This window comes from Microbacterium testaceum StLB037, assembly GCF_008763945.1.
Lineage (GTDB): Bacteria > Actinomycetota > Actinomycetes > Actinomycetales > Microbacteriaceae > Microbacterium > Microbacterium testaceum_G.
In genome coordinates this window covers 558,297-614,487 of record NZ_VTQH01000003.1, presented here as the reverse complement: position 1 = coordinate 614,487, position 56,191 = coordinate 558,297, and the positions used below count along the sequence as shown (strand labels likewise).

General features: G+C 71.0%; 54 protein-coding genes (2 of these 54 only partly in view). 26 read left to right on the top strand and 28 right to left on the bottom strand.

Going from position 1 to position 56,191, the window contains the following annotated elements; all coding sequences use genetic code 11:
* Positions 1-1,068, top strand: the 3' end of a protein-coding gene (locus F9B98_RS15290; protein WP_150958945.1) for a DUF3418 domain-containing protein. The gene continues 3,129 nt to the left of window position 1, outside the view; the window shows 1,068 of its 4,197 coding nt (coding positions 3,130-4,197); its start codon lies off the left edge, out of view; the stop codon is at positions 1,066-1,068.
* A gap of 65 nt (positions 1,069-1,133) precedes the next feature.
* Here the strand turns inward: F9B98_RS15290 and F9B98_RS15285 are convergent, their stop codons facing one another.
* Positions 1,134-1,625, bottom strand: a complete 492-nt coding sequence (locus F9B98_RS15285) for a MarR family winged helix-turn-helix transcriptional regulator (protein ID WP_150958943.1) — start codon at positions 1,623-1,625, stop codon at positions 1,134-1,136.
* 39 nt (positions 1,626-1,664) lie between these two features.
* On the opposite strand from F9B98_RS15285, the gene F9B98_RS15280 reads away from it, so the two are divergent.
* Entirely contained in the window at positions 1,665-2,534 is an 870-nt protein-coding gene (locus tag F9B98_RS15280; protein ID WP_150958941.1) for a DMT family transporter, read from the top strand.
* 72 nt (positions 2,535-2,606) lie between these two features.
* Here the strand turns inward: F9B98_RS15280 and F9B98_RS15275 are convergent, their stop codons facing one another.
* The 8 genes from F9B98_RS15275 to F9B98_RS15240 form a co-directional block, all read right to left on the bottom strand.
* Entirely contained in the window at positions 2,607-3,467 is an 861-nt protein-coding gene (locus F9B98_RS15275) for a DUF4097 domain-containing protein (RefSeq protein WP_150958939.1), read from the bottom strand.
* Positions 3,464-4,129 carry a LuxR C-terminal-related transcriptional regulator gene (locus F9B98_RS15270; protein ID WP_150958937.1) on the bottom strand — a complete coding sequence of 222 codons (666 nt, stop codon included), beginning with the start codon at positions 4,127-4,129 and terminating at the stop codon, positions 3,464-3,466. The genes F9B98_RS15275 and F9B98_RS15270 overlap by 4 nt, the downstream gene beginning before the upstream one ends.
* Positions 4,117-5,442 (bottom strand): sensor histidine kinase, encoded by a 1,326-nt coding sequence (locus tag F9B98_RS15265; protein ID WP_150958934.1) that lies wholly within the window; start codon positions 5,440-5,442, stop codon positions 4,117-4,119. Before F9B98_RS15265 ends, F9B98_RS15270 begins: the two co-directional genes overlap by 13 nt.
* A 258-nt stretch (positions 5,443-5,700) precedes the next feature.
* Positions 5,701-6,966 (bottom strand): multiple monosaccharide ABC transporter permease, encoded by a 1,266-nt coding sequence (gene mmsB, locus F9B98_RS15260; protein WP_225310375.1) that lies wholly within the window; start codon positions 6,964-6,966, stop codon positions 5,701-5,703.
* Positions 6,953-8,479, bottom strand: a complete 1,527-nt coding sequence (mmsA, locus tag F9B98_RS15255; protein WP_150959129.1) for a multiple monosaccharide ABC transporter ATP-binding protein — start codon at positions 8,477-8,479, stop codon at positions 6,953-6,955. The genes mmsB and mmsA overlap by 14 nt, the downstream gene beginning before the upstream one ends.
* Before the next feature lie 160 nt (positions 8,480-8,639).
* Positions 8,640-9,743, bottom strand: coding sequence for a multiple monosaccharide ABC transporter substrate-binding protein (gene chvE / locus F9B98_RS15250; RefSeq protein ID WP_150959128.1), 1,104 nt, complete (start codon positions 9,741-9,743; stop codon positions 8,640-8,642).
* A gap of 331 nt (positions 9,744-10,074) precedes the next feature.
* Positions 10,075-11,100 carry a LacI family DNA-binding transcriptional regulator gene (locus F9B98_RS15245; protein WP_150958932.1) on the bottom strand — a complete coding sequence of 342 codons (1,026 nt, stop codon included), beginning with the start codon at positions 11,098-11,100 and terminating at the stop codon, positions 10,075-10,077.
* Positions 11,101-11,185: 85 nt separating this feature from the next.
* Positions 11,186-12,508: a M20/M25/M40 family metallo-hydrolase gene (locus F9B98_RS15240; RefSeq protein ID WP_150958929.1), complete on the bottom strand. Its 1,323-nt coding sequence runs from the start codon at positions 12,506-12,508 to the stop codon at positions 11,186-11,188.
* Between the two features lie 116 nt (positions 12,509-12,624).
* On the opposite strand from F9B98_RS15240, the gene F9B98_RS15235 reads away from it, so the two are divergent.
* Both F9B98_RS15235 and F9B98_RS15230 read left to right on the top strand, forming a co-directional pair.
* Complete coding sequence (locus F9B98_RS15235) at positions 12,625-13,608, top strand: Gfo/Idh/MocA family protein (protein WP_150958927.1); 984 nt, start codon at positions 12,625-12,627, stop codon at positions 13,606-13,608.
* A gap of 47 nt (positions 13,609-13,655) precedes the next feature.
* Positions 13,656-14,516, top strand: coding sequence for an NYN domain-containing protein (locus F9B98_RS15230; protein ID WP_150958925.1), 861 nt, complete (start codon positions 13,656-13,658; stop codon positions 14,514-14,516).
* Positions 14,517-14,548: 32 nt separating this feature from the next.
* On the opposite strand, the gene F9B98_RS15225 is transcribed toward F9B98_RS15230, so the two are convergent.
* Both F9B98_RS15225 and F9B98_RS15220 read right to left on the bottom strand, forming a co-directional pair.
* A complete protein-coding gene (locus F9B98_RS15225) occupies positions 14,549-15,175 on the bottom strand; it encodes a hypothetical protein (RefSeq protein WP_150958923.1) in 627 nt (208 codons plus the stop codon).
* A 4-nt stretch (positions 15,176-15,179) separates the two neighbouring features.
* Positions 15,180-16,724, bottom strand: coding sequence for an ATP-dependent DNA ligase (locus F9B98_RS15220; protein ID WP_150959127.1), 1,545 nt, complete (start codon positions 16,722-16,724; stop codon positions 15,180-15,182).
* Between the two features lie 168 nt (positions 16,725-16,892).
* On the opposite strand from F9B98_RS15220, the gene F9B98_RS15215 reads away from it, so the two are divergent.
* Positions 16,893-18,542, top strand: coding sequence for a RecQ family ATP-dependent DNA helicase (locus tag F9B98_RS15215; protein ID WP_150958921.1), 1,650 nt, complete (start codon positions 16,893-16,895; stop codon positions 18,540-18,542).
* A gap of 130 nt (positions 18,543-18,672) precedes the next feature.
* On the opposite strand, the gene F9B98_RS15210 is transcribed toward F9B98_RS15215, so the two are convergent.
* The 5 genes from F9B98_RS15210 to F9B98_RS15190 all read right to left on the bottom strand — a co-directional run bounded on the left by F9B98_RS15210 (position 18,673) and on the right by F9B98_RS15190 (position 24,673).
* Complete coding sequence (locus F9B98_RS15210) at positions 18,673-19,080, bottom strand: hypothetical protein (protein WP_150958919.1); 408 nt, start codon at positions 19,078-19,080, stop codon at positions 18,673-18,675.
* 190 nt (positions 19,081-19,270) lie between these two features.
* A complete protein-coding gene (locus F9B98_RS15205) occupies positions 19,271-20,047 on the bottom strand; it encodes an LLM class flavin-dependent oxidoreductase (protein ID WP_150958917.1) in 777 nt (258 codons plus the stop codon).
* Positions 20,044-20,925: an LLM class flavin-dependent oxidoreductase gene (locus F9B98_RS15200; protein ID WP_150958915.1), complete on the bottom strand. Its 882-nt coding sequence runs from the start codon at positions 20,923-20,925 to the stop codon at positions 20,044-20,046. The genes F9B98_RS15205 and F9B98_RS15200 overlap by 4 nt, the downstream gene beginning before the upstream one ends.
* Positions 20,926-21,236: 311 nt before the next feature.
* Complete coding sequence (locus F9B98_RS15195; RefSeq protein ID WP_150958913.1) at positions 21,237-23,756, bottom strand: ATP-dependent Clp protease ATP-binding subunit; 2,520 nt, start codon at positions 23,754-23,756, stop codon at positions 21,237-21,239.
* An 86-nt stretch (positions 23,757-23,842) separates the two neighbouring features.
* A complete protein-coding gene (locus F9B98_RS15190) occupies positions 23,843-24,673 on the bottom strand; it encodes a hypothetical protein (protein ID WP_150958911.1) in 831 nt (276 codons plus the stop codon).
* Between the two features lie 98 nt (positions 24,674-24,771).
* Here F9B98_RS15190 and F9B98_RS15185 point away from each other — a divergent pair, with 98 nt between their 5' ends.
* The 4 genes from F9B98_RS15185 (at position 24,772) to F9B98_RS15175 (ending at position 27,567) form a co-directional block, all read left to right on the top strand.
* Positions 24,772-25,578 (top strand): EI24 domain-containing protein, encoded by an 807-nt coding sequence (locus F9B98_RS15185; protein ID WP_150958909.1) that lies wholly within the window; start codon positions 24,772-24,774, stop codon positions 25,576-25,578.
* 24 nt (positions 25,579-25,602) lie between these two features.
* Positions 25,603-25,752, top strand: coding sequence for a hypothetical protein (locus F9B98_RS16030; protein ID WP_013585971.1), 150 nt, complete (start codon positions 25,603-25,605; stop codon positions 25,750-25,752).
* 53 nt (positions 25,753-25,805) lie between these two features.
* Complete coding sequence (locus F9B98_RS15180; RefSeq protein WP_150958907.1) at positions 25,806-26,909, top strand: class I SAM-dependent methyltransferase; 1,104 nt, start codon at positions 25,806-25,808, stop codon at positions 26,907-26,909.
* 76 nt (positions 26,910-26,985) lie between these two features.
* Positions 26,986-27,567: a hypothetical protein gene (locus F9B98_RS15175; protein ID WP_150958905.1), complete on the top strand. Its 582-nt coding sequence runs from the start codon at positions 26,986-26,988 to the stop codon at positions 27,565-27,567.
* A gap of 42 nt (positions 27,568-27,609) precedes the next feature.
* Here the strand turns inward: F9B98_RS15175 and F9B98_RS15170 are convergent, their stop codons facing one another.
* Positions 27,610-28,074, bottom strand: coding sequence for a DUF3817 domain-containing protein (locus tag F9B98_RS15170; RefSeq protein ID WP_150958903.1), 465 nt, complete (start codon positions 28,072-28,074; stop codon positions 27,610-27,612).
* 365 nt (positions 28,075-28,439) lie between these two features.
* On the opposite strand from F9B98_RS15170, the gene F9B98_RS15165 reads away from it, so the two are divergent.
* The 4 genes from F9B98_RS15165 to F9B98_RS15155 are packed head-to-tail and all read left to right on the top strand — an operon-like array spanning position 28,440 to position 31,726.
* Positions 28,440-29,465: an FUSC family protein gene (locus tag F9B98_RS15165; RefSeq protein WP_150958901.1), complete on the top strand. Its 1,026-nt coding sequence runs from the start codon at positions 28,440-28,442 to the stop codon at positions 29,463-29,465.
* A gap of 7 nt (positions 29,466-29,472) precedes the next feature.
* Entirely contained in the window at positions 29,473-29,958 is a 486-nt protein-coding gene (locus tag F9B98_RS16025; protein WP_191966904.1) for a hypothetical protein, read from the top strand.
* 32 nt (positions 29,959-29,990) lie between these two features.
* A complete protein-coding gene (locus F9B98_RS15160) occupies positions 29,991-30,806 on the top strand; it encodes a PfkB family carbohydrate kinase (protein WP_263641784.1) in 816 nt (271 codons plus the stop codon).
* Positions 30,803-31,726, top strand: a complete 924-nt coding sequence (locus F9B98_RS15155) for a nucleoside hydrolase (RefSeq protein WP_191966881.1) — start codon at positions 30,803-30,805, stop codon at positions 31,724-31,726. The genes F9B98_RS15160 and F9B98_RS15155 overlap by 4 nt, the downstream gene beginning before the upstream one ends.
* A gap of 9 nt (positions 31,727-31,735) precedes the next feature.
* Here the strand turns inward: F9B98_RS15155 and F9B98_RS16020 are convergent, their stop codons facing one another.
* From F9B98_RS16020 to nrdH, 5 genes are all read right to left on the bottom strand, one after another.
* Positions 31,736-31,906 carry a hypothetical protein gene (locus F9B98_RS16020; protein WP_191966878.1) on the bottom strand — a complete coding sequence of 57 codons (171 nt, stop codon included), beginning with the start codon at positions 31,904-31,906 and terminating at the stop codon, positions 31,736-31,738.
* Between the two features lie 108 nt (positions 31,907-32,014).
* Positions 32,015-32,989: a class 1b ribonucleoside-diphosphate reductase subunit beta gene (gene nrdF, locus F9B98_RS15150; RefSeq protein WP_074696716.1), complete on the bottom strand. Its 975-nt coding sequence runs from the start codon at positions 32,987-32,989 to the stop codon at positions 32,015-32,017.
* A 38-nt stretch (positions 32,990-33,027) separates the two neighbouring features.
* Positions 33,028-35,184, bottom strand: coding sequence for a class 1b ribonucleoside-diphosphate reductase subunit alpha (nrdE, locus tag F9B98_RS15145; RefSeq protein WP_150958897.1), 2,157 nt, complete (start codon positions 35,182-35,184; stop codon positions 33,028-33,030).
* Positions 35,166-35,606: a class Ib ribonucleoside-diphosphate reductase assembly flavoprotein NrdI gene (gene nrdI, locus F9B98_RS15140; RefSeq protein WP_150958895.1), complete on the bottom strand. Its 441-nt coding sequence runs from the start codon at positions 35,604-35,606 to the stop codon at positions 35,166-35,168. The genes nrdE and nrdI overlap by 19 nt, the downstream gene beginning before the upstream one ends.
* Before the next feature lie 28 nt (positions 35,607-35,634).
* Entirely contained in the window at positions 35,635-35,868 is a 234-nt protein-coding gene (gene nrdH, locus F9B98_RS15135; RefSeq protein ID WP_055838040.1) for a glutaredoxin-like protein NrdH, read from the bottom strand.
* 386 nt (positions 35,869-36,254) lie between these two features.
* Between nrdH and F9B98_RS15130 the strand changes: the two genes are divergently transcribed.
* Entirely contained in the window at positions 36,255-37,460 is a 1,206-nt protein-coding gene (locus F9B98_RS15130) for an MFS transporter (protein ID WP_150958893.1), read from the top strand.
* A 51-nt stretch (positions 37,461-37,511) separates the two neighbouring features.
* On the opposite strand, the gene F9B98_RS15125 is transcribed toward F9B98_RS15130, so the two are convergent.
* Entirely contained in the window at positions 37,512-37,916 is a 405-nt protein-coding gene (locus F9B98_RS15125) for a pilus assembly protein CpaE (RefSeq protein ID WP_150958891.1), read from the bottom strand.
* A 72-nt stretch (positions 37,917-37,988) separates the two neighbouring features.
* Between F9B98_RS15125 and F9B98_RS15120 the strand changes: the two genes are divergently transcribed.
* The 6 genes from F9B98_RS15120 (at position 37,989) to F9B98_RS15095 (ending at position 43,077) form a co-directional block, all read left to right on the top strand.
* Positions 37,989-38,741 carry an alpha/beta fold hydrolase gene (locus tag F9B98_RS15120; protein WP_150958889.1) on the top strand — a complete coding sequence of 251 codons (753 nt, stop codon included), beginning with the start codon at positions 37,989-37,991 and terminating at the stop codon, positions 38,739-38,741.
* 74 nt (positions 38,742-38,815) lie between these two features.
* Complete coding sequence (locus F9B98_RS15115; RefSeq protein ID WP_150958887.1) at positions 38,816-39,976, top strand: acyl-CoA dehydrogenase family protein; 1,161 nt, start codon at positions 38,816-38,818, stop codon at positions 39,974-39,976.
* On the top strand, positions 39,976-41,250 hold the full coding sequence (locus tag F9B98_RS15110) for a DUF445 domain-containing protein (RefSeq protein WP_150958885.1): 1,275 nt from the start codon (positions 39,976-39,978) through the stop codon (positions 41,248-41,250). The genes F9B98_RS15115 and F9B98_RS15110 overlap by 1 nt, the downstream gene beginning before the upstream one ends.
* A 77-nt stretch (positions 41,251-41,327) precedes the next feature.
* Positions 41,328-41,678 carry a gamma-glutamylcyclotransferase family protein gene (locus F9B98_RS15105; RefSeq protein ID WP_225310374.1) on the top strand — a complete coding sequence of 117 codons (351 nt, stop codon included), beginning with the start codon at positions 41,328-41,330 and terminating at the stop codon, positions 41,676-41,678.
* On the top strand, positions 41,675-42,616 hold the full coding sequence (locus tag F9B98_RS15100) for an arginase family protein (protein ID WP_150958881.1): 942 nt from the start codon (positions 41,675-41,677) through the stop codon (positions 42,614-42,616). The genes F9B98_RS15105 and F9B98_RS15100 overlap by 4 nt, the downstream gene beginning before the upstream one ends.
* Positions 42,613-43,077, top strand: a complete 465-nt coding sequence (locus tag F9B98_RS15095; RefSeq protein ID WP_150958879.1) for a SixA phosphatase family protein — start codon at positions 42,613-42,615, stop codon at positions 43,075-43,077. The genes F9B98_RS15100 and F9B98_RS15095 overlap by 4 nt, the downstream gene beginning before the upstream one ends.
* A gap of 147 nt (positions 43,078-43,224) precedes the next feature.
* Here F9B98_RS15095 and hutI read toward each other — a convergent pair whose 3' ends face one another.
* The 3 genes from hutI to hutH are packed head-to-tail and all read right to left on the bottom strand — an operon-like array spanning position 43,225 to position 47,785.
* Positions 43,225-44,439: an imidazolonepropionase gene (gene hutI / locus F9B98_RS15090; RefSeq protein ID WP_225310373.1), complete on the bottom strand. Its 1,215-nt coding sequence runs from the start codon at positions 44,437-44,439 to the stop codon at positions 43,225-43,227.
* The gene (locus F9B98_RS15085; RefSeq protein WP_150958877.1) at positions 44,433-46,187 is read right to left on the bottom strand and encodes a urocanate hydratase; all 1,755 of its coding nucleotides are present in this window, start codon (positions 46,185-46,187) and stop codon (positions 44,433-44,435) included. Before F9B98_RS15085 ends, hutI begins: the two co-directional genes overlap by 7 nt.
* 29 nt (positions 46,188-46,216) lie before the next feature.
* Positions 46,217-47,785 (bottom strand): histidine ammonia-lyase, encoded by a 1,569-nt coding sequence (gene hutH, locus F9B98_RS15080; protein WP_150958875.1) that lies wholly within the window; start codon positions 47,783-47,785, stop codon positions 46,217-46,219.
* A gap of 61 nt (positions 47,786-47,846) precedes the next feature.
* Here hutH and F9B98_RS15075 point away from each other — a divergent pair, with 61 nt between their 5' ends.
* Positions 47,847-48,620 carry an IclR family transcriptional regulator gene (locus F9B98_RS15075; protein WP_150958873.1) on the top strand — a complete coding sequence of 258 codons (774 nt, stop codon included), beginning with the start codon at positions 47,847-47,849 and terminating at the stop codon, positions 48,618-48,620.
* 141 nt (positions 48,621-48,761) lie between these two features.
* Here F9B98_RS15075 and F9B98_RS15070 read toward each other — a convergent pair whose 3' ends face one another.
* Entirely contained in the window at positions 48,762-49,760 is a 999-nt protein-coding gene (locus F9B98_RS15070) for a LacI family DNA-binding transcriptional regulator (RefSeq protein ID WP_150958871.1), read from the bottom strand.
* 238 nt (positions 49,761-49,998) lie between these two features.
* Between F9B98_RS15070 and F9B98_RS15065 the strand changes: the two genes are divergently transcribed.
* From F9B98_RS15065 to F9B98_RS15050, 4 genes are all read left to right on the top strand, one after another.
* Entirely contained in the window at positions 49,999-51,237 is a 1,239-nt protein-coding gene (locus F9B98_RS15065; protein ID WP_150958869.1) for an extracellular solute-binding protein, read from the top strand.
* A 2-nt stretch (positions 51,238-51,239) separates the two neighbouring features.
* The gene (locus F9B98_RS15060; protein WP_150958867.1) at positions 51,240-52,349 is read left to right on the top strand and encodes a carbohydrate ABC transporter permease; all 1,110 of its coding nucleotides are present in this window, start codon (positions 51,240-51,242) and stop codon (positions 52,347-52,349) included.
* A gap of 77 nt (positions 52,350-52,426) precedes the next feature.
* On the top strand, positions 52,427-53,260 hold the full coding sequence (locus F9B98_RS15055; RefSeq protein ID WP_412177053.1) for a carbohydrate ABC transporter permease: 834 nt from the start codon (positions 52,427-52,429) through the stop codon (positions 53,258-53,260).
* Complete coding sequence (locus F9B98_RS15050; protein WP_150958863.1) at positions 53,257-55,209, top strand: glycogen debranching N-terminal domain-containing protein; 1,953 nt, start codon at positions 53,257-53,259, stop codon at positions 55,207-55,209. Before F9B98_RS15055 ends, F9B98_RS15050 begins: the two co-directional genes overlap by 4 nt.
* A 159-nt stretch (positions 55,210-55,368) precedes the next feature.
* Here F9B98_RS15050 and F9B98_RS15045 read toward each other — a convergent pair whose 3' ends face one another.
* A complete protein-coding gene (locus F9B98_RS15045) occupies positions 55,369-55,845 on the bottom strand; it encodes a YbaK/EbsC family protein (RefSeq protein WP_150958861.1) in 477 nt (158 codons plus the stop codon).
* A gap of 241 nt (positions 55,846-56,086) precedes the next feature.
* Between F9B98_RS15045 and F9B98_RS15040 the strand changes: the two genes are divergently transcribed.
* Positions 56,087-56,191 carry the start of a Glu/Leu/Phe/Val dehydrogenase family protein gene (locus tag F9B98_RS15040; protein WP_150958859.1) on the top strand. It continues 969 nt past the right edge of the window, so only the first 105 of its 1,074 coding nucleotides appear in the window; it begins with the start codon at positions 56,087-56,089; the stop codon falls past the right edge of the window.

The window sequence follows — 56,191 nt, the reverse complement described above, 5'->3', positions numbered from 1 at the left end:
TTCGAGCTCGAGCGCGTGCCCGGTCACCTCATGCCGTCGTTTCGCGCGGTAGACGCCCGAGGGCGCGCCATCGGGAGCGACCGCGACCTCGCCACTCTGCAGCGCCGTCTCGCCGACAAGGCCCGGTCCAGCGTCGAGTCGACGATCGCGCGTCCGGCGCAGAGAGCCGCCAAGGTCGCCGAGGCCTCGCCCGCGTTCGCCTCACGCTCGAAGCTCACCACCTGGGACCTCGACGAGCTCACCGAGGTCGTCGACACCCCGGTCGCCGGGGGCGTGGTCCGCGGCTACCCCGCACTCGTCGACGAAGGCGACAGCGTCGCCCTTCGCGTCGAGGCGACGCCAGAAGACGCCGCACGGCACACGCGCGCCGGCATCCGGCGCCTTCTGCTGCTGGCTGTCCCCTCCCCCGCGACCTACGTTCTCGACCACCTCACCGCGAACGAGAAGCTCGCGCTCGCGGCATCCCCCTATGAAAACGCCAAGGCGCTGATCGAGGATGCGCGTGTGGCTCTGGCCGACGACATCCTGCTGCGCGAGGCGCCGAGCGGCGTCGTGCGCACGAAGGCGGACTTCGAGCGGGTGCGCGACGCGTACTCTTCCGTCTCCGTCGATCGCACGTTCCAGACCGTGTCGCTCGCGGCGAAGATCCTGCTCGCGCAACGCGAGGTCGACCGGGCGATGAAGGACGCGTCGTCGATCACCCTCCTCGGCGCGCTGAACGACGTGCGCGGGCAGGTGAAGGGCCTGATCTTCCCGGGCTTCCTCTCGCGCACCGGCCTCGCCCGCCTGCAGCACCTGCCGCGCTACCTCGCGGGGGCGCTCGAGCGGGTGAAGACCCTCTCCGACAACCCCGGCCGCGACCGCCAGCGCATGACCGAGTACGAGCGCGCCGCCGCGGGCTTCGTCGAGGCCGGCGGCACGGTCCCGCTGCCCGCCGACGCCCCCGCGAACCTCGTGCAGACGCGATGGCTGCTCGAAGAGCTGCGCGTGAGCCTGTTCGCCCAGCGTCTCGGCACCGCCGAGCCGGTGTCGCCGCAACGCATCGCGAAGGCGCTGAAGTCCGCCTGACTCGCCAAGAACTGTCGCTCCGGGGGCCCGTGAAGCGACAGTTCTTGGCGACTCGCGCGCCTGAGTCAGACGCCGAGCGCCGTCCCCCACGAACGCAGCAGTGCCTCCAGCGTTCGACGCTGGTCGGCGTCGAGACCGGAGAGCAGCCGCTCCTCGTTCGCGAGATGGTCGGCCAGCGCCTCGTCGATGACCCGACGCCCCTCGGGAGTGAGCGAGATGACCCGCCCCCGCCCGTCGTCGCCGCTGGCGCTGCGGGAGACGAGACCGGATGCCACGAGCCGGTCGACCCGCTTCGTCACCGCGCCCGTCGTCACCATCGTGTGGCGGGCCAGCTCGCCCGGGGTGCGCGCGTAGGGCTCGCCGCCGCAGCGCAGGGTCGCCAGGATGTCGAACTCCCCCTCCCCCAGGTCGTACCGCCGGAAGACTCCGAGCAGCTCGGTGTCGAGGTGAGCCGCGATACGGCTGAGTCGTCCGATTACCTGCATCGGAGAAGCGTCGACGTCAGGGCGTTCGGCGGCCCATTCCTCGACGATGTCGTCGACGTGATCGGCATCCATGGGTCCACTCTACCTTCCACAGAAGATATAGTGCCTTCCATGGAAGATAAATGGCGTCTCGTCGCCGTCACCGCCGTCGCCCCGATCGCGTGGGGGGCGACCTACGTCGTGACGCGGCATTTCCTGCCGGCCGATGCGCCACTGTGGGGCGCGGCTCTGCGAGCCCTTCCGGCGGGTCTGCTGCTGTGGGCACTCGCGCGCCGCCGACCGCGCGGTACCTGGTGGGGAAAGGCCCTGGTTCTCGGGCTGCTCAACTTCGGCGCGTTCTTCGTGCTCGTCTACCTCGCCGCGCAGTTGCTCCCGTCGTCGATCGCCTCGTCGGTCATGGCGCTGTCGCCCCTCACCCTCGCGGGACTCGCCTGGCCGCTGCTCGGCCAACGCCCCACCCTGCGGTGGGCCGCGGGCACGCTGCTCGGGGTCGTCGGTGTCGTGTTGGTGGTGGGCTGGAGCACGGGAGTCGTCCCCCCGCTCGGCATCGCCATCTCGGCGACGGCCCTGCTGGTGTTCTCACTCGGCGGCATCCTCGCCACGCGCTGGCGCGACGAGGTCCCCCTGCTCGCGACGACCGCCTGGCAGCTCATCGCGGGCGGGCTGGCCCTGACGGTCGCGGCCGTCGTCGTCGAGGGCGCAACCCCGAGAGTGGATGCCGCGGGCGCCGTCGCCTACGCGGGGATCGCGGTCATCGCGACGGCGCTGGCCTTCGTCTGCTACTTCACCGGCCTGCGGCACCTCCCCGCGGGGACGGTCGGGCTCATCGGGCTCCTCAACCCGGTGACCGGCGTGCTGCTCGGGGTGCTGGTGGCCGGCGAGTCGCTCGGTGCCGCACAGATCGTGGGGATCGTCCTGGTGCTGGCGGCCATCGCCGCCTCGCGTCCGGGGCGAGCGGCGCAGGCACCGAAAAGCGCGTGAGTCGCCAGGATCTGTCGCCCGGGCATGCCCGGAAGCGACGGATTCTGGCGACTCGCGCGTCGTGTGTCGACCTCAGGAGCGCAAGCGCACCGAGCCCATCGTCGCGGTGACGTCGACCTCGGCGGAAGCCGTCGAGCTCGTGCGCAGGCCGTTGTCGACCGAGCCCATGCCGTCGTCGAGGTGGACGTCGTACTCGTCGTCGGGCAGCATGACGTCGGCCGAGCCCGCGGTCACCTCGACGTCGGTGCGGGTCGGGGCGACGCCGCTCAGCCGTGCGGTCAGCTCGCCGCCGGCGACCTCGAACGACGTGGTCTCGACGTCGGCGACCCGCGCCGACGCCGAACCGCCGGTCACCGCGAGGTCGACATCGCGCGCGGATCCATCGAGCGAGGCGGTGCCACCGGCGACCTCCACCCGCACGTCGCCGAAGCCACCCGTCGCCTCGAGCGATCCTCCGGTGACGCGGATGTCCGCGCGCACGCCGGCACCGTCGAGATCGCGGGGCAGCACGAGCGTCGCCCGCGACCCGGTCCCCCACCCGACGAACGAGCCCGAGGGCGACGCGACGCGGAGCGAGTCCCCGGAGCGCTCGAAGGTCCAGCCCCTGCGCCCGCGATCATCGGCGTCGAGACGTGCGGAGGGCACGTCGCCGAACTCGATCGTCAGCGAGCCGCCGGCCAGCTCGACGTCGAGGTCGGCGAGCTGAGACATGACGTCGCCGGTGGCGTCATCGGAGGTGGAGCTGTCGTACGAGGTCGCCTGGCCGCGCCAATCCACCAGGCTCGCGACGGCAGGGACACCGGTACCGACGAGGGTTCCGAGGGCGACCACCGATCCGACGACGATCGTGACGACCGACACCGTGAACGCCGGGCCGCGACGCTGTGGCGGCTCGGGGGACGGAGGGGCGGAGAGGGGCGAGGGCGTGGTCATGGGGTGGCTCCGGTGTGATCGTGGCCCAGGTGCACGAGGGCGGCGATGACGCGGCGGTTGCCGGTCTCGTCCTGCTCGAGGCCGAGCTTGGTGAAGATTGCGGTGATGTACTTCTCGACGCTGGCCTCCGAGACGAAGAGCGCCTGGGCGATGGCCTGGTTCGAACGACCCTCGGCGATCAGGGCGAGCACAGAACGCTCCCGTTCGGTGAGGCTCTGCAGCCGTTCGTCGCGGCGCCGCCGCGTGAGCAACTGCGCTACGACCTCGGGGTCGAGCACCGTGGCGCCCCCGGCGATCGAGGCCACCGCGGCGAGGAAGTCCGCAACGTCGGCCACCCGGTCCTTCAGCAGATAGCCGAGCGCACCCTGCCCGTCGGCGATCAGATCGCTCGCGTAGCGCTCCTCGACATATTGCGACAGGACGAGGACGGCGAGCCCCGGATGCCGGGACCTCAGCGCGATCGCCGCGCGGATGCCCTCGTCGGTCCAGGTCGGCGGCAGCCGCACGTCGAGGATGCACAGCTGCGGGGCGGTGTCGTCCACGGCGGCCTCGAGGCCGGCGGCATCCGGCAGCGCCGCGACGACCTCGTGACCGTCGTCGGCGAGCAGACGCACGAGCCCCTCGCGCAGCAGCACGGAGTCCTCGCAGATCAGGATGCGCACGGGACGTTCACCTCCACCGTCGTGGGTCCGCCCTGCGGGCTGTCTATGCGGGCGGTTCCGCCCGCGGCGGTGACGCGGTTGACGATGCCGTCGAGACCGCCCCCGGGAACCACCCGGGCACCGCCCAGACCGTCGTCCTCGACGCGCGCCCAGAGCGAGCCGTCGTCGCGCACGCGCACATCGACGCGGCACGCGGCGGCGCGGGAGTGCTTCGCCGCGTTGGTCAGCGTCTCGGCGATGGCGAAGTAGACGGCCTCTTCCGCCGCTCGACCGCAGCGACGCGGTAGCCGGACGTCGAGGGTCACCGGAATGTGCGATCGGGATGCCAACGCCGAGAGGGCGGCATCCAATCCCCTGTCTTCGAGCACCGAGGCGTGGATGCCGCGGGCGAGCTGCCGGAGCTCGGTGATGGCCGACTTCGTCGACGCGTGCGCCTCGGCGACGAGCGCCTTCGCGGCCTCGGGGTCGTCGTCGATCTTGGTCTGGGCGAGGCCCAGCGTCATACCGATCGACACCAGTCGCGGCTGGACGCCGTCGTGCAGATCGCGCTCGATGCGCGTGCGCTCGACCTCGGCGGCGCGGACGGCGCCGGCGCGGCGCGTGTCGGACGTGCGGGCCTGCTCGAGCAGCTGCGCCTCGCGGGAGGGGACGAACATCGCCCGCACGATCACGCCGTGCAGGACGGCGAGGCCGACGATGGCACCTAGCGCGACGACGATCGCGGCCACCCCGGTCAGGGGCGCGGCGATTCCCGGCAGCGGCAGGATGCCGAACAGACGCGTGTCGGACCAGCCGAAGATCGGGCTGATCGCGACGCCGATGCCCCACGATACGATGCTGATCGCCGTGATCGTGAGCAGCCCCAGGACGGTCGAGATGGCGAACGAGGCCACGGCGCGCCACTGCAGCGGGTCGATGGCCTGCAGCCAGATGGTGTGCAGCACCCCGACGAAGCCGGTCTTGGGGCTGCGGCGCGGACGCAGGCCGGTGAGCCCCAGGCCGTAGAGTCCGTCGACGCGAGCCCGCTCGAACCAGGCCACCGCGAAGAGCGCGTAGACGAATCCGACGAGGACCACCACGCCGATCAGCAGCGCGGGCAGCAGGCCGAAGCCCGAGCCGAACAGGCTGAACAGCGCCGTGAAGACGGCGGGGCCGACGACGCCCAGGGCCGCGAGGTGCGCGGCTGCTCCCGCGATCCGGCGGAAGGAGGTGACGCGCACCTTCGGCGGCACGGCGACCGTGGTGGCGGGCGCCTCGACGCGCGGGGCGGAGGCGCCGGGGGGCGGGGGCGGGAGGACGGATGCCGTGGTCATGGGTTCCACGCTAAGGGGGTGCCCGCGCGGGCACCGCCCGGTCAGCCCCCGTCGCCGTTCGGGTTATCCCGAAACGTCGCGTGAGGGGTCGTTTCGTGTCGCCGAGCTCGATGCGGGGCGACAGAAAACGACCCCTCACGCGGGTGCGGGGCGGGGGGCTGGGACGCGGGGCGGGGTGGGGCGGGTGCGGGCGCGGGGCGCCCACGCACGAACGCCCCGCCGCACGGGGCGACGGGGCGTTCGATCAGCGAGCGGGGATCAACCGCGGGTGCGGTTCTTGTTCCACACGTCGAAGGCCACGGCCAGCAGCAGCACGAGACCCTTGATGAACTGCTGGACGTCGGTCGAGATACCCATGAGCGACATGCCGTTGTTGAGCACACCCATGACCAGACCACCGGCGATCGCGCCGACCACGCGGCCGACACCACCCTGCACGGCCGCTCCACCGATGAAGGATGCGGCGATGGCATCCAGCTCGAAGAGGTTTCCGGCGCCGGGACCGGCGGAGTTCAGGCGACCCGTGAAGACGATGCCGGCGAGGGCCGCGAGCACGCCCATGTTGACGAACAGCAGGAAGTCCACACGGCGGGTGTTGATGCCCGAGAGCTTCGCGGCGGTGCGGTTGCCACCGAGCGCGTAGATGTGGCGGCCGAAGACGCTGCGGCTCATGACCGTGGAGTAGCCGATGATCAGCAGAGCGAGGACGACGAGCACGATGGGCGTGCCGCGCGAGCCGGGAGCCACACCCAGCAGGTAGGTGAGGTACGCGATGAGCGCGCCGCCACCGATGACCTTGACCAGGAAGGCGACCTGCGGCTCGTTCTGCAGCTCGAGGGCGGCGCGCTTGGCGCGCTGGCGCACCTGCGAGACGACGAACAGCACCAGGGTCAGCACGCCGAGGGCGACCGTGATCCATTCGGCCGGCGACGTGGCCGCCGGGAACAGGTCGGGGAACAGGTAGCCGCCGCCGAGGGCGCGGTACTCGGTCGGGAACGGCGTGATCTGGGTGTTGCCCAGGGTCATCTGCGTCAGACCGCGGAAGAGCAGCATGCCCGCGAGGGTCACGATGAACGCCGGGATGCCGATGTAGGCCACCCAGAATCCCTGCCACATGCCGACCACGGCACCCAGGAGCAGCGAGAGGGCGATGCCCAGCCACCAGGGCAGACCCCACTGGACGATGAGCACACCCGAGACGGCGCCGACGAAGGCGGCGACCGAACCGACCGACAGGTCGATGTGGCCGGCGATGATGATCATCACCATGCCGATCGCGAGGATCAGGATGTAGCTGTTCTGGACGATGATGTTCGACACGTTGCCCGCGGTGAGCAGACGACCGCCGGTCAGCGCCTGGAAGAGCAGCACGATCACGATCAGCGCGATGAAGATGCCGATCTCGCGCAGGCGCGAGGTGAAGAACTGCACGATGCCGCCGGCACCGCTGCCGGCACCGCCGCCGACGGGACCCTTCGGCGTGGCGGGACCCTTCGGGGTCACGGTGTTGTCAAGCGCTGACATGGTCGGCTTCCTTTTCCTTCGTCATGAGCACCATGAGTGCCTCGGGAGTGGCCTCTTCGATGGGCAGCTGGCCGGTGATGTGGCCTTCGCTGAGGGTGTAGATGCGGTCGCAGATGCCGAGGAGCTCGGGCAGCTCCGAGGAGATGACCAGCACCCCCTTCCCCTGTGCCGCGAGGGAGTTGATGATCGTGTAGATCTCGTACTTCGCGCCCACGTCGATGCCGCGGGTCGGCTCGTCGAGGATCAGCACCTCGGGGTCGGAGTACAGCCATTGCGACAGCACGACTTTCTGCTGGTTGCCGCCGGAGAGCTTGCCGACGACCACATCGACGCTGGGCGCCTTGATGTTCATCGACTTGCGGTAGCGGTTGGCGACCATGTACTCCTCGTCGCCGTCGACCCATCCGCCCTTGACGAGCTTGCGCATGCCGGCGAGCGAGATGTTGCGCTTGATCGTGTCGATCAGGTTGAGACCGGCGCCCTTGCGGTCCTCGGTGACGTACGCGAGGCCGCTGCGGATGGCCGCGGGAACCGTCGAGGTGTCGGCCTTCTGCCCGCGGATGTACACGTTGCCCGAGATCTTGGAGCCGAAGCTCTTGCCGAACACGCTCATGGCGAGCTCGGTGCGACCGGCACCCATCAGACCCGCGATGCCGACGACCTCGCCGGCGCGCACGGTCAGATTCGCCTGGTGGATCACGGTGCGGTTGCCATCGGTGGGGTGACTGACGTTCCAGTCCTCGATGCGCAGGACCTCGTCGCCGATCTCGACGTCGCGGTCGGGGTAGCGGTTCTCGAGCTCGCGGCCGACCATCCCGCGGATGATCCGGTCTTCGCTCGTGCCGCCGGTGGCCACATCCAGCGTCTCGATCGTGCGACCGTCGCGGATGATCGTGACCTCGTCGGCGATCGCGCGGATCTCGTTGAGCTTGTGGCTGATGATGATCGAGGTGATCCCCTGCCCCTTGAGGTGGCGGATCAGATCGAGCAGGTGCTCGGAGTCGTCGTCGTTGAGCGCCGCGGTCGGCTCGTCGAGGATGAGGAGCTTGACGTCCTTCGACAGGGCCTTGGCGATCTCGACGAGCTGCTGCTTGCCGACGCCGATCTCGTTGACGGGCACGTCGGGGCTGTCGCCCAGGCCCACGCGGGCCAGGAGCTTGGCGGCTTCGCGGTTCGTGGCATCCCAGTCGATGAGGCCGCGGTGGGTGATCTCGTTGCCGAGGAAGATGTTCTCGGCGATCGAGAGGTAGGGGCTCAGCGCGAGCTCCTGGTGGATGATGACGATGCCGGCCGCTTCGCTGTCGCGGATGTCTTTGAACTCGACGGTGTTGCCGTCGAAGACGATCTCGCCGCGGTAGTCGCCCGCGGGGTACACACCGCTGAGCACCTTCATGAGGGTGGACTTGCCGGCGCCGTTCTCGCCGCAGATGGCGTGAACCGTTCCGCGCTCGACGGTCAGGGACACGTCGGCGAGCGCGATGACGCCGGGGAACTCCTTGGTGATCGAGCGCATCTCGAGGATGGTGCTCACGAGGTCCTCCTTGCAGAACCGGCGGATGGCCGGTGGGAATGTGGGGCGGGTGCGGGATGCCGCGGACCCGCGGGAGCCTCCGCCGCGACCCGAGGGGCCGCGGCGGAGGCGGGGCGGAGGGGCTCAGCGCCCCTCCGGGGGATTACTTGAGGTCGTCCTCGGTGTAGTAACCGCTGTCGATGAGGACTTCCTTGTAGTTGTCCTTGGTGACGATCGTCGACTGCAGGAGGTACGAGGGGACGACCTTCTTGCCGTTGTCGTACGTCTTGGTGTCGTTCGTCTCGGGGGTCTCGCCCTTACGGATGTCGTCGACCATGGTCACGGCCTGCTTGGCGAGCTCGCGCGTGTCCTTGAAGATCGTCGAGTACTGCTCACCGGCGATGATCGACTTGATCGAGCCGGCCTCGGCGTCCTGACCCGTGATGACGGGGAGGGCGTTGGCGGCGTAGCCACCCGAGGTGAGGGCCGAGATGATGCCGATCGACAGACCGTCGTAGGGCGAGAGCACACCGTTGAGCTTGGTGCCGCCGATGACGGTGAGGATGTTCTCCATGCGCTTCTGCGCCGTCTCGGGCAGCCAGCGGAGGATGGCCGCCTGGCCGAAGTCGGTCTGGCCGGAGGGCACAACGAGCACGCCCTTGTCCATGTAGGGCTTGAGCGTGTCGATCGCACCGTTCCAGAAGAACGTGGCGTTGTTGTCGTCGGGGCTACCGGCGAACAGCTCGATGTTGAAGGGGCCGGTGGCGCCGGTCTCCTTGCCCGAAGCGTCGAGGACGCCGAGGCCGGTCAGCAGCGAGGTGGCCTGCTGCACGCCGACCTTGTAGTTGTCGAAGGTCGTGTAGTAGTCGACGTTCTCGGTGCCGTTGATGAGGCGGTCGTACGCGATGACGGGGATGTTCGCGTCCTTGGCCTGCTGCAGCACGTCGGTGAGCGTGGTGCCGTCGATCGAGGCGACGATCAGGGCCTTGGCGCCCGTGGTGATCATGTTCTCGATCTGCGAGACCTGGGTGGGGATGTCGTCGTTCGCGTACTGCAGGTCGACCTGGTAGCCGAGCTCCTCGAGCTGCGACTTGACGTTGTTGCCGTCGGCGATCCACCGCTCCGACTGCTGCGTGGGCATGGCGACGCCGATGGTGCCGCCGGCTTCCTGCTCGCCGCCGGCGCTGTTGCCGGTGCGGTCTCCCGCGCAACCGGCGAGGCCGATGCCGAGCGCGAGGACGCCCGCTCCCGCGATCGCCTTGAGCATGCTGTGCTTCTTCACTCTGGTTCCCTCCATTGGGTGGTTGTCGCGGCGCCTCCCCCTGGAGCCCACCGCGGGCAGTGCTGACGGGCACGGCAGGGCGCACGGTCTCGGGGGCGAAACGAAGGCCCTCGGCGAGGCGGTGTGATCCCGCGTCGTTCGAAACTTCTTCGTCTCGACGGATCCGCTCCGCAGCGAGTCCCGTCGGCCGTGTGACCCGGTCATGTGACCGTTCACATTGTGTCAGTGATGCTACCTCCCCGCCGGGAGGAACTGTCAAGTCCCGACGCGCCCGATACCCAGCCGTTGCCGAAACGTGACGTGGGACCGGCTGCGGTCAGCCCCGGGGCGGCGCCGTCGACGAACGCACGATGAGGCGCAGGTGGTCGGGTTCGACCACCTGTCCGCCGTCGTTCGACTCACCGAGGGATGCCAGCAGGTCGGTGACCGCGCGTGTTCCGATGCCCCCGAAGTCCTGGCGCACGGTCGTGAGCGGGGGCCACAGGTGGGCCGATTCGGGCACGTCGTCGAACCCGACGACCGAGACGTCCTCGGGCACCGATCGACCTATGGCTCTGACGGCATGCATGAACCCGAGCGCCATATGGTCGTTGCCCGCGAAGATCGCCGTGGCATCTTCGGTCCGCAACAGCTCCAGACCCGCTTCGAATCCGAACTGCGCCGTCCAATCGCCCAGGACGGGCGGCCGCGGCGAGAGGTCGTTGGCATCCATCTCCGCCAGATACCCGCGCATGCGATGATCGGCCTCGATCCAGTCGCGGGGACCGGCGATGTGAAGGATGCGCGAGTGACCGAGCTCGATGAGGTGGCGGACGGCGGCGCGCGCACCCGCGGTCTGGTCGTTGTGGGTCGTGGAGGTTCCCGTCGAGGCGACGATCTGCACCGGGACCGGCAGCTTCAGCTCATCGAGGATGGGCACGACCCGCGTCTGCGGGGCGACGGCGATGAGTCCCTCGATCGACTGCTGCATGAGGTGATCGATCGACGCGCGCACGTCGTCGGGGGCGCTGGTGGCGAGGTTCGTGACCGTGAGGCGGTAGCCGGCGGCCCGGGCGGCCGATTCGATGGCTTGAACCATCGACGCGGTGCCGTGCGTCGTGGCGCGCGGACCGAGCACCCCGATGAGACGCGAGCGACTCGTGGCGAGGGCCCGGGCGGCCTGATTGGGCACGAACTTCAGTTCCGCGATCGCCGAGCGCACCTTGGCCGCGGTCTCGGGGCGCAGCTGCGTGCTGTTGTTGATCACGCGAGAGACGGTCTGGTACGACACCCCGGCGAGCCGCGCGACATCGCGGATGCTCGGGGCACGCCCCGTCGCCTCGGGGGTGTCGGTGTCGCTCATGGTCCGCCTCATTGCGGGTCGCGCGCTGTTGCGTGACCGGTCACACGAGGATAACCGACGCGGCGGTCAGGTTCCGATCCGGGGGTCAGGACTCGAGCAGGGCCCGATAGAACCGGATGCCGCGGAGCCAGACGTCCACGCGGATGCGCTCGTCGGGGGCGTGCAGCGCGTCGCGCTCGGCGCGGGTGAGGTGGAAGGGTGCGAAGCGGTACACCGCATCGGTCAGATCGGTGTAGAACCGGCTGTCGCTGGCCCCGAGCTGCAGATACGGCAGGGGAACGGTGTCGGCGCCGAGCGTCTCGGTGACGGCGCGGGACAGCCGCCGCCACGGCTCCCCCCGCCACGGCGAGACCGGGGAGGGGTCGCTGCCGTGGCGCAACTCGATGTCGACGAGCGGGTCGGCGACCGCCCGCCGCAGGTGGACCGCCGCGTCGGAGAGGGTGTCGCCGGTGAGCAGCCGGACGTTGACGCTCGCGCGCGCCGAGGTGGCGAGGACGTTCTCACCCGCCGACCCCTCGAGGCGGGTCACGACGGCGGTCGTGCGCACGAGGGCGTTGGTCTCGGGACCGAGCCGCGACAACGCGGCCGTGAGCGCGGGGCCCGAGACGGCGGTGCGGCGGAACAGCGTCGCCAGAGGCTCCCGCGCGTGCGGCGCGGCCGTGGCCAGCATCGCGCGCACCGGCGGGACGAGGCGCCGCGGAAAAGGGCGGCGACGCAGGCGGTCGATCGCGCGGGCGAGCCGGGCGGTCGCGGGCAGGCGCGGAGGGGTCGAGGCGTGTCCCCCTGCCTCGCGGGTCACGAGGTCGAAGGTCGCGACGCCGCGCTCGGCGACACCGATCATCGCGGTGGGTGCAGCGACCCCGGGCACCGCCCCCTCGACCACGGCGCCGCCCTCGTCGAGCACGAGAGAGGGCCGGATGCCGCGCTCCGCGAGAAGGGCCGCGATGGCTTGGGCCCCGGTTCCGCGCGTCTCCTCGTCGTGACCGAACGCGAGCCACACGTCGGTGCGCGCGGTGACGCCCTCGGCGAGCGCTCCCTCGACCGCTTCGAGGATGGCGACGAGGGCGCCCTTGTCGTCGATCGCCCCGCGGGCGTGGATCGTCGCGTCGGACCCCTCCCCCACGACGTCGGCGGCGAAGGGCGGGTGCTGCCACTCCTGCCCGTCGACCGGGACGACGTCCTGGTGGGCGAGGAGGACGAGGGGGCTGCCGGGGCTGGTTCCCACCCAGCGGTACAGCAGGGAGCGCCCCGCGACGACCTCCCGTTCGAGACGTTCGTGAACCCGCGGATACAGCCGCTCGAGCGCCGCGTGGAAGCGTTCGAACGCCGCGTCGTCGGTTTCGGCCGGGTCCGAGCGCGACACCGTCGGGATGGACAACAGTTCGCGGAAGCGCTCGACGGGCGTCATGCGTCGAGCCTACGGCGTGGGTTTCCGCGCCGCCCGGGGGTCCCGGCATCCGGGATCTCGTATCACGCTCGAGGACAGCGCGTCCGATGTCGGCGGTCGCCGCTACGGTGGAGCGCATGACCGGACTGCACTGGGGCATCCTCGCAACGGGCGGCATCGCGCACGCCTTCACCTCCGACCTGCGCACCGCGGGCCTCGACGTCACCGCCGTCGGCTCGCGTCGCATCGACAGCGCTCGGGCTTTCGCCGAGCAGTACGGCATCGCGCACGCCCACGGCTCGTACGAAGAGCTGGTCGCCGACCCCGACGTCGACATCGTCTACATCGCGACCCCGCACCCCGGCCACATCGACAACGCCCTGCTCGCGCTCGAGCACGGCAAGCACGTGCTGGTCGAGAAGCCGTTCACGCTCAACGCCGCCGAAGCCGCGGCCATCCGCGACAAGGCCGCCGAGAAGGGGCTGCTCGCGATGGAGGCCATGTGGACGCGGTACTTGCCGCACATGGTGCGCATCCGCGAGATCCTCGCCGCGGGCACCCTCGGTGAGATCCGCGTCGTCTCGGCCGACCACACCCAGAAGATCTCGACCGACCCGGCGCATCGCCTGAACGACCTCGAGCTCGGCGGCGGGGCTCTGCTCGACCTGGGCATCTATCCGATCTCGTTCGCGATCGACGTCCTGGGCCTGCCCGAGCGGATCACCGCTCTCGCGCGCCTGTCCGACGCGGGTAGCGACGCCGAGGTCGCGACCGCGTTCGTGCACGCCGGCGGGGCCGTGTCGACCACCGTGTCATCGTCGCGCGGTGCCGGGATGAACGTCGCGCAGATCGTCGGCACCGAGGCCCGGATCGAGATCGACCGCGTCTGGTACACGCCGACCTCCTTCCGCGTGGTCTCCCCCGGCGGCGAGGTGATCGAGGAGTTCACGACCGAGGTCGAGGGCCGGGGCATGCAGTTCCAGGCCCAGGCCGCCGAGCGCTTCGTCGCCGCCGGTGCTGCATCGAACGACATCCTGTCGATCGACGAGACCGTCGCGATCATGGGCGTGCTCGACGAGGTGCGCCGCCAGATCGGCGTCGTCTACCCCGGCGAGCGGTGAGCCGCGAGGGCTACCCGCTCTCGCACGCGACGGGTCAGACTGGACGCATGCCCGACACCCAGACCGCCCGCGTCGCCGTCTACCTCGACTTCGACAACATCGTGATGTCCTGGTACGACCGAGTCCACGGGCGCAACGCGTACTCGCGGGATCGGCAGAAGATCGCTGAGAACCCCGTCGAGCCCGAGATCGCCGAGCGACTGACGAAGGCGACGATCGACGTCGGCGCGGTCATCGACTACGCGGCGTCGTTCGGCACGCTCGTGCTCACCCGCGCCTACGCCGACTGGTCGTCGCCGGTGAACGCCGAATACCGTTCCCAGCTCGTCGCGCGCGCGGTCGACCTCGTTCAGCTCTTCCCCGCCGCGGCGTACGCGAAGAACGGCGCCGACATCCGCCTCGCGGTGGATGCCGTGGAGGACATGTTCCGCCTTCCCGACCTGTCGCACGTCGTCATCGTCGCCGGTGACAGCGACTACGTCCCGCTCGCCCAGCGCTGCAAGAGGCTGGGTCGCTACGTCGTCGGGGTCGGGGTCGCCGGGTCCACGGCGAAGTCGCTCGCCGCCGCCTGCGACCGCTTCGACGCGTACGACTCGCTCCCCGGCATCCCGAAGCTCGCCGAGACGAAGAAGGATGCCGCTCCCTCGCGGCCCCGCGCCCGCAAGCGCTCGAAGGATCCCGCGGTCGACCTGCTCGATCGGGCGATGCAGCTCGAGGCCGAGCGCGCCGACGGCGAGTGGCTGCACGCCTCGGCGGTGAAGGACCTGATGAAGCGCCTCGACCCCTCATTCAGTGAGAAGGCGCTGGGATTCCGAAGCTTCTCGGACTTCCTCAAGGCGCAGACCGACCACGTCGAGGTCGACGAGGAGTCGAACGTCGTGCAGGTGAAGGCGGTCGGCCGGGGCTGACGGCGGGACGGGCGCTTCGCGCCTCGAACGGTTCAGCGGCGCTCGGTCCCGGGGGCGACGTGGGCCAGCACACGCGCCCAGACCGAGGTCAACGTCACCTCTCCATTGACCGAGCCGATCTCATCGGGGTGGACGATTTCGGCCGTGCCCGAGCGCAGGCGGTCGACGTACCAGGCCGCGTCGCCGTGTCCCGCGGGTCCCTCGCCACCCACCACCACCAGGACGTCGGCCGCGAGGTCGTCGAGCAGAGGTGTCCGCAGATCGCGACTCAGCGCATCGGTCGGGCTCTGCACGCCGACGATCGCGACCCGGTCGACCACCTCGCCCATCGCCGCGGCGAGGTACAGCGCGATCGGCCCGGCCGACCGCTCGCCGACCACCCCGACCGTGGCCCCCGGTGCCTCGCGCTCGAGCAGCGCCTTCAGCGCCTCGACCGTCAGCCCGGCCGGGGTCTGCCCGCCGAAGACCGGCGGATCCTCCAGCTCGGGAGCGTCGAGACCGACAGCGACGATCCGCACGTCGAACCCCGAGGTGACGCGGGCGTCGGGGTCGGTGGTGGCGATATCGCCTGTGCGCAGGACGAAGACGGCGCGCGGGGCGCCGGGCGTTCCGAAGCTGCGGTAACCGAGCTCGCCGTCGAGCCAGGGAGCCAGACTCATCGCGTCATCCTTCCGTCGCTGCTCCGCCGCCGGGAAGCAGCGCACGCAGGGTGTCGATCGTGTCGGCCTCGGCCGCGGTCTTGTCGGAACGGTAGGTCTTCACCCGGGCGAAGCGCAGCGCCACGCCGCCGGGATACCGCACCGAGCGCTGCACCCCGTCGATCGCGATCTCGACGACGGTGTCGGGGGCGACGCGGATGCCGCCCGGGAGATCCCCCGTCTGCCGCTCGGCGAAGTGCGCCGTCTGCCACTGCAGGAGTTGGTCGGTGAGGCCTTTGAAGGTCTTGCCGACCATGACGAAGCCGCCGACCTCACCGAAGCGTCCCTCGGGATCACGGGCTCCGAGATGCAGGTTGGACAGCCAGCCCGACCGCCGCCCCGACCCGTATTCGACACCGAGCACGACGAGGTCGAAGGTGTGGACCGGCTTGACCTTGAGCCAGCTCTTGCCGCGGCGCCCCGCGGTGTACGCGTCGTCGAGCCCTTTCACCATCACGCCCTCGTGACCGGCGGCGAGCGCGTCGCGGGCGAACGCGTCGGCGACCTCGACGTCGTCGGTGAGGACGGCGGGGATGCGGTGCTCGCCCGCGACCCTCTGCAGTTCGTCGAGGCGGGTGGCGAGGGGTTCGTCGACGAGGTCGCGACCGTCGACGTGCAGGATGTCGAAGAACCAGGGCCGGAGCGCGATCTCTCGCGCCGTCTCCGCGCCGAAGCGGGCCATGGTGTCTTGGAACGGTCGCGGGCCGCCGTCCTCGTCGAGCGAGAGCGTCTCGCCGTCGAGAATCACGTCGTCGACGGGCAGCGATAGGGCGACCTCGACGATTTCAGGCACGCGGTGGGTGATGTCGGCGAGCGTGCGGGTGAAGACGCGGACCTCGTCGCCGCGCCGGTGCACCTGCACGCGCGCCCCGTCGAGCTTGTACTCCACCGACGCGCGGCCCGTCACGGTCATCGCCTCGGCCACGCTGGCCGCGGTCGACGCCAGCATCGGCTGCACGCCGCGGCCGACCACGAGTCCGACGGCGGCCAAGTCGTCGGCCGTTCCGGTCAGCGCGATGCGCGTCGTCTCACCCAGGTCGCCCGAGAGCATGGCGGCACGGCGCACCAGGGCCCCGTCGCGGTCGGAGGCTCGAGCCACGGCATCCAGCAGCACTCCCTCGAGGGCGCCGGTGCGCAGCTCCCCCGTCATGATGCGGATGAGGAGGTGCCACTCGTGCGCCGTCGCGCGCTCGGCGAGCTCGTCGAGCAGGCGCGTGCGCACCGCTGCGGAACCGCTCCCGCTCACCTCGGTCAGCCGCGTGAAGGCGTCGTCGACGTCGCCGATCGTCAGGCTCGGGGCTTCGGCGTGAGCGCCGTCGCGTGCCGAGAGCGTGCGCCAGCCCACACCCAGACGCCCCTGGCGCGGCGAGGCCGTGAGCAGTCCGACGGCGGGCTCGATCTCATGCGGATCCAGTCCGCGCAGCAGCGTCGCGAGGGCGTCGACCTTCGCCAGGCGCGAGCGCGTGTTCGTCACCGCTGCGAGCGCGGTCTCGATGTCGCCGAAGAGCATGTCGGCATCCTGGCATCCCCCTCCGACATCGACGCGGCGCTTGTGCGCATCCCGCCGCAGTGACATGGCGGGGCCGTCGCGAGAACAGATCCCGCTCCACCCCGCAACCCCCGGGGCGATGTCGGAGGTCTGGGGTGTGCTGGGGTCCTCCCCCAGGAATGAGGCTCCGTGAACGCTCCCGCCACACTCGAACAGTCCGCCCGTACCGCCCGCGAGGTGTTCGGGTGGGACGACCTGCTGCCGGGTCAGGCCGAGGCGATCGACGCGGTGGTCAGCGGTCGCGACACGCTCGTCGTCTTCCCCACCGGTGCCGGAAAGTCGGCGGTGTACCAGATCGCCGGGTGCGAGCTCGGCGGGACGACGGTCGTCATCTCGCCCCTGCTCGCCCTGCAGCGCGACCAGATCGACTCGATCGATGCGGCCCCCGACGCCCCCGCGGCCGTGGCCCTGAACTCCCGCACGAGCGCCGCCGCCAAGAAGACGGCCTGGGCCGCGATCGAGGGGCCCGACGCGGTCTACGCCTTCCTCGCGCCCGAACAGCTCGCCAACGCCGAAGTCTTCGACCGGCTGGCGAAAGTCGACGTGCGCCTGGTCGTGATCGACGAAGCGCACTGCGTCTCGGCATGGGGGCACGATTTCCGCCCCGACTACGCGCGCATCGGCGACGCCATCGAAGCGCTCGGCCACCCCCCGGTGCTGGCGTTGACGGCCACGGCATCCGCTCCCGTCCGCGACGACATCGTCTCGAGCCTCGGCATGCGCGACCCCCACCTCGAGGTGCGCGGCATGGACCGCCCCGAGATCCACATGGCCGTCCGCCGGCACGAGCACGACGCCGACAAGCGCCGCGCGGTCATCTCGGATGTCCAGGATGCCGGCGGCCCGGCGCTGCTGTACGTGGCGACGCGCAAGGGCACCGACTCCTACGCCGAGGAGCTGCGGGAGCTCGGCCTGCGCGCCGCGGCGTACCACGGCGCCATGGCGCAGAAGAAGCGCGACGAGGTGCACTCCGCCTGGAGCGCGGGAGAACTCGACGTCGTCGTGGCGACCTCGGCCTTCGGCATGGGCGTCGACAAGAGCGACGTGCGTCTGGTGGTCCACGCCGACGTGACCGAGTCGCTCGACTCGTACGCGCAGGAGATCGGCCGCGCGGCACGCGACGGGCAGCCCGCGCGGGCGATTCTGCACTACCGCGCCGAAGACTTCTCGCTGCGCTCGTTCTTCGCCGGCGGCCACACCAAACGCGCCGATATCGCCGGGGTCTGGGACGTGCTGCAGCAGACGAAGAAGCCGGTTCGAGCGAAGGAGATCGCCGACGAGAGCGGCCGCTCGGTGCGTGCGATCGGGCGGGTGCTGAACCAGCTCGTCGCGTGCGAGTTGGCCGTGTCGGGGCCCGACGGGGTCTCAGCGCGGGCGAAGGTCTCGGCGGGCGACGCGGTCAGCGCCGTGCGAGAGCGCGACGAGGCCGAGGAGCGCATCCGGGCCTCGCGCATCGAGATCATGCGCGCCTACGCCGAGACCACGCACTGCCGCCGCCGGGCCCTCCTCGAGTACTTCGGGGTCGAGGCCCCCGCCCAGTGCGGGTCGTGCGACCGCTGCGACGCGGGTGCCGTGGCACCGGTGGACGAACCGGCCGCCGACGCGTCGTCGGACGGCATCCGAATCGACTCCGTTGTCGAGCACGGCGAGTTCGGCACGGGCACGGTCATGGCGATCGAGGACGACCGGCTCACGGTGTTCTTCGCCGACCACGGCTACAAGGTGCTCGCTCGCTCCGCGTTCGAGAACGGGATTCTGGAGCTCGGCGAGGCCGCGTAAGGCGTTTCGGCGCGGGCCGGCGAGGGCAGGTGTTGAGCGACCGATGCTGGTTTTGGGGCGGATTCTGCCGTTGGGGGCGTGAATTTTGCGCCCCAAACCGCTTATCCCGCCCCACACCGGGGCGAGCGCGTCAGCGTGCGCGCGTCGACCACCATGCCCACGCGACGAGCGGCACCTGCAGGAAGAGGCGGAGGAAGCGGGAGCGGTCGGTGTTGAGCCCCGGCGCCGAACGCCCGGTGCGCCACTGGTGCACGTTGCCCGGGAACACCGCGACGAAGAACGCGGCGATGGCTGCGCCGACACGACCGCGCTCCTTCGGCAGCGCGACGAGGGCGACGCCGAGGATTACCTCGACGGCTCCGGATGCCACGACGATGGCGTCCTTGTCGGTTCGGAGCAGGCGCGTCGCCCACCCCGGAACGACGATCCGGTAGCCGCGGCGGCCCCACGTGACGTGGCTGACCCCCGCCCCGACGAGCAGCAGGGCCAAGGCCCCGCGGGCGACGGAGCGAACGGTGAGACCTGTGCGACGCGGCATCCGGTCAGTCTGTCATCCGGACGAGGGGGCGGGGCCGCGCCGGAGCGAGGCCCGGTCGCGGATCCGTCAACCGGGCCCTCTCGACACGCCGCGCTCACGGCGCGCCGTCGCGGGCGTTGCCCTGGGGGGCCGCAGGTTCACAGCGTCCGATTGCACGGCATGCCGCTCCGACCGCGCCGCGTCTCCGGTGTCACCGCGGCGACGGCGCCGTCCTCCTCGCGAAGTCCACATACGCCTCGACGGTGTCCCCCGCCACGATCGCCCGCAGCACGACCTCGTCGGCAGCCGCGGTGTAGGCCTCGAGCGCCTCGCCCAGTTCGGTGACGTCGCGGATCGTGGTGTCGGCGGCATCCACCCCCATCCGCTCGAAGTTCGCGGCGTAGTTCGGAAACGACGCGTACCGGGCCGTCTCGGCGTCGAGGCGCTCGCGCGCGGCCGAGACGATCGCGGTGCGGACATACACGGCGACGTGCGCCGCGGGGGCGAGGGTGTGGAGGGCCTCAGCCTGATCTCGCGCCTCGACCGGCGGGACCCAGTTCAACAGCACCCCCTCGGCGAGCTCCGCACCCGTGCGCCGCATCTTCGGTCCGAGCGCGCCGACGAGCACACGGGGTACGCCCGCCTCGTGAAGAACAGAAATGGCCTCGCTCACCCGGGCCAGGGCGCCCTGCTTGGCCATGCCCGAGCCGATGCCCAGTGTCAGGCGGTCGAGCGGGAGACCGAGGGATGCCACCTCAGCGGCGATCGCGTCGGCGGGACGGCGATCGACGGGAACGACGCCCGTGGCGAGACGCAGGCGGTCGGTGACACGCGCGGCGGCGGCGAGAGCGGCGAGGGCATCGCCGTCGGGGGTGTCGTTGATCCAGAGCGTGTCGAAGCCCGCGCTCTCGGCAGCCGGGGCGATCTGTGCGATGGCATCGGGACCGAGCGATCCGGCGAGACCCAGCGAGACGGTCCCGCGCGTCACGACACGCCTCCCGCGTGGGGCACGGCCACCGCGACCTGTCCCACCGCGGAGAAGAACGCCGCGAGGTCGACGTCGTCGGTGGGGAGCAGCACGACGTCGTCGACGCCGGCGGCCTGGAAACGGGCGACGCCCTCGGCGACCTCGGAAACCGAACCGGCGAGAACGCGGTCGGCCGCGTCTTCGCGGTCTGCGAGCACCGCGGTCGCGCGTTCGAAGGCATCGGGGCCGAAGGCCGTCAGCACGTAGGCGACGACATCGGCTCGACCCTCGCGCCCCGCGTCGGCACGGCCCGCCTGAACGGTCCGCACGGCTGCGGCGATCTCTTCGACGGTGTGCCGGCTGTCGAGCACCACCCCGTCGGAGACGGCCCCCGCCAGGGCGAGGGTCTTCGGGCCCTCGGCCGCGGCGTAGACCAGGGGTGGCTGCGCGGGAGGCCAGTCGAGCGTCACCTCGCGCAGTTTCACGTACCGCCCCTCTGTGCTGACCGTCTCGCCCGCGAGCAACGAACGAAGGGCGGGCAACTGCTCCTGCATGAGCGTCAACGGAGAGGCGGCTTTCGCCCCCACCTGCCGCATCCAGTCTTGCACGCCGTGACCGAAGCCCGGCAGCAGGCGCCCCGGGAACATCCGCTCGATCGTGGCGATCTCCATCGCAGAGGCCGCGACGTTGCGCAGCGGGAGGGGCGCGATACCGACGCCGATGCGCAGGTGGTCGGTGGCGGCCAAAGCCGCCGCGGCGGCGGCCCACGCGGAGGAGCGGAAGCAGTCCTCCCAGAGCCAGAGTTCTTCGACCCCGGCGTCTTCGGCCGCTCGCGCGGCGTCGCGTAGCTCTTCGGGCGGGTGCGGGTACGGGCTGAAGATCGTGCCGATACGACTCATGCCTCTACTCTGCCGCGAACCTCCGACATCGGGGCGGGGGCTTCCGCGCGTCGAGGATTCCGAAGGCCCCACGCCCGGCGACGGCCGTGCCGCGCTCCGGATCCTCGCCCAGCCTGCGGCCGATCCCGGCTCCCGGACGCCGCCTTCGGGCCGATACTTCCGCAGCCCGGCACCCGCCGACATCCCGGCACGCGCCGACGGCCCGGTTCCCGCAGACGGCCCGGACCCCAACGTCTCAGCCGGACGTCCACCCGCCCGCGCACGACGAACGCCCCGGAGCCGAAGCCCCGGGGCGTCTCTCCATCCCGTCTTTACGCCGCCAGCGCCCGCGCGGCAACGGCCGAGACGACGAAGCCCGCCTCGGTGGCATCCACTGTCACCGCTCCCCCATCGCTCAGCTCACCCGACACGAACAGGTCGGCGATGCGGTCGTCCACCTCGCGCTGGATGACCCGGCGTAGCGGCCGCGCACCGTATTCGGGCTCGTATCCGACCTCGGCGAGCCGGTCCACGGCCGCGTCGGTCACCTCGAGCGACACCTCGCGCGACGCCAACCGACGCGAGGTCGCGCCCAGCAGCAGTCCGACGATCTCGCGCAGTTGCGCCTTCTCGAGCTTGCGGAACAGCACGATGTCGTCGATGCGGTTGAGGAATTCCGGTCGCATCGCCTCGCGCAGCTTGCCCATCACGCGGTCGCGCAGATCGGCGTCGGCGAACTCGCGGCCCGTGGTGGTGAAGCCGATGGCCCCCGACCGGGATGCCAGGAACTCCGCGCCCAGGTTCGAGGTCATCACGATCACCGTGTTGCGGAAGTCGACCGTGCGGCCCTGTCCATCCGTGAGCCGACCGTCGTCGAGCACCTGCAGCAGCAGCGTGAAGACGTCGGGGTGCGCCTTCTCGATCTCGTCGAACAGCACGACCGCGTACGGGTTGCGGCGCACGCGCTCGGTGAGCTGGCCGGCCTCGTCGTACCCGACGTATCCCGGAGGGGCACCGATCAGGCGCGACACCGTGTGCCGCTCGCCGAACTCGCTCATGTCGAAGCGGATCACGGCACCGTCGTCGTCGAAGAGCGATCCGGCCAGGGCCTTGGCGAGCTCGGTCTTGCCGACACCGGTCGGACCGAGGAACAGGAACGATCCGACCGGACGGTTCTCATCCCCCATGCCCGTGCGATTGCGCCGCACGGCCTTGGCGACGGCGGCGACCGCGTCGTCCTGACCGATGACTCGGGCGTGCAGCTCGGTCTCGAGCTCGGCCAGGCGTCCGCGCTCGGTCGCGGTCAGGCGGGCGACGGGAATCCCGGTCGCGCGGCTGATGACGGCGGCGATCTCCGGCTCGTCGACGATCGCCGCGGCGCGCGGGCCGGCGGTTGCCTCGTCGAGCCGCGCCTGCACGGCGGCCATCTCGTCGCGCAAACGCGAAGCCTCTTCGTAGTGCTCGGCCGAGACCGCTGCGTTCTTGTCGGCCTCGAGCGTCGCGAGGCGTTCGAGCAACGCGGTGGTGTCGACGGTCACGCCCAAGCGCAGCCGCAGACGCGCACCCGCCTGGTCGATGAGGTCGATCGCCTTGTCCGGCAGCACGCGGTCGGGCAGGTACCGATCGCTCAGCTCGACGGCGGCACGCAGGGCCTCGTCGGTGAAGCGGACGGCGTGGTGCTCTTCGTACGCCGAACGGAGTCCGCGCAGGATCTCCACGGCATCCGGGATCGAGGGCTCGCCTACGCGCACCGGCTGCAGGCGCCGCTCGAGCGCGGGGTCCTTCTCGATCGTGCGGTATTCGCGCAGCGTGGTCGCGCCGATCAGGTGCACGTCGCCGCGGGCCAGGCGGGGCTTGAGGATGTTGCCGGCGTCCATCGAGCCGTCTCCGCTGCCCCCCGCGCCGACGAGCGTGTGCACCTCGTCGAGGAACACGACGAGCCTGTCGGATGCCGCGATCTCGTCCATCGTCTGCGTGAGGCGCTCCTCGAAGTCACCGCGGTATCGCGCCCCGGCGAGCATCGCCGCGAGATCGATTGCGACCACCCGCGTCTCGCGCAGCTGCTCGGGGACGTCCCCCGCCACGATGGCGCGAGCGAGTCCCTCGACGACGGCGGTCTTACCGACGCCGGCCTCGCCGATCAGCACGGGGTTGTTCTTCGTCCGGCGGCTGAGGATCTCGATCGTCTGCTCGATCTCGTCGGCGCGGCCGATCACGGGGTCGAGTTCGCCCGCGGCTGCCCGCGCGGTGAGGTCGGTGCCGAACCGGTCGAGGTTCGGAGTGGCGGATGCCGACTCGTCGGGCTCCGTGGTCTCGTCGCCGCCCACGACCGTCTCGCGCACACCCTGGGTGAGCGCCTCGGCCGTCACTCCGGCCTGCGCGAGGATTTGTCCGGCAGGTGCGTCCTGCGCGAGCACGAGGGCGAAGAAGAGGTGGTCGGGGTCGACGTAGGTCGACCCGGCGGCACGGGCCACCTGGAACGCGTGGAACAGGGCGCGCTGCACGGACCCGGCGACGACGGCACCGTCGACGTTCGCGGGGCTCCCGGCGGCGGGTAGGCGGCTCTCGGCCGCGCGGGCGATCGCTGCCGGGTCGGCACCCAGGCGTGCGACCGCTTCCTTCGCGGGCGAGCGCCCCACGAGGACGTGGAGCACGTGGAGGGCGTCGAGCTCGCGCTGACCACGGCCGAGCGCATAGCGACCGGCCTCTTGAAGGGCGTCCTGCGTGCGGGCGCTGAGGAAGCGGCTGAGGTCGATCGAGCGCTCGGCGCGCGCCTGCTCGCCCGCGAGGTAGCGAGCGAGGAACTCGTCGAACGACTGAGCGCCGTCACCGGGGGTGAAGTCTTCGGGCAATTCCGTCTCCTGAGATACGTGAGTGCGGTTCGCTCAAGTTTGCTACTTGAGCGCCGTCGTATCAAGTCAACGCTGGCTCCCGGGGTCTATTCCCGGAGCGTCGGGTCAACCTCGTTCCAGAGCTCCACCGTCTGCACGAGCCAGAACACCGCGAACAGCGCGAGCGCGACCGCTTCGCCGACGACGACCACCGGAAACCCCCACCGCTCCACCCCGGCCACGACGCCGACCACGAGCAACAGCAGCGTCAGGACGATGCCCCCGGCCACCACCGCGTAAGCGATGCGCACTCCCCGACGCAGCCGTCCGCTGCGCCGCGGTCGCCACGCCGCGAGGGCGGCCACCGCCGCGATCAGCACGAAGAACATCACCGCCGCGACCTCGTGAGCCCACAGCAGGAAGACGTCGGGGGCGAGCACCGCCCACACCGCTCCCCCGGTGACGAGCACGACGATGACGCCGACGGTGAGCGCCACCCCACGACTCGCCGTGCCCTGCACCCGGGCGAGGACCACGGCCGCGACCACCCCCAGAAGGACGACGGATGCCACCGCCACGGCGTTGTCGGCCACGGTCGCCCGCACCTCGGGGGGCACGCACCGCGTCCCCACGGGACAGGCAGCCGATGAGATCGTCGTCGGCACGTAGGCGATGACGAGGGCGAGCACCGCCCCGACGTCGAGCAGCCCCTGCTCGAGACTCCGCCCCGACAACGCGAGGAGGGCGAGGGCGATCGCGCTGAGAGCCCCCACAAAGACCGGTCCCGCCGGGGTGTAGTACGACGCACTCACCGACAACAGGCCGTCACCGCGTGCGAGCTCGATGCCGACCCCGACGGCGAGGAACACCGTCGCGCCGATCAGCGCCAACCGGACGTACCGGTACGTGCGTTGCGTCGAGGTGGTGCGGATGCGCATAGCGGCATCCTGGCATCCCCCTCCGACATCGCCGGGGCGCGCCGACGGCGAGCGCAACCTCGACCGCCGATGTCGGGGGTGTCTGTCAGAATCCCGGCATGCGCGAATTCCTCGCCGGCGCCGCCCTCCTGGCCCGTGGTCTCGGCCAGTGGCGCCGCACGCCCGGGGCGATGGCGCTCGGCCTCATCCCGGGAACCATGGTCGGGGTGGTCTTCGGCGCAGCGCTGGTGACCTGGGGGCTCGTCCTTCCCGACCTCGTCGACGGATGGACGCCCTTCGCCGACACCTGGGCGCCGTTCTGGGCCGCGGCCCTGCGCACCGCGATCGGCGTGGCCTCGTTCGGCGCGGCTGTGCTGATCGTCATCGTGTCGTTCACCGCCGTCACGCTCGCGGTCGGCGAGCCGTTCTACGACCGCATCTGGCGGGCGACCGAACGCAGCGCGACGGGCTCCGTCCCCGACGCCGACTACGGGTTCTGGCCGGCCGTCGGCGACAGCCTGCGCCTGATCCTGCGCGGCATCCTCGCCGCCGTCCTGGCGTGGCTCATCGGCCTCGTCCCCCTCGTGGGCGGCGTCCTGGGGTTCGTCACCGGCGTCCTCCTGACCGGGTGGCTCCTCGCCGACGAACTCACCTCGCGCGCCCTCTCCGCTCGGGGACTCGACCGGCGGGCGAGAAGACAGCTCCTGCGCACGCACCGAGCGCGAACCCTCGGCTTCGGCGTCGCCACCCAGCTCTGCTTCCTCGTCCCCCTCGGCGCGGTGGCGGTCATGCCCGCCGCCGTGGCCGGCAGCACGCTGTGGGCGCACGCGGCCCTGGGCATCCAGCCGCGAACGGGCGACGACCCCGGCACACCGCCCGCGCAACCCACCCCTCCGGCGCACTCGCGCGCGGACTCGGCACGATAGCCTGGAGCGACCGAAGGGATCCTCATGTTCATCGTCTCGCTCATCCTGTTCGTCGGCGGCATGCTGCTGACCGGCCTGTCGTTCTCTCTTGCCGCTCCCGCGCTGTTCTTCGCGCTCGGCATCATCCTCGTCTCGGCCTCGCTGGCCCTGCCGTTCCACTTCGGCACACGCTGAGCCCGCACTCCGGTCAGGCACCGCGTCACGTCACCCCCGGGTAGCGTGGTCCGGTGCCTTTCTCGTTCGACGCCCTGCGTCGCCGCCCCGATCTCGAGGGTCCCGACCTGGTGGCCGTCGACGCAGTAGACCGCCTGATCCTCGACCAATCCGCTGACGCACGCGCCGGACTCGACGAAGGCGAACTCGTCGTGATCGGCGACTCCTACGGGGCGCTCACCCTGGCGGCGGCGGATGCCGGAGCCCGCGGCATCCGGGTACATCAAGACGAACTCCTCGGCGAGCGCGCCCTGGCCGCGAACGCCCGAGACGCGGAGCTCGAGGACACCTTCACCTCGCACGCCCTCGGCGCCGACCTGCTCTCCGGCGCCCGCGTCGTGCTGCTGCGCCTCCCCCGGTCGCTGCAGGCCCTGTCCGACATCGCCGGGCTCATCGCGCTGCACGCGCACCCCGACGTCGTCGTCTTCGCGGGCGGACGCATCAAGCACATGGCCGTGTCGATGAACGACGTGCTGCGGCGCTTCTTCGACCGCGTCGACGTGTCGCACGCGCGGCAGAAGTCCCGCGTCCTCATCGCCCGCGGCCCCCGCGACGGCGCCGAGCCCGAGCCCGAGACCGCCGAGGTCGACGGCATCCGGATCCGTGCCTTCGGCGGAGCCTTCGCGGGCGCCTCGATCGACATCGGCACGCGTCTGCTGCTGGCTCACCTTCCCGCCCCGCGCGGCGAGCACGCCATCGACCTCGCCTGCGGAACGGGTGTCGTGGCCGCGGCCCTGGCCGTGCGGCATCCCTCCCTCCGCGTGATCGCGTGCGATCAGTCGGCGGTCGCCGTGGCCTCCGCGCGGGCCACCGCCGAGGCGAACGGCGTCGCCGACCGCGTGAGCGTGGTCCGCGACGACGTGCTCGCATCGCAACCGGATGCCACGGCCTCCTTCATCGCGTTGAACCCGCCGTTCCACGCGGGGGCCGCCATCAACGAGGGTCTCGCTCCCCGGATGTTCGCCGACGCGGCGCGGGTCCTCGCCCCGGGCGGGGAGCTGTGGACCGTCTGGAACTCGTCGCTGCAGTACCGTTCGGCGCTCGAGCGGCTCGTCGGGCCGACCCGTCAGGTCGCCCGGGATCGCAAGTTCACGGTCACGGTGTCGACGAAGCGCTGACCGCCCTCGCGTCGAGCCGTGGCGCGCGCCCCGCTCGGGGCGTAGATTTCGTCCGACGACGACGAGGAGGTGCGCCGTGCGGATGTCGACCGCTGCCCCCGCGCTCGTCGCTGCCGGCATCGTCCTGGCCTGCGCCGCCGCGACCGGAGTCGCCCCGGCACCTGTCGCCGGCGCCCCCACGGCCGAAGTCGTGCGTGCCGACCCCCTGTCGGACGAGCTCGCGGCGCCGCTGCTCGCGGACTGCTCGAGCATCACCGAGAACGGCCGCGGCTACGCGCGCATCCATGGCATCGATCTCTGCGGCGCCGATACGACGCCGCTGTCGCAGCCCCTCCGCACCGAGGCCGTCGGCGGGGAGGAGTGCGGCTCGGCGACGCTGACGATGACGAGCCGCGGCGGCGGACTCGCCGCCATCGACTGGCGGGTGAGTTCCGAGTCAGGTCCGATCGTCGCCGTCGAGCTCGACCTCTCCTTCGCCAGCCACTCGGGCGGCGAGATGCGCCACGTCTCCGACCGGTCTCCCAGCGTCCACGCGCGCGGCGGAACGGTGGCCTTCCTCGGCGTGGGTCGCGCGACGGCCACCCTGTCGGGGTCGGTGGAGACCTTCACCGCGACCTGCCGGATCGTGCCGGCGAGCGTGCGGATCCTCGTGCGCTGAAGCGCGCTGGGGTGTCAGCGCTAGGGCGTCAGCGCTGTGGTGTCAGCCCTTGCCGCCGGGAGGACCGACGACGAGCAGCACGACGAAGACGACGGCGACCACCGCGACGAGCACGAGCGCGAGCGCCCAGGGCCTGCGGAGGAAGAACCGCAGCAACCGGTCGACCGGCCGGCGATCGCGCGGGTCGCCGCTGTCGTCGAGGCGCCATCCTCCGCGCAGACGCCCCGTCCGGTGGAGCCAGATCTCGGTGGGGATCGTCGCGTAGGGAATCACGGCGCTGACTACAGCGAGCGCGGTCGCGCCCAACCCCCAGCGCTGGTTCAGCGCCACGAGCACGGCGGTCGCTCCGTAGGCGAGGAACACGAACCCGTGGATGCCGCCGCCGATCGACACCGCCAACGGCAGGTCGGCCACGGCGCGCAGGATCAACCCGCCGATCAGGAGCGTCCACGAGATCGCCTCGGCGATCGCGAGCGTGCGAAACAGGGTCAGGGGCGTGCGGAACACGTCTCTCCTCGTTCGGGTCGGGGGCTTCCCACCCTACGGAAGTGCCTCGCCCGTCACCCGCGCACCGTTCGACGTCGAAGCGTCACTCGATCGGCTGGTCGTCCTCCTCGAGCGACGGATCCGACTTCGCGCCCTCCGCCGCCGTCGACGTGTCGGGCTCGGGGCCGGGCTCGATCGGTTGCTTGTGGCGTTCGGCATCCATGGCTCCACTCCATCAGATCGGAGAGTGGATGCCTTGGCCTTGACGCCGCGGCATCCTCGCGCCGAGCCGCCCGAGCCGCTCCCCTTCCCTGTCGCCGCACCGCGCCCGCCCCACCCGCCCGCAAACGCCCGTTGCCCTTGGGCGCGAAGCGTAGGCTGGACGCGTGGCGGAATCCCGGGGGCGCGTGTGGACCGGGGTCATCCGCGTGGGGCCGCACCGCGGGGATCACCGCGTGGCCGTCCGCGCCGTGCTGAGCGTCGGCATCCCGCTCCTCGTGCTCCTGGCACTCGGCCGGCTCGATCTCAGCGTGTACGCGAGCTTCGGGGCCTTCGCCGCGCTCTACGGGCGCACCGACCTTCCCCGCACCCGCGTGCGCATGCAGGCCGTAGCGGGTTCGGTCCTCGTGTCGTGCATGCTCGTCGGCACCGCCCTGTCCGCGCTCGCGACCCCGGCGATCGCCAGCGTCGCGGTCGTCGCCCTGCTCGCCGCGGTCGTCACCCTCTTCGCGTACCGGGCCCAGTGGCATCCGCCCGGCGCTCTCTTCGCGGTCTTCGCCGCGGGAGCCACCGCGAGCTTCCCGGCCACCGGTGCGACGTTCCTGACCGTGCTCCTGGTCGGTGGCGCGAGCGTGCTGTGGAGCCTGCTCGTGACGACCGTCTTCGTGCTCGCGCGCCGCGGGTCGTGGCGGCGCCCGGCCCGCACACGCCCCCCGATCGGCTCGGTCGCGTGGGAGATGACGGCCACCGTCGGTGTCGCCGCGCTCCTCGCGGGTATCGCCGGGGTCTTGCTCATCGGCACGCACTGGTACTGGGCGATGGTGGGCGCCGTCGCCGCCGTCGGCGGCGCACACGTCACCGCGCGACTCATCCGCGGCGTCCAGCGGCTCGTCGGAACGCTGCTGGGTGTCGCTATCGCCGCGGGGCTGCTCGCCCTCGACCTGCCCCCGTGGGTCGTGCTGCTGGTCGCGGTGGCCCTGCAGGCGGGGGCCGAGCTGTTCGTCGGGCGCAATTACGGCATCGCGATGCTGTTCATCACCCCGCTCGCCCTGCTGATGGTGTCGCTCGCCTCGCCCGTCGCCCCCGAGATGCTGCTGCGCGACCGCGTGATCGAGACGGTCATCGGCGTCGCGGTCGGAACCCTGGTCGCCATCGTGTCGGCGGGCCTGCGCCGCCGATCCGCGAGAAGCTGAGCGCACCATGGACACCGCACGCCAGCGCCACCTCTCGACCGACGCCGCCGAACGCATCAGCGCCGGGTGCTACGGCGCGCTGGTCTCGGCATCCACTCTCATCGGCCTCGGGGATGCCGACCTGAGCGACGTGATCCTCGTGGTCGCGCTCACGAACGTCGTCTACTTCTTCACACACGTCTTCGCCTACACGCTCGGCGACACCTCGCCCGATCGCCCCTCGAGGATCTTCCGACACCACCTGCGCGTGAGCGCTCCGATGGTGTCGGTGACGTTCCTGCCGCTGCTCGTGGTCGTCGTGCTCGTCGCGTTCGGGGTGTCGCTGCCGACCGCGCTGCTCTGGGGCGTCGGCGTCGCGATGGCGTACCTCGTGGTCGTCGCCACGGCCGGGGCGCGCCTTCGCGGGTACTCCCCGCTGGTCGTCGTGGTGACGGCCGTGGGCGCGGCGCTGGTGTCGGCGTTGCTCATCGTCGCGAAGCTGTTGCTGCACTGATCGGAAGGCTCCTCATCTCTCCTCGACTCACCGTGGTCGGCGCCATCAACGTCGACCTCACCGCCCGCGTCCTCCGCTCCCCCGGCCCGGGCGAGACCGTCGCCGACGGCGTCCTCGACCGCGGCCCCGGCGGCAAGGGCGCCAACCAGGCGGTCGCCGCGGCCCGCCTCGGCGCCGACGTGCGTCTCGTGGGCGCCGTGGGAGACGACGCCGAGGGGCGTGGCATCCGGGACCGCTTCGCCGCGATCGGGGTCGACGCCTCGGGCGTGCAGACCACGGATGCCGCGACCGGAACCGCCCTGATCGTCGTCGACGCGACGGGCGAGAACTCGATCGTCGTGTGCGCGGGCGCGAATGCCGCGATCGATGCGGACGCGCTCGGCATCGAGCCCGGCGCCGCGGTGCTGCTGCAGTTGGAGGTGTCGGATGCCGTCGTCTCGGCCGCCGCGCGCGCTGCGGGCTTCCTCGCGGTGAACGCCGCACCCGCCCGGCCGCTGCCGGCCGACGTGCTCGAGCGGTGCGACCTCGTGATCGTCAACGAGAACGAGTACGCCCAGCTGCCCGAGGTGCACGACGCTCCCCTGCTCTGCCTCACGCTCGGCGCCGAGGGCGCACGCCTGTACCGCCACGGTGAACTCGTGGCCTCGGCCGCGGGGGTTCCCACCACCGTCCGCAACACGGTCGGCGCGGGAGATGCGTTCTGCGCGGCGCTCGTCGTCGGGCTCCTCCGGGGCGACGCAGAAGCAGTCGCGCTGGCCCGCGCCTGCGCCGTCGGATCGGCCGCCGTCGCCGACGACGCCTCGCAACCGGCGCTCGACGCCCTCGACACGTACGGAGTCCCCGCGTGAACCGCCGGCCGATCCTCGTCGACTGCGACACCGGCATCGACGACGCTCTCGCCCTCGCCTACCTGCTGGCCGAGCCTTCCGTCGAGGTCGTCGGAGTCACGACGGTTTCCGGGAACACGGATGCCGCCCGCGCGGCCGCCAACACCCTGTCGCTGTTCGAGCTCGCCGGCGAGGACGACATCCCGGTCGCGACCGGCGCCCACGACTTCCGCGGTCGCGCCTACGCGGGCGGCGCCCCGCACGTGCACGGCGACGACGGGCTCGGCGGCATCGCCCTGACCGCGTCGGCCCGCGCGCACGATGCCCGCGGGGCGGTCCAGCTGATCGACCACCTGGCGGCGCGGCATCCGGATCTCACCGTCCTCGCCCTGGGTCCCCTGACGAATCTCGCGGCATACGCCGAGGCACCGGGCGTCGCCCGATTCGATCGGCTCGTCGTCATGGGCGGCGCTTTCGCCCACTCGGGCAACGTCACCGCATGGGCCGAGGCGAACATCCACAACGACCCCGAGGCCGCGGCTCTCGTCTTCGCGCAGGAGTGGGACACCACGCTCGTGCCCCTCGACGTCACGATGACCCAGACCCTGGATGCCGCCGACCTCGTGCGTCTCGAAGCGATTCCGGGAGCCGTGCCGCAGGCGCTGGCGCGCATGCTGCCGCACTACCTCGACTTCTACGCCGGGATCTTCCCCGACCGGCGCTGCGCGCTGCACGACCCGCTGGCCGCGATGGTGGCGGCGGGTGTGCTGCGCGGGGTCAGCGTCGCGTCGGGCCAGGTCGAGGTGCGGCTCGAGCGCGGCGAACGCGGACGCACGGTGTCTTCGCGCGGGTCGTCGACGCAGCGGTGGGTGCGCGGCATGGAGGGCTCGGCGGCTGAGGTGCTGCTCGAAACGCTCGAGGCACGGGAGTGGCCGGCCTGAGGCTGCGCTCTAGCTGCGGCGGCGGCTCTTCAGCCACGCCGTGAACCGCGACGTGTGACGGTCGGTGAACTCGTTCGCGAGCTGGAAGGCCTCGTCGCCGATGTTCGCGCCGGCGGTGATGGCCTCGATCGAGCGCAGGGCGCGCTGCTCTTGCTCGTCGCGCTCGTCGTGATCGGCCATGGTGTCCAGGGTACGGGCGTAGGTGGACAGGGGCGCCTGTTCTCGCGCCGGAACGACGAAGCCCGCCCTCGCGCATCGCGGGGCGGGCTTCGTGTGATGCTTTGGAACTCAGAAGTCCCAGTCGTCGTCCTCGGTCGCCTCGGCCTTGCCGATGACGTACGACGAGCCTGAGCCACTGAAGAAGTCGTGGTTCTCGTCGGCGTTCGGCGACAGGGCCGAGAGGATCGCGGGGTTCACGTTCGTGACCGACGCGGGGAACATCGCCTCGTAGCCGAGGTTCATCAGCGCCTTGTTCGCGTTGTAGTGAAGGAACTTCTTCACGTCTTCGCTCAGGCCGACCGAGTCGTACAGGCTCTGCGTGTAGCCCACCTCGTTGTCGTAGAGCTCGTACATCAGTGAGAACGTGTAGTCCTTGATGTCGTCGCGACGGGCCTGGTCGACCGTCTCGAGTCCGCGCTGGAACTTGTAGCCGATGTAGTACCCGTGCACGGCCTCGTCGCGGATGATGAGGCGGATCAGGTCGGCCGTGTTGGTGAGCTTGGCGCGGCTCGACCAGTGCATGGGCAGGTAGAAGCCCGAGTAGAACAGGAACGACTCGAGCAGGGTCGAGGCGACCTTGCGCTTGAGCGGGTCATCGCCACGGTAGTAGTCCATGACGATGCGCGCCTTCTTCTGAAGGAACTCGTTCTCGGTCGACCAGCGGAACGCCTCGTCGATCTCCTTCGTCGAGCACAGCGTCGAGAAGATCGACGAGTAGCTCTTGGCGTGCACCGACTCCATGAACGCGATGTTCGTGTAGACGGCCTCTTCGTGCGGGGTGATCGCGTCGGGGATGAGCGAGACCGCGCCCACCGTGCCCTGGATCGTGTCGAGGAGCGTGAGCCCCGTGAACACGCGCATCGTGAGCGTCTGCTCCTCGGGGGTGAGCGTGTTCCACGACTGGATGTCGTTCGACAGCGGCACCTTCTCGGGCAGCCAGAAGTTGTTGACCAGACGGTTCCAGACCTCGAGGTCCTTGTCGTCCTGGATGCGGTTCCAGTTGATGGCCTGCACGTGGTTCAGCAACTGCAGCTTCTCAGCCATGTCGTTCCTGTGTCCTTGATCGATGGGTGGTCAGCGGCTCAGAGCATGCACGAGACGCACTCGGTCATGTCGGTGCCCTCGAGCGCCAGCTGACGCAGACGGATGTAGTAGATGGTCTTGATGCCCTTGCGCCACGCGTAGATCTGCGCCTTGTTGATGTCGCGGGTGGTGACGGTGTCCTTGAAGAACAGCGTCAGCGACAGGCCCTGGTCGACGTGCTGCGTGGCGGCGGCGTACGTGTCGATGACCTTCTCATAGCCGATCTCGTAGGCGTCCTGGTAGTACTCCAGGTTCTCGTTCGTCATGAACGGAGCCGGGTAGTAGACGCGACCGAGCTTGCCTTCCTTGCGGATCTCGATCTTCGAGGCGATCGGGTGGATCGAGCTCGTGGAGTTGTTGATGTACGAGATCGAACCGGTCGGGGGCACCGCCTGAAGGTTCTGGTTGTAGATGCCGTGCGCCTGCACCGAGGCCTTCAGCTCGCGCCAGTCGTCCTGCGTGGGGATCTGGACGTTCGCGAAGAGCTCCTTGGCCTTGGCCGTCTGCGGCTCCCACACCTGGTCGGTGTACTTGTCGAAGAACTCGCCCGAGGCGTAGGTGGAGTTCTCGAAGCCGTCGAAGGCCGTGCCACGCTCGATCGCGAGGCGGTTCGAGGCGCGCAGGGCGTGGAACAGCACCGTATAGAAGTAGATGTTCGTGAAGTCGATGCCCTCGTCGGAGCCGTAGTAGACGTGCTCCCGAGCGAGGTACCCGTGCAGGTTCATCTGGCCCAGGCCGATGGCGTGCGAACGGTCGTTGCCGTCTTCGATCGAGCGCACCGAGGCGATGTGGCTCTGCACGCTCACCGCGGTAAGAGCGCGGATCGCGGTCTCGACCGTGAGGCCGAGGTCGCCACCGTCCATCGCGAGGGCGATGTTCATCGAACCGAGGTTGCAGGAGATGTCCTTGCCGATGGTGTCGTACGAGAGGTCTTCGTTGTACGTGGTCGGCGTGTTGACCTGCAGGATCTCCGAGCACAGGTTCGACATGTTGATGCGGCCGGCGATCGGGTTGGCCTTGTTCACCGTGTCCTCGAACATGATGTACGGGTAGCCCGACTCGAACTGGATCTCGGCGAGGGTCTGGAAGAACTCGCGCGCGTTGATCTTCGTCTTCTTGATGCGCGGGTCGTCGACCATCTCGCGGTACTTCTCGGTGACCGAGATGTCGCCGAACGGCTTGCCGTAGACCTTCTCGACGTCGTACGGCGAGAAGAGGTACATGTCCTCGCCGTTCTTGGCCAGCTCGAACGTGACGTCGGGGATGACGACGCCCAGCGACAGCGTCTTGATGCGGATCTTCTCGTCGGCGTTCTCGCGCTTGGTGTCGAGGAAGCGCAGGATGTCGGGGTGGTGGGCGTTGAGGTACACGGCACCGGCGCCCTGACGCGCACCGAGCTGGTTGGCGTAGCTGAAGCTGTCTTCGAGCAGCTTCATGACGGGGATGATGCCCGACGACTGGTTCTCGATCTGCTTGATCGGCGCACCCGCCTCGCGGATGTTCGACAGCAGCAGGGCGACGCCGCCGCCGCGCTTCGACAGCTGCAGAGCGGAGTTGATGCCGCGGGCGATCGACTCCATGTTGTCTTCGATACGCAGCAGGAAGCAGGACACGAGCTCGCCGCGCTGCGCCTTGCCGGCGTTGAGGAAGGTGGGTGTGGCGGGCTGGAAACGACCGGAGATGATCTCGTCGACCAGCTGCACGGCGAGACGCTGGTCGCCGTCGGCGAGAGCGAGGGCGGTCATGACGACGCGGTCCTCGAAGCGCTCGAGGTAGCGCTTGCCGTCGAAGGTCTTGAGCGTATAGCTCGTGTAGTACTTGAAGGCCCCGAGGAAGGTTTCGAAACGGAACTTCGCGCCGTAGGCGCGGTCATTGAGCTCCTGGATGAACTCCATCGAGTACTTCGCGAGCACGGTGGGCTCGTAGTACTCCTTCTCGACGAGGTAGTCGAGGCGCTCCTTGAGCGAGTGGAAGAACACGGTGTTCTGGTTCACGTGCTGCAGGAAGTACTCGCGGGCAGCGCGCTTGTCGGCGTCGAACTGGATCTTGCCGTCGGCGTCGTACAGATTCAGCATCGCGTTGAGGGCGTGGTAGTCCAGGCCCTCGAATCGCGCCTCGGTCTTGAAGTCCACGTCGGTCAGCTCAACTTCCACCATCGTTCCAATCCCTCGTTGACCCGCTCGACATCGTCGGGGGTGCCGAAAACTTCCAGCCGGTACAGGTGCGGCACCCCGCATTTGCGCGCGATGATGTCGCCGGCGAGGCAGAATGCGTCGCCGAAGTTCGTGTTCCCCGCGGCGATCACGCCGCGGATGTTGCGTCGGTTCCGCTCCTCGTTGAGGAACCGGATGACTTGCTTGGGGACCGCGCCCTTCTCGACGCCCCGGCCGGCACCCCCACCGTAAGTGGGGGTGACCAGCACGAAGGGTTCGTCGACGTGAAGGGGCGGGTCGGTCGGCCGGAGCGGAATGCGCACGGCCCGCTTGCCGAGCTTCTCGATGAAACGTGCGGTGTTGCCCGACACGCTCGAGAAGTAGACCAGCAGCGGAGCCTCGGTCGCCGACAAGACAGTGCTCATGACGGAGGTCTGAGAGCCTGTCGCCGGATCAGGCGAGGCGCGAAGCGAGCTCGTCGATCTTGTCGGGACGGAAGCCCGACCAGTGGTCCTCGTCGGTGATGACGACGGGCGCCTGAAGGTACCCGAGCGACTTGACCTGCTCGAGGGCCGACGGGTCTTCGGACAGGTCGAGCACGTTGTACTCGATGCCCTTCGAGTCGAGTGCGCGGTAGGTCGCGGTGCACTGGACGCAGGACGGCTTGGTGTAGACCGTGATTGCCATGTCGTACTCTCTCTCCCCTGGAAAATCTGTGTCCGGGCGGGCAGGGCCAGCCGGGACCTCAATACTACATATGGGGACGGACATCGGAAGGCACCACAAGGGGTAGTAGTTACATCAGTGTGATTTTCCACCGTCTCTCCCCATGTACAACACAGGTTGTCCACGATTTCATCCACAGATCGACCCCCTTCCTGATCGCTGTTAACAGCCGCGATTCCGCGGTTCTCGCGGCGCCGGTCGACGTCTGTCCACAGTTCGGACGGTAGACGGGGGTTCCGACATTGCACAGAGGGGCGAAATCGTCGATGGGCGTGTCGCGGCGTGTCGCGCCGACCCGGTCGGCGGACGCCTCGGCGCATGTCAGAGGTCGGCTGTAGCGTTATGCGGTGGCCGGCTACCGCGAACTCCTCAGAACCCCTGGCGTGGGGCGCATCATCGCCGCGCAGTTGACCGCGCGGTTCCCCAACGGAATGACCAGCCTCGCCGTGCTGCTGCACATCGAGCACGTCACCGGGTCGTACGGAGCGGCGGGCCTGGTGCTGGCGGCCACGAGCATCGGCCAGGCCGTCGCCGGCCCGGTCACGAGTCGATGGATGGGCATCTGGGGCATGCGGCGCGTGCTCACGGTCACCCTCCTCGTATGCGCGGCGGCGATCGCGACGCTCGCGCTGATCGAGATGCCGCTCCCCCTCTACATGGTGCTCGGCCTGATCGCCGGGCTCTCCACCCCGCCCGTGCAGTCGGCCGTGCGCACCATCTACCCCAAGATGGTCAACGCCAAGCGGCTCACCCCGCTGTACTCGCTCGACGCGTCGCTGCAAGAGATCATCTGGGTGCTCGCCCCCGTGCTCATCACCCTGGTCGCCACGCAGATCGGCACCGTCCCGGGGCTCCTCCTCGTCGTGATCATCCTGCTCGGCGGCGGGGCGTGGTTCATCCTGAGCCCCGAGGTCGGGCGCGTGCGCATCCCCCGCAGTAGACGCAGCCTCGGTCGGGTTCTGACGAAACCGCCGGTCATCCTCGCCACGGCGACCGGGTTCCTCCTCATCGGCGCCTGCTCCGCCGTCGAGGCGGGCGTCGTCGCCACCTTCGACCACGGCGGCCTCGAGGCCGGCCTCATCCTCGCCGTCTTCGCCGTCGGCAGCCTCGCCGGCGGCCTGTCGTTCGGCCACATCCCCATCGGCCCCTGGGCGATGGCCCGGCGCTTCGCCATCGTGGCCCTCGGCCTGACGCTCACCGTCTTCTCTCTCAACGCGTGGTGGATCGGCGCGACCCTCCTCGTCGCCGGCGCAGGGATTGCGCCGGCCCTCGCGGTGATGTTCGCGATGACCTCGGCGAGCGTGCGCTTCAGCGAGACGGCGGAGGCCTACGGCTGGATCGGCACGGGCCAGCTGATCGGCGCGGCCGCCGGCTCCGCGGTCGCGGGCTTCCTCGTCGACGGCGTCGGTCCGACCGGTGCGTACCTCGCCGCGGCGGGCTTCGCCGTGCTCGGGTTCGTCGTCGCCGCGGTTTTCGTGCGCGGCTTCCCCGATCTCCGCCACCGCGACGCGAGCCCGATTCCCGACACAGAGCCGGTCCACACCATCACCTGAACGGATGCCGGGGTGCCCGGCATCCCTCGTCCGAACCGCCGGATGCGCGGGTCAGTGCGTGCGCCGCAGAAGCTCCAGGACCGCGAGCGCGTAGGCGTCGGCGGGGGCCGGGTGGTCGAACACCAGCGTGGATCCGCCGATCGAGATCTCGACCTCGAACGTGTCGGACAGCCGGCGCAGCGACCGGAAGGTCGAGCGCAGCATCTCGCGCAGCTGCGACTCCGAGGGCAGCCACAGCGCATCCTCGGTGGCGACCGAGTCGAGCGCCCACTCGGTCGTGCCGTTGAAGGCGAGGATCCGCCCGGTGGGGTACTCGCGCGGCTCCACCGTCATGTCGCTGACGGTGAAGACGTCGGCCTCGAACTCCGGCTCGTCGAGCTGGAAGCGGTCGCCGGATCGCGGATGCCACACCAATCCCGCCTCCCGCAGAGCCTGGGCCATCTCGGTCGAGATCATGGCATCCATTCTGGGGGCGTTCTGTGACGCGCGGCGCGGCGGGGTGCACACCGTCGGAGCAAGATGGATGCCATGCCCACACCCCTGACCCTCCCCCGCCTGTCGTGGGGCGACCCTCGCGGCCCGCAGGCGTTGCTCGCCCACGGACTCGGCTCGGACGGCGCCCTCATGTGGCGGTACGGCGTCGCGCTGGCCGATGCGGGGTGGCACGCCGTCGCCGTCGACCTCCGCGGCCACGGCGATGCTCCGCGCGCCCTCGAGTACGGCCTGTCGGCGTACGCCGCCGATCTGCTCGGGACCGCGCCCGGGGGTGGCGGGACGTGGGACGCCGTCGTCGGGCACTCGCTCGGCGGAGCGGCCTCGACGCTCGCGGCGGCGGAGAACCCCGCATGGACGCGGCGCCTCGTGCTCATCGACCCGGCGATCACCCTGTCGGCGGGCGACCGCGAGATCGTCCGCGCGAGTCAGGAACAGTCCTTCGCCGACCCGAGCATCGACGCCGTGCGCGCGGCGCACCCCGACTGGCATCCGATCGACGTCGAGTTGAAGGCGCGGGCCACGCAGCGGGCGAGCCGCTGGGCCGTCGAGCAGACGAGCCTGCAGAACCCCGAGTGGGACGTGCGATCCGCCGCGGCCTCCCTCACGGTGCCGACGCACGTGGTCGGCGCCGACCCGGCGGTGCACTCGATCTTCACGGGCGAGCTCGCGGCCGAGGTGTTGCGCAACCCGGTCGTGACGATGAGCGTGGTCCCGGGCGCGGGGCACTCCCCCCATCGAGACCGACCCGAGGCGGCGGTCGCGGCCGTCCTCGACGCCCTGCGCTGATCGGCGCGTACCCGTTTCGCGGGGCGGTGCCACCCCCGCCCGCAATGTCGGAGGTGCCGAGCAGAATGGATGCCATGACCTCGTTCGATCCGGCTCGGTACCTGCCCGACGACCTGCTCGCGCGCATCCGCGAGCGCGCCGCCGTGCACGACCGCGAGAACACCTTCCCGCACGACGACCTCGACGAGCTGCGGGCGGCCGGGTATCTCGGCACCCTGGTGCCCTCCGAGCTCGGCGGCGCGGGACTGAGTCTCGCCGAGGCGTCGGTGCTGCAGCAGCGTCTGGCGGGCGCGGCTCCAGCGACGGCCCTGGCCGTGAACATGCACCTCGTCTGGACGGGCGTCGCCAAGGTCTTGAGCGACCGCGGGATGAACGATCTCGAGCACGTCCAGCGGGGCGCGGCGGCGGGCGAGGTCTTCGCGTTCGGCATCAGCGAGGCCGGCAACGACCTGGTGCTCTTCGGCAGCGACACCGAGGCGCGCCCCGACGGCCAGGGCGGCTACACGTTCACGGGTACGAAGATCTTCACGTCCCTCTCGCCGGTGTGGGACCACCTCGGCGTGCACGGGCTCGACGAGACCTCGCCCGACGGCCCCAAGATGGTGTTCGCCTTCCTCGACCGCAGCGACGACGTCGTCGCCCACGACGACTGGGACACCCTGGGCATGCGGGGCACGCAGAGCCGCACGACCGACCTGCGCGGGGCCCACGCTCCCGCCGACCGCGTCGTGCGACGCATCGACCCCGGCCCGCAGCCCGACCCGCTCGTGTTCGGCATCTTCGCGGTCTTCGAGATCCTGCTGGCGTCGGTGTACACCGGCATTGCGCGGCGCGCGCTCGACCTCGCCGTCGAGGCCGCGACCTCGCGCCGGTCGAAGAAGACCGGGACGACGTACTCGAACGATCCCGACATCCGCTGGCGCATCGCCGACATGGCGCTCGCCTACGACGCGCTTCCCCCGCAGCTGGCGGCTCTCGCCTCCGACGTCGACTCCCTCGCCGACCACGGCGGGCGCTGGTTCAGCCTGCTGTCGGGGGTGAAGTACCGCGCGGTCGCGATGGCGAAAGCCGTCGTCGACGACGCCATCCTCGTGGGCGGCGGCTCGGCGTACTTCTCGCGCAACGAGTTGAGCCGCTTGTACCGCGACGTGCTGGCCGGCATGTTTCACCCCTCCGACTCCGAGTCGGCGCACTCGACCGCCGCGGCCGCCTGGCTCGGACCGGTGACCGACTGATGGCGCGCACGCCGACCTCGGCGCTGAGTCCCGCCGATCAGGAGCGTCGTCGCGCCCTGCGCGTGATGAAGGGCGTCGCGCTCGGCGCGCTGATCGCCATGGCCGTGGTCTTCGCGATCTCGTTCGCCCTGCAGCGCGAGGTGGAGTGGCTGCAGTACGTCCGCGCGGCCGCCGAGGGCGGAATGGTCGGCGCCCTCGCCGACTGGTTCGCCGTCACCGCGCTGTTCCGCCACCCGCTCGGGCTCCCCATCCCGCACACCGCGATCATCCCGCGTCGCAAGGACGAGATCGGCCGGCAGCTGGGCGAATTCGTCGAGACGAACTTCCTCGAGGGCGATGTCGTGCGTACCAAGCTCGAGTCGACCCCGCTGTCGGCGCGCGCGGGCGCCTGGCTCGCCGACCCCGCACACGCCGATCGCGTCGCCGCCGAGGGGGCGACGCTCGCGTCGAGCATCCTCACCGCTCTCAGCGACGACGACGTGCAGGGCCTCATCGAAGACCTCGCGCGCGAGCACCTCCTCGCCCCCGACTGGGGTCCCTCGATCGGTGGCTGGCTCGAACGCGTCGTCGGCTCGGGCGCCCATCACGGTGCGGTCGACCTCGCCCTCGACAACATCGCCGTGTGGCTCGGCAACAACCGCGACACGTTCCAGGGCCTGGTTTCGCGGCGCCTGCCCTCGTGGGTTCCCGGCATGGCGGCCCGCCTCGTCGACGACACCGTCTACCGCGAGGCCGTGCAGTTCGTCGATGCCGTGCGCGCCGACCCGAACCACCAGGCCCGCGGGGCGATCGACGGCTACCTGGGCCGTCTCGCCGACAGCCTGCAGCACGACCCCGCCACCATGATGCGCCTCGAAGAGGCGAAGGCGGCCGTCTTCGACAGCCCGCGCGTCCGCCAGTTGGCGGCCGACGCCTGGAACACCGCCAAGGCCGGGCTGCTCCGATCGCTCGCCGACCCCGAGAGCGCGCTGCGCCGACGCGCCTCTGCGACCCTCGCCGAGGTGGGCGGGCGCCTGCAGCGAGACGAGGTCCTGCAGAAGCGCGTCGACGGCTGGGTCACCGACGCCGCGGTGTTCGTCGTGGGGCGCTACCGTCACGACATCGCCTCGATCATCACCGACACCGTCGAACGGTGGGATGCCGAAGAAACCACCGAGAAGATCGAGCTCATGGTCGGCCGCGACCTGCAGTACATCCGCCTGAACGGCACGATCGTCGGCGCTCTCGCGGGCCTCGTCATCTTCACCGTCGCCCATCTGGTCTGGGGATCATGACGGTTCGCGCACTTCCTGGCCGGAACCTCGCACGTCGTGCCGCCCCGCGCCTCCGGCACGTGAGTAGCCTGGTGCGCGTGACAGTCGGTTCGGGCACCGAGGCCCTTTTCAGCTACGCCAAGCTGCAGCTTGCCGAGGTTCAGCTCGACACCTTCGGTCACCGCGTCGACGGAACCGAAGACGTCTTGGCCGGGTACCGCCTCGAGTGGATCGACGCCGCCGACGAACGCGTCGCACATCTCTCGGGCCACGACCGCTACCCGATGCTCCGACGCACCGACGACCCGAACGACCGCGTGTTCGGCCGCGTGCTGCACCTTACTCCCGAAGAGATCGACGCCGCCGACGAGTACGAGGTGTCGCTGTACCGGCGCGCCTCCGTGCTGCTCGCCAGCGGCATCCGCGCCTGGGTGTACGTGGCCGCATGAGCGCCCTGTCCGTCGATCCCCTCTGGCCGCGCGCCGGAGACTGGCCCGCGCCCGACGCGACGACGATCCCGGATGCCGTTCTGCTCGGCGTCCCCGCCTGGCGCACGTCCCTGTCACCGACGGGGGCGGGTGAGACCCCCGCCGCCGTGCGCGACGCGCTCCGCCGCTACTCCCCGACCCTGCTCGGTCCTCCGCCGCTCGATCTGAACGCGGCGCTGCGCATCGTCGACGCCGGCGACGTCGACGAGCCCGACGGCCGCGAGGGGGAGGCACGCGTGCGCGCGTCCGTCGAGAACCTGTCCGCCGCCGGACTCGTCATCGCCCTCGGCGGCGACAACTCCGCGACCTACGCGGTCGCGCAGGGCCGCGGAGCGCGGGGGCTCATCACCCTCGACGCGCACTTCGACCTGCGCGACGGCGAGTCGAACGGCTCCCCCGTGCGCCGGTTGATCGCCGACGGTCTCGACCCGCGCCGCATCGTCCAGATCGGCATCGCCGACTTCGCCAACTCCGCCGCGTACGCGCAGCGCGCTCTCGACGCCGGCATCACGGTCATCACTCTCGACGAGGTCCGCCGACGCGGCATCGACGACGTCGTGGCTGAGGCCCTGCGGGTGGCGGGAGGAGCATCTCTCGACGCCATCAGCGACGGGCCCCGCCCCGACCCCGCGGGCACCCCGCCCGCCGGCATCCACCTCGATATCGACGTCGATGTGTGCGACCGCTCGGTCGCCCCCGGCTGCCCCGCGAGCGTTCCGGGCGGACTCGCCGCGTGGGAGCTCCGGGGCCTCGTGCGCGGTCTTGCCCGCGACTCCGGCGTGATCAGCGCCGACATCGTCGAAGTGGATGCCACGGCAGACGCCCCCGACGCCCGCACCGTGCGACTGGCCGCGCTGTGCGTACTCGAGCTCCTGGCAGGATTGGCGGAAAGACGATGATCCAACTCGTTCTCGCGCGGCACGCGAAATCGGACTGGGCCGATGAGGGCGTCGACGACCACGACCGCCCCCTGAACGACCGCGGCCGGCGCGACGCCCCGGCCATGGCGCGGACCGTGGTGCGCAAGGGCGTTCGCCCCGAGGTCATCCTCTCCAGCACCGCGCTGCGCGCCCGGCAGACCGCCGACGCGTTCGCGCGGGCGTTCGATGCCGAGATCACCGAGCAGGCCGAGCTCTATCTCGCCGAGCCCGCCCAGCTGCTCGCCGCGGCGCGCGCCGCCGGGGTGGACGAGGTCATGGTCGTCGCCCACGACCCGGGCATGAGCGCGCTCGTGTCGCGCCTCGCCGATCGCGACGAGCGGATGGTGACGTGCGCCGTGGCGATCTTCACGTGGCACGAGGGCACGTGGGACGACGTCGACGCCACCCCGCCCGACGAGTTCGAGCTGCTCACGCCCTAGGCGCCCTCCCCCGGACAACGGCGACCCTCGGGTCGCCCTCCCTTGAGCCACGGCAGCCCCCGGGTCGCCCTCCCCGAACAACGGCAACCCTCGGGTCGCCGTCCCCCGAACCACAGCGACCCTCGGCTCGCTCGCGACGGCGGATCGTCAGCTCTCCACGCCGTCCTTCCACACGCGCCGCACGAGCGGCACCCCGGGCCGGTAGGCGAGGTGCACCCTCGAGGGGGCGTCGAGCAGCACGAGGTCGGCCCGCGCACCGGGCTCGATCACGCCGACGTCGGTGCGACGGAGAGCCCGCGCACCCCCGGCCGTGGCGGCCCAGACGGCCTCGGCCGGGGTCATCCCCATCTCGCGCACCGCGAGGGCGATCATCAGGGGCATGGAGCTCGTGAAGCTCGAGCCGGGGTTGCAGTCGCTCGCGAGCGCCACCGTGGCGCCCGCGTCGAGCAGGCGCCGCGCATCGGGGTAGGGCTGGCGGGTCGAGAACTCCACGCCCGGCAGCAGGGTCGCGACGGTGTCGGAGGCGGCGAGCGCGGCGACGTCGTCGTCCGACAGGAAGGTGCAGTGGTCGACCGCCGCCGCACCGAGGCTCACCGCCAGGGCCGCGCCGTCGCCGTACCCGAGCTGGTTCCCGTGCACCCGGATGCCGAGCCCCTGCGCCCGGCCCGCCTCGAGCACCCGCCGGCTCTGAGCGGGCGAGAACGCCCCGGTCTCGCAGAAGACGTCGACCCACCGCGCGTGGGGGGCGACCGCGTCGAGCATGGCGCCGACCACGAGGTCGACGTACTCGTCCGCTCGCCCGGCGAATTCGGGTGCGACGACGTGCGCGCCGAGGAACGTCACCTCGTCGGTCACCTCGGCCGCGAGCCGCGCGAGACGGGTCTCGGTGCCGACGTCGAGGCCGTACCCGGTCTTGATCTCGAGCGTCGTCGTCCCCTGCGCGCGACCCTCGGCGACCAGGGCACGCAACCGCTCGCGGAGGTCGTCGTCGGATGCCGCCCGGGTCGCCGCGACCGTGGTACGGATGCCACCCGCGGCATAGCGCTCTCCCGCCATGCGCGCGGCGAACTCCTCCGCGCGGTCGCCGCCGAACACGAGGTGCGTGTGGCTGTCGACGAAGCCGGGGATCACGGCGCGACCCCCGGCGTCGACCACCTCGATCTGCTCGCCGGCGCCGCGGGCGGCGGCATCCGGAATCTCCTCCCGGGGCCCCGCCCACGCCACGCGTCCGTCCCGGACGAGCACGGCCGCGTCGAGCACAGTCCCGCACGGGTCACCCTCGACGGCGACGTTGGTGGTGAGCTCGCCCACGTTCGTCAGCAGGAACGAGCCGCGACCGGTCAGCGCGGGAGCGCTCACCACATCGGCACCGTCAGGCCACGCTCCGCCGCGACCTCGCGCGCGCGGTCGTACCCGGCGTCCACATGGCGCATGACCCCGGTACCGGGGTCGTTGACGAGCACGCGGGCGAGCTTCTCGGCGGCGAGGGCGGTGCCGTCGGCGACGCACACCTGTCCCGCGTGGATGCTGCGGCCGATCCCGACTCCGCCGCCGTGGTGGATCGACACCCACGACGCTCCGCTCGCGGTGTTGAGCAGCGCGTTGAGCAGGGGCCAGTCGGCGATGGCGTCGGAGCCGTCGGCCATGGCCTCGGTCTCGCGGTAGGGCGAGGCGACGGATCCGGAGTCGAGGTGGTCGCGGCCGATGACGATGGGTCCCGATAGCTCGCCCGAGGCCACCATCTCGTTGAATTTCAGGCCGGCGAGGTGGCGCTCCTGGTAGCCGAGCCAGCAGATGCGCGCGGGGAGTCCCTCGACCTGCACCTGCTTCCCCGCCTTGTCGAGCCAGCGGTGCAGCGCCGCATCCTCGGGGAAGAGTTCGGCGACGGCCCGGTCGGTCTTGGCGATGTCTTCGGGGTCGCCCGAGAGCGCGACCCAGCGGAACGGCCCCTTGCCCTCGGCGAACAGCGGGCGGATGTACGCGGGGACGAATCCCGGGAACGCGAACGCGCGGTCGTACCCGCCGAGCTCCGCCTCGCGGCGGATCGAGTTTCCGTAGTCGAACACCGCCGCCCCGGCATCCTGGAACTCCACCATCGCCCTCACATGCGCCGCCATGCTCTCGCGCGAGCGGCGGGTGAACTCCTCGGGGTCGCGAGCGGCTTCGGCCTGCCACTGGTCGACCGAGACGCCGACCGGCAGATACGACAGCGGGTCATGCGCGCTGGTCTGGTCGGTGACGATGTCGATCCGGATGCCGCGGGCGAGCAGCTCCGGGAAGACCTCGGCCGCGTTGCCCTCGACGCCGACCGACAGCGCCTCACCCGTCTCGCGTGCGGCGCTCACCCGCTCGATCGCGGAGTCGAGGTCGGCGGCCACCTCGTCGAGGTACCCGTGGGCGACTCGGCGGTCGAGGTGCGTGCGGTCGACGTCGACGATGAGCACCGCTCCCCCGTTCATCGTGACGGCGAGGGGCTGCGCTCCGCCCATGCCTCCGCACCCGGCGGTGAGGGTGAGGGTGCCCGCGAGCGACTCGCGACCGAGCGAGCGGGCGACGGCCGCGAAGGTCTCGTACGTGCCCTGCAGAATGCCCTGCGTGCCGATGTAGATCCACGACCCGGCGGTCATCTGGCCGTACATCGTCAGGCCGAGCTCTTCGAGCTTGCGGAACTCGGGCCACGTCGCCCAGTCGCCCACGAGGTTCGAGTTGGCGATGAGTACGCGCGGCGCCCACTCGTGCGTGCGGAACACGCCGACCGGCTTGCCCGACTGCACGAGCAGCGTCTCGTCGGGTTCGAGTTCGTCGAGGGTGCGCACGATCGCGTCGTACGCCGCCCACGACCGCGCGGCCCTCCCCGTACCGCCGTAGACGACGAGGTCGTCGGGCCGCTCGGCGACCTCGGGGTCGAGGTTGTTCATGAGCATGCGCTTGGCGGCCTCGGCGCCCCAGCTCTTCGCGGTGCGCTCGGAGCCGCGGGCCGCGCGGATCGGAGAGCGGGGGGCGGATGCCGGGCCCCCGGCGGGCGATCCCGTCACGGCCTCGGTCACCGGGGCGGCGGCTTCGGGCGTCGTGTCGACCGGTGCCGCGCCGGTCGTGGTGGTGTCGGTCATGGCGGATCTCCTTCGATCGGGACGCGAGGTCAGGCGGTGGGGACGGGCGTGGAGAGCGTGTGGGCGGAGTCCGTCTGCGCGAGCGCGGCCCGGGCAACCGCGCCCGAGGCGACGAGGTCGGTGACGGCCTCGATCTCGGGCGAGACGAAGCGGTCGAGGCCGGGGCCTTCCACCCGCGTGCGGACGAGATCGCGCACGGCGCCGGTGGCCGCCGCGGGCTGAAGCGGAGCGCGGAGGTCGAGGGCACGGCATCCGGTCAGCACTTCGATCGCGAGCACGCGGGCGAGCCCGTCGATCGAGCGACGGAGCTTGCGGGCACCCGCCCAGCCCATCGAGACGTGGTCCTCCTGCATCGCGCTCGAGGGGATCGAGTCGACCGAGGCGGGGGCGGCGAGGCGCTTGAGCTCCGACACGATGCCGGCCGCGGCGTACTGCGCGATCATCAGGCCCGAGTCGACCCCCACCTCGTCGGCGAGGAACGGCGGGAGCCCGTTGCTCCGGGCGACGTCGAGAGCGCGGTCGGTGCGGCGCTCCGACATCGACGCCACGTCGGCGACGGCGATCGCGAGGAAGTCGAGCACGTACGCCACGGGCGCGCCGTGGAAGTTGCCGTTCGACTCCACGCGCCCGTCGACGGTGACGACGGGATTGTCGACGGCGGATGCCAACTCGCGGTCGGCGACCAGGGAGGCGTGCGTCGCCGTGTCGCGCGCGGCGCCGTGCACCTGGGGGGCGCAGCGCAGGGAGTAGGCATCCTGCACGCGCGTGCACTCGGGTCCGCGGTGGCTTGCGACGATCGGCGACCCGGCGAGGAACGCGCGGAGATTCGCCGCGGACGCCGCCTGGCCGAGCTGCGGCCGGAGCGCCATGAGGTCGGCCGCGAAAACGGCATCCGTCCCCAGCTGGGATTCGATCGAGATCGCGGCCGAGACGTCCGCCGTGGTGAGCAGCATCTCGAGGTCGTGCAGGGCGAGCAGCAGCATGCCGAGCATGCCGTCGGTGCCGTTGATGAGGGCGAGGCCCTCCTTCTCGCGCAGGGCGACCGGGGCGATCCCCGCGGCGGCGAGCGCGTCGGCGGCGGATCGCAGATCGCCGGCAGCGTCGCGCACCTCCCCCTCGCCCATCACCGCGAGGGCGACGTGCGACAGCGGCGCGAGATCGCCCGAGCAGCCGAGCGAGCCGTACTCGCGCACGACCGGGGTGATCCCGGCGTTCAGCAGGGCGGCGTAGATCTCGACGACGACCGGGCGCACGCCGGTGCGACCCGTGGCGAGGGTCTGCAGCCTCAGCAACATGAGGGCGCGCACGACCTCGCGCTCGACCTCGGAGCCGGTGCCCGCGGCGTGCGAGCGGATGAGGCTCGCCTGCAGCTGCGCGCGCCGATCCTCGGCGATGAAGGTCGTCGCGAGCGCCCCGAATCCGGTCGAGATGCCGTAGTGCGGCTGCGGGTCGTCGGCGAGCCCCTCGATCAGCGCGCGGGTGTCGGCCACCCGCTGCAGCGCGTCGGCGTCCACCGTCACCCGCGCGTCGTGCCGCGCGACGGCGACGACGTCCTGGGGGGTGAGGGGGTGGGATCCGACGGTGACGCTCTCGTTCATACGCCGATTCCATCGCGCGCACTGTCGCGGGACGACGGGGTTCTGGCATCCTGTGTCTGTCATGCCAGACATTCCGCGCCCGCAGGTTCCCGCCGCCGATCAGACGCTGCGGATCCTCTCGCTGCTCGCGCGCCAACCCGGCCCGGTGGCCGCGCAGTCGATCGCCACGACCCTCGGCATCCCCCGCTCGAGCGTGTACCACCTGCTCGCGACGCTCGAGCAGCACGGCTACGTCGTGCACCTGCCCGGCGACCGGCGCTGGGGCCTGGGCACGGCGGCGTTCGAGCTCGGCGGCGGATACGCCCGGCAGCAGCCCCTCGCCCGGCTCGGCCGTCCCCTGCTGGCCGGGCTCTCCGACCGGGTCGGCGAGTCGGCGCACCTCGCCGTGCTGGCGGGTCGCGACGTGCTGTACATCGTCGAGGAGCGCGCCCCGCGGCGGCCGGCGCTCGTCACCGACGTGGGCGTGCGTCTGCCCGCGCACCTCACCGCGACGGGTCGGGCGATGCTCGCCGCACTCCCCCGCGAGCAGGTCAGGGCGCTGTTCCCGGATGCCACGGCCCTCACCCAGCGCCACGGCTCGGGCCCCGCGACCCCGCGCGAGCTGCGCGAGGTGCTGCGGCTCGTGCGGGCCGACGGCCACGCGAGCGAGAACGGCGAGGTCACGCCCGGATTCCGCTCCGTCGCCACCGCGGTGCTCGACCACGCCGGGTGGCCCGCCGCGGCCGTCGCGATCACGTGGCCGGCCGACGGCCCCCCGCGCGATACCGAGGCGCTGGCGTCAGCGGCATCCGGAACCGCCGCCGAGCTCGCCCGCCGCATCGGCCGTCACGCCTGACGCGCGCTCCGGGCCGCGCACGGCGCGCTCTCCCGGTTTGGGGCGCATTCCGTCGTTCGGGGCTTGCCATTCCCGCCCCAAACGCACAATGTCGCCCCAAACCGCCCGATTCAGCCGCCGCGGCGCGCTCACCCCGACGCCTCAGCGCACCACCAGCCGCGGCTCCACCAGCACGTGCGCCGCCCCGGCCGTCGGGGCGCGGGGGGCGACGACCGTGCCGTTCTCGCCCATGAGAAGGTCGAGGGCCCCGGATGCCACTTTCTCGGGCAACTGCTCGACGCTCGAGAGGCCGAGCGCCTCCACCGCGGGGGTGTTGTCGAAGCCGACGACCGCGATGTCGGGGCGGCCGGCCAGGGTCACGGCGAGGTGCGCGCCGATCGCGAGGGAGTCGCTCGCGCATACGATGCCCGTCACTCCCGGGTCGGCGGCGAGACCCGCGGCGACCACGTCGCGCGCGGCCGAGACGTTCTCTTCGACGACCCACCGGGGGCCCGAGGCCGCGCTCTCGCGCCAGCCACGCTCGCGTTCGTCACCGGTGCCCGAGCCGCCCGGCCAGCCGAGGAACGCGATCCGCGAAGAACCCTGCCCGAGCAGGTGCGCGGTCGCCGCGCGCGTGCCGGCGGCCCCGTCGACGTCGACCCAGAGGTGCGCGGGGGCTTCGACGTCGTCTTCGCCCCACGGCCGCCCGAACGAGACGAACGGCAGTCCGCGGTCGAGCAACCACCCCGTGCGCGGATCTCCGTGGAAGGTGCCGGTGACCACGACGGCATCCACCTCTCCCCCCTCGAGCAGGCCGCCGAGGCGGGCGATCTCCTCCTCCGGGGTGCGCGCGGCGTACAGCAGCACGCGCATGTCGCGCTCACCCGCGCGTTCGGTCAGGGCATGCACGAAGCGGTCGAGCACGACGCCCGAGATCCCGCCGGCGTACGGATCGAGATGGATGCCGATGGTCGAGCTCCGGCGCGTGCGCAGGCGCCGGGCGGCCGCGTGCGGGCGGTATCCGAGCTCGGCGATCGCTGCCTCGACGCGCAGGCGCGTGACCTCGCGCACGATGTCGGGAGTGTTCACCACGTTCGACACGGTCTGCCGCGAGACCCCGGCGACGCGGGCGACGTCGTCGACGGTGGGCGCCTTCGCCATGTCTCGTCTCCCCCGTGCCGTGGCCGGCGCCCGTCGGCATCCGGCGTCTGCGATGTTTCCGCCTCTCGCTCTGTCCGCTGAGACGAGAGTCGAGACCGTCAGCCTAGGCCGAGGGGCAACCGCTTGACATCTCGCGCCGCCGTTCCTTACCGTTGTCGGACCGTCATTTGAACGATCAAAAGAGACGGCCCTCCGAGCACCCGGAGGGGTCGCATGCCTCATCGAAGGAGAGAGACACATGACACGGCACATCGCCCGCAACTGGCTCGCCGCCGGCGCACTACTGGCGACCGGAGCCCTCACGCTCACCGCGTGCGGCTCCGGATTCAACGACACCCCGGGCGACTCCCAGGCCTCGGGCTCGGGCACGCTCAGCATCCTCATCGGCTCCTCGGGCGACGCCGAGACCAAGGCCGTCACCGACGCCGTCGCCGCGTGGAGCGAGCAGTCGGGCGTGCAGGCCGAGGTGCAGACGGCCAACGACCTCCCCCAGCAGCTCTCGCAGGGCTTCGCAGCAGGATCCCCGCCGGACCTCTTCTACCTCGCGCCCGAGGCCCTCGCCGGGTACGCCGCGAACGGCTCGATCGCCGCCTACGGCGACGACCTGGCGAACAAGAGCGACTTCTACCCGTCGCTCGTCGACAACTTCACCGTCGACGGAAAGTTCTACTGCGCGCCCAAGGACTTCTCGACCCTGGCCCTCATCATCAACACCGACCTCTGGTCGGCGGCAGGGCTGACGGATGCCGATGTCCCCACGACCTGGGACCAGTTGGCATCCGTCGCTCAGAAGCTCACCACGGACGGCCGCGTCGGCCTCGCGTTCGGCGCCGAGTACCAGCGCGTCGGCGCCTTCATGGCCGAGGCCGGCGGCGGACTCGTCACCGACGGCAGGGCCACGGCCGACAGCTCCGCCAACGTCGAAGCACTGGACTACGTCAAGACGCACCTGAACGACGGCACCTTCGCGTTCGCGTCGGACGTGGGCGCGGGCTGGGGCGGCGAGGCGTTCGGCACGCAGAAGGCCGCCATGGTCATCGAGGGCAACTGGATCACCGGCGCCATGTCGGCCGACTACCCCACCGTGAAATACACCGTCGCCGAGCTGCCCGCGGGCCCCGGCGGCAAGGGCACGCTGCAGTTCACCAACTGCTGGGGCATGGCCGCCGACAGCGGCAACCAGGAGCAGGCGCGCTCGCTCGTCGAGTTCCTGACCTCGACCGACCAGCAGCTGGCGTTCTCGAAGGCCTTCGGCCCGATGCCCTCGATCCAGTCGGCCGCCGACGCGTGGAGCTCCGCGAATCCCGACCTCACGGCGTTCCTCTCCGGTGCCGAGTACGCGCAGTTCCCGCCGAACATGGCCGGCGCCGCCGACGTCATCACCGACTTCAACGCGCAGCTGGAGTCGCTGAAGACCGGTGACCCGCAGGCGCTGCTCAAGACGGCGCAGTCCAACCTCGAGGCCATCACGAAGTAGCCATGAGCGCTCTCACCTCAGCGCCGCGTCGCGCCGGATCCTCCTCCCCGGGGATCCGGCGCGGCGAGGCCGCCGCCGGCTGGCTGTTCACCGCCCCCGTGCTGATCATCCTGGGCGTGTTCCTGCTCGTCCCCGTGCTCATGGCGCTGTGGGTGAGCTTCTCCGACTGGACCGGGCGCGGCAGCCCCTTCTCCTCCAACGTCGGCTTCGTCGGTCTCGACAACTACGCCGCCGTGACCACCGGTGGCGGTCTCGCCGAGCGCGACTTCGGCACGGCGCTGCGCAACAACGCCTGGTACGTGCTGCTGGTCGTCCCGCTGCAGACCGCCCTCTCGCTTTTCCTCGCGGTGCTCGTCAACCGCGCGGTGCTCCGCGGACGCGGCCTGTTCCGCACCGCCTTCTACTTCCCCTCGGTCACCAGCTCGGTGGCCATCACCGTGCTGTGGCTCTTCCTCTTCTCGGCATCCGGTGCGGTGAACGAGGTGCTGTCGTGGCTCGGCATCAACGGGCCGAACTGGTTCAGCGATCCCTCGGGCGTCGTGCACAATCTGCTCGGAGCCCTCGGCGTCACGAGCGGCCCCGCCTTCCTCACCGGCAACACGATGCTCGGCGTCTCGTGGTGGGATTGGCTCGCCGGCCCCTCGGTCGCGATGTCGGCGTTCATCCTCATGGCCGTTTTCACCACCTCGGGCACCTTCATGCTGCTGTTCATCGCGGGGCTGCAGAACATCGGCGCCGACGTGCAGGAGGCCGCGATGATGGACGGTGCGAACGGCTGGCAGCGCTTCTGGCGCGTGACCCTTCCGCAACTCAAGCCCGTACTGTTCACCGTGCTCACCCTGGGCCTCATCGGCACCTGGCAGGTGTTCGACCAGATCTACACCGGCACACAGGGCGGCCCCGGCAAGACCACGCTCACCCCGGCCTACCTCAGCTACTCCTCGGCGTTCCTGTCGCAGCAGTGGGGTCAGGGGGCGGCGATCGCGTTCGTGCTGTTCGTCATCATCGTGGCCCTGACGATCCTGCAGCGCTTCGTGCTGCGCGACCGCCCGGTCTCGCGGCGACGGCTGCGGCAGTACGAGGTGCCCGCGCAGAAGGGAGCGCAGCGATGACCGCCACCGCCTCTCCCCAGACCACCGTCCTCGCCGAGCAGCGTGTCGACGGACCCGTGAAGCCCGCGAAGCACCGCATGTCGGGCAAGGCCCTGCGCTGGCAGATCGGCCTGTACGTCCTGCTGATCGTGCTCGCGGTCATCTACATCTACCCGTTCCTCGTGCAGGTGGCGACGTCGTTCAAGACGGATGCCGCGGCGGCGGCCGATCCGATCTCGCTCGCGCCGCAGCCGTTCACGTGGGCGGCCTACGAGCGACTGTTCCTGAACTCCGACTTCCCCGTGTGGTTCGGCAACTCGGTCGTGGTGACCGTGTTCGTCACCGCGGGACGCGTGTTCTTCAACTCCCTCGCCGGCTACGCGCTCGCCCGCCTGCAGTTCCGCGGGCGCGGGATCGTGTTCGCCGCCCTCATCGCGGTGATGGCGGTGCCGACTGTGGTGCTGCTGATCCCGAAGTTCCTCGTCATCAACCAACTGGGCATCTACGACTCGTACGCGGGCATGATCCTGCCGTTGCTGGTCGATGCCGCGGGCGTGTTCATCATGAAGAACTTCTTCGAGTCGATCCCGCCCTCGGTCGAGGAGCAGGCGCGCATCGACGGCGCCGGCACGTTCCGCATCTTCTGGTCGGTCGTGCTGCCGATGGCCCGGCCCGCGCTCATCACGATCGTGATCCTGTCGTTCCAGGGATCGTGGAACGAGTTGAGCCATTTCGTCATCTCGACCCAGTCGCCCGAGCTCACCACCCTGACCAAGGGCGTGGCGTCCCTGGCCAGCGGTCAGCTCAGCCAGGGCAGCCAATTCCCCCTCAAACTCGCGGCTGCGGCCATCATGACGATCCCGGTCGCCGTGGTGTTCTTCATCTTCCAGCGCCGCATCATGAACGCCAGCGAAGGAGCCGTCAAAGAATGACCACCGCCCCCACCACCTCGCCTGCCGGGACGACGGTCGACGCCCCTCCCCTGCAACCGCTGCTCAGCGATGCGCTGATCGTGCTGCGGGCCCCCACCCAGGTGTGGTCCGACGGTACGGGAGACATGGGCGCGGCCGCGGTGCACGGCGTCTACCACGGCGACGTGCGACACGTTCGTGCGCTCACCGCGAGCTGCGACGGTTCGCCGATCGAGTGGATCTCGACCGCCCCCGACGGCGCCTCGCGCGTGGTCTTCGCCGGGCTCCTGCGCAGCCTGGACGACACCACCCCCGACCCCAAGGTGCGCCTGCTGCGCGACCGCCGCGTCGACGACGGCGTGGTGAGCGAGTCGTGGACCGTGCACTCGCGCGTCGAGCATCCCATCCGCACCACGCTGCGGCTGACGCTCGCCCCCGAGTTCGCCCAGCTGCACGAAGTGAAGTCGGGTCATGCGACCGCGCGCGACGTCGAGGTCTTCGTCGAGGCAGAGAAGATCCGGGCGGATGCCGGCGCGCAGGGCCTCGAGCTCGTCGCTCCGGGCGCCCGCGTGGCGTCGGCCGACCATGGTCTCGAGGCCGAGTGGGATGTGGAGGTCGCGCCCTTCGGCTCCGCCGAGATCGGCTGGACGCTGACGCTGCGCGACGACACACTCGTCGTGGGCTCGGCCGCAGCCCCTGCGCGGTGGAACGCCGCGGCCGTCGCCGCCGATGCCCCCGACCCGCGCCTGTCGCGGTGGCTGCGCACCGCGCTCGACGACCTCGACGCCCTGCGGCTCGTGCTCCCCGAGAACCCCGACGACGAGTTCTTCGCCGCGGGCGCGCCGTGGTTCTTCACGCTCTTCGGCCGCGACTCGATCTGGGCCGCGCGCCTCGCCCTTCCGCTCGACCGTGAGATCGCGGCATCCACTCTGCGTGTTCTCGCCCGCCTGCAGGGCGCCGACGACGACGCGCAGACCGCGCAGGAGCCCGGCAAGATCCTGCACGAGCTGCGGGCCTCGGCGCTCGAGATCCCCGGCGAGGGCATCGTACTGCCGCCGAAGTACTACGGCAGCGTCGACTCGACCCCGCTGTGGATCTGCCTGCTCGCCGACGCCTGGCGCGCCGGCATGCCCGACTTCGAGGTGCGGGCGCTGCTCCCGACCCTCCGCGGCGCCCTCGGCTGGATCCGCGACAGCGGCGACAGCGACGGCGACGGCTTCCTCGACTACATCGACCGCCTGGGCACGGGCCTGTCGAACCAGGGGTGGAAGGACTCGGGCGACTCCATCCAGTGGCGCGACGGCCACCTCGCCGAGGGGCCCATCGCCCTGTGCGAGGTGCAGGCGTACGCCTACGAGGCCGCCCTCGCCGGAGCCGACCTGCTCGAGAAGTTCGGCGAGGGGAGGGATGCCGACGACGTCGCGTTCTGGCGCGCCTGGGCCGCCGACCTCAAGGAGCGCTTCGCCGCGACCTACTGGGTCGAGACGCCCGAGGGCCGCTACCCCGCCGTCGCCCTCGACCGCGACAAGCGTCCCGTCGACACGCTGACGAGCAACATCGGGCACCTGCTCGGCACCGGCATCCTGTCGGCCGACGAAGAGGCGCACGTCGCCCAGCTGTTGCTCGGCGAGAGCATGTCGAGCGGATACGGCATCCGGACCATGTCGACCGGCGCCGCCGGATACTGGCCGCTGTCGTACCACGGGGGCAGCGTCTGGGTGCACGACACCGCGATCGCCACGCACGGCATGCTGCGCGCGGGCCTGCACGACGAGGCGCGGTCGGTGGTCGACGGACTGCTCGATGCCGCCGAGGGCTTCCAGTACCGCGTGCCCGAGCTGCACGCGGGCGACCCGCGCACCCACTCGTCGGTGCCGACGCCCTACCCCGCCGCCTGCCGTCCGCAGGCGTGGTCGGCCGCCGCCGCGGTGGTCTGCCTCACCGCTCTCACACCCGCCCCCGGGGTGTGAGCCCGCCGGGCGGCGCCGACCCGAACCGCCGCCGCCCGGCCCTTCCCTCTTCCATCCCCCTCGTGGGTTGCACAAAATGGCCCCGGGGCGCCGGAAGTGGCCCCGGGGCCACGACCAGACGCCGCGCCGCCCCGAGCCCCAGCGCCGCCGCACCCCCGCTCAGGCCACCCGCGCCACCGTGCCGCCGGTCAACCGCACCAGCTCGTCGAACGTCAGCGGGAACACCGTGTGCGGGGTGCCGCCCGCGGCCCAGATCTCGGGGAACGCCGCGAGGTCTTCATCGACCACCGTCGTCAGGGGTGCCGGGTGGCCGGTCGGGGCCACTCCCCCGATGGGCTGCCCCGTCGCCGCGAGCACCTGCTCGGGAGTCGCCCGACGGATGCCGCCGCGCCCGAGCCGCTCGGCCAGCGCCGCCGTGTCCACGCGGTGCGCGCCGCTGGTCATGACGAGCAGCGGTTCGTCGTCGCTCCAGAACACGAGGCTGTTGGCGATCGCGCCGACGTCGACCCCCAGGGCGGCGGCGGCGAGAACCGCGGTGGACGCGGCATCCGGAAGCACGATGATCCGACCCGCGATCCCCGCGGCTTCCAGGGACGCGGCGACGAGGCGACTGCGGGTGGGGAGGGCGTCGGTCATGCCCGCCAGCCTAGAGCGCACCCCGCCCGCGGCCGGGGCGCGAGCGCACACGATCCGCGCGAGATCACGCGTTCGAGCGCGGCCCGAGCCTGTGCGCTCGAGCGGATCGTGTGATCTCGGCCGGCCCGCCGCGCCGCCGCTACCGCCCGGCCCGACGACGGGACAGAATGGATCCCGGATGCCGCAACGCCGCGGCCTCCGAGAAGTGCTGCCCACAAGGCGGCCGACGACAAGGAACGCGATGACCAACGCCCTGCCCCTGCCCGATTTCACGCACGAGCGCGTGGAGGTGATCACGGGGCGACGCAGCGGTCTGTTCGTCGCCGTGGCCCTGCACTCCTCCGTC

Excerpts from the sequence above, each read along its gene's own strand:
- F9B98_RS15210 (WP_150958919.1), bottom strand. The coding sequence starts at position 19,080 with ATGCCGCGTCGCACAGGTCTCACCGTTCGCTCCGTCGCCCGCGGGGCC.
- F9B98_RS15060 (WP_150958867.1), top strand. The coding sequence starts at position 51,240 with ATGAGCGCTCTCACCTCAGCGCCGCGTCGCGCCGGATCCTCCTCCCCG.
- F9B98_RS15200 (WP_150958915.1), bottom strand. The coding sequence starts at position 20,925 with ATGAGTCGTATCGGCACGATCTTCAGCCCGTACCCGCACCCGCCCGAA.
- nrdE (WP_150958897.1), bottom strand. The coding sequence starts at position 35,184 with ATGGTGGAAGTTGAGCTGACCGACGTGGACTTCAAGACCGAGGCGCGA.
- F9B98_RS15065 (WP_150958869.1), top strand. The coding sequence starts at position 49,999 with ATGACACGGCACATCGCCCGCAACTGGCTCGCCGCCGGCGCACTACTG.
- F9B98_RS15220 (WP_150959127.1), bottom strand. The coding sequence starts at position 16,724 with ATGCTCTTCGGCGACATCGAGACCGCGCTCGCAGCGGTGACGAACACG.
- F9B98_RS15075 (WP_150958873.1), top strand. The coding sequence starts at position 47,847 with ATGCCAGACATTCCGCGCCCGCAGGTTCCCGCCGCCGATCAGACGCTG.
- chvE (WP_150959128.1), bottom strand. The coding sequence starts at position 9,743 with ATGCTCAAGGCGATCGCGGGAGCGGGCGTCCTCGCGCTCGGCATCGGC.
- F9B98_RS15095 (WP_150958879.1), top strand. The coding sequence starts at position 42,613 with ATGATCCAACTCGTTCTCGCGCGGCACGCGAAATCGGACTGGGCCGAT.
- nrdF (WP_074696716.1), bottom strand. The coding sequence starts at position 32,989 with ATGGCTGAGAAGCTGCAGTTGCTGAACCACGTGCAGGCCATCAACTGG.
- F9B98_RS15070 (WP_150958871.1), bottom strand. The coding sequence starts at position 49,760 with ATGGCGAAGGCGCCCACCGTCGACGACGTCGCCCGCGTCGCCGGGGTC.
- hutH (WP_150958875.1), bottom strand. The coding sequence starts at position 47,785 with ATGAACGAGAGCGTCACCGTCGGATCCCACCCCCTCACCCCCCAGGAC.
- nrdI (WP_150958895.1), bottom strand. The coding sequence starts at position 35,606 with ATGAGCACTGTCTTGTCGGCGACCGAGGCTCCGCTGCTGGTCTACTTC.
- F9B98_RS15055 (WP_412177053.1), top strand. The coding sequence starts at position 52,427 with ATGTCGGGCAAGGCCCTGCGCTGGCAGATCGGCCTGTACGTCCTGCTG.
- F9B98_RS15115 (WP_150958887.1), top strand. The coding sequence starts at position 38,816 with ATGACCTCGTTCGATCCGGCTCGGTACCTGCCCGACGACCTGCTCGCG.
- F9B98_RS15280 (WP_150958941.1), top strand. The coding sequence starts at position 1,665 with ATGGAAGATAAATGGCGTCTCGTCGCCGTCACCGCCGTCGCCCCGATC.
- F9B98_RS15240 (WP_150958929.1), bottom strand. The coding sequence starts at position 12,508 with ATGACGCCCGTCGAGCGCTTCCGCGAACTGTTGTCCATCCCGACGGTG.
- F9B98_RS15235 (WP_150958927.1), top strand. The coding sequence starts at position 12,625 with ATGACCGGACTGCACTGGGGCATCCTCGCAACGGGCGGCATCGCGCAC.
- nrdH (WP_055838040.1), bottom strand. The coding sequence starts at position 35,868 with ATGGCAATCACGGTCTACACCAAGCCGTCCTGCGTCCAGTGCACCGCG.
- F9B98_RS15230 (WP_150958925.1), top strand. The coding sequence starts at position 13,656 with ATGCCCGACACCCAGACCGCCCGCGTCGCCGTCTACCTCGACTTCGAC.
- F9B98_RS15120 (WP_150958889.1), top strand. The coding sequence starts at position 37,989 with ATGCCCACACCCCTGACCCTCCCCCGCCTGTCGTGGGGCGACCCTCGC.
- F9B98_RS15100 (WP_150958881.1), top strand. The coding sequence starts at position 41,675 with ATGAGCGCCCTGTCCGTCGATCCCCTCTGGCCGCGCGCCGGAGACTGG.
- F9B98_RS15050 (WP_150958863.1), top strand. The coding sequence starts at position 53,257 with ATGACCACCGCCCCCACCACCTCGCCTGCCGGGACGACGGTCGACGCC.
- F9B98_RS16030 (WP_013585971.1), top strand. The coding sequence starts at position 25,603 with ATGTTCATCGTCTCGCTCATCCTGTTCGTCGGCGGCATGCTGCTGACC.
- F9B98_RS15225 (WP_150958923.1), bottom strand. The coding sequence starts at position 15,175 with ATGAGTCTGGCTCCCTGGCTCGACGGCGAGCTCGGTTACCGCAGCTTC.
- F9B98_RS15275 (WP_150958939.1), bottom strand. The coding sequence starts at position 3,467 with ATGACCACGCCCTCGCCCCTCTCCGCCCCTCCGTCCCCCGAGCCGCCA.
- F9B98_RS15265 (WP_150958934.1), bottom strand. The coding sequence starts at position 5,442 with ATGACCACGGCATCCGTCCTCCCGCCCCCGCCCCCCGGCGCCTCCGCC.
- F9B98_RS15185 (WP_150958909.1), top strand. The coding sequence starts at position 24,772 with ATGCGCGAATTCCTCGCCGGCGCCGCCCTCCTGGCCCGTGGTCTCGGC.
- F9B98_RS16020 (WP_191966878.1), bottom strand. The coding sequence starts at position 31,906 with ATGGCCGATCACGACGAGCGCGACGAGCAAGAGCAGCGCGCCCTGCGC.
- F9B98_RS15285 (WP_150958943.1), bottom strand. The coding sequence starts at position 1,625 with ATGGATGCCGATCACGTCGACGACATCGTCGAGGAATGGGCCGCCGAA.
- F9B98_RS15125 (WP_150958891.1), bottom strand. The coding sequence starts at position 37,916 with ATGATCTCGACCGAGATGGCCCAGGCTCTGCGGGAGGCGGGATTGGTG.
- mmsB (WP_225310375.1), bottom strand. The coding sequence starts at position 6,966 with ATGTCAGCGCTTGACAACACCGTGACCCCGAAGGGTCCCGCCACGCCG.
- F9B98_RS16025 (WP_191966904.1), top strand. The coding sequence starts at position 29,473 with ATGGACACCGCACGCCAGCGCCACCTCTCGACCGACGCCGCCGAACGC.
- F9B98_RS15190 (WP_150958911.1), bottom strand. The coding sequence starts at position 24,673 with ATGCGCATCCGCACCACCTCGACGCAACGCACGTACCGGTACGTCCGG.
- F9B98_RS15110 (WP_150958885.1), top strand. The coding sequence starts at position 39,976 with ATGGCGCGCACGCCGACCTCGGCGCTGAGTCCCGCCGATCAGGAGCGT.
- F9B98_RS15245 (WP_150958932.1), bottom strand. The coding sequence starts at position 11,100 with ATGAGCGACACCGACACCCCCGAGGCGACGGGGCGTGCCCCGAGCATC.
- F9B98_RS15085 (WP_150958877.1), bottom strand. The coding sequence starts at position 46,187 with ATGACCGACACCACCACGACCGGCGCGGCACCGGTCGACACGACGCCC.
- F9B98_RS15045 (WP_150958861.1), bottom strand. The coding sequence starts at position 55,845 with ATGACCGACGCCCTCCCCACCCGCAGTCGCCTCGTCGCCGCGTCCCTG.
- mmsA (WP_150959129.1), bottom strand. The coding sequence starts at position 8,479 with ATGCGCTCGATCACCAAGGAGTTCCCCGGCGTCATCGCGCTCGCCGAC.